General features: G+C 74.0%; 51 protein-coding genes and 2 pseudogenes (1 of these 53 only partly in view). 36 read left to right on the top strand and 17 right to left on the bottom strand.

Annotated features, from left to right (window positions below):
• On the top strand, window positions 1-610 hold the 3' portion of the coding sequence (locus tag CCE02nite_RS15560) for a patatin-like phospholipase family protein (protein WP_141390552.1). Its footprint begins 365 nt before the window's first position; only the last 610 of its 975 coding nucleotides appear in the window; its start codon lies beyond the left edge, outside the window; it ends in the stop codon at window positions 608-610.
• A 73-nt stretch (window positions 611-683) separates the two neighbouring features.
• On the opposite strand, the gene CCE02nite_RS15555 is transcribed toward CCE02nite_RS15560, so the two are convergent.
• The 3 genes from CCE02nite_RS15555 to CCE02nite_RS15545 form a co-directional block, all read right to left on the bottom strand.
• Window positions 684-1,649, bottom strand: coding sequence for a COX15/CtaA family protein (locus CCE02nite_RS15555; protein ID WP_141390551.1), 966 nt, complete (start codon window positions 1,647-1,649; stop codon window positions 684-686).
• A 65-nt stretch (window positions 1,650-1,714) separates the two neighbouring features.
• Complete coding sequence (locus tag CCE02nite_RS15550) at window positions 1,715-2,509, bottom strand: ABC transporter permease (protein ID WP_141390550.1); 795 nt, start codon at window positions 2,507-2,509, stop codon at window positions 1,715-1,717.
• The gene (locus tag CCE02nite_RS15545; protein WP_141390549.1) at window positions 2,506-3,468 is read right to left on the bottom strand and encodes an ABC transporter ATP-binding protein; all 963 of its coding nucleotides are present in this window, start codon (window positions 3,466-3,468) and stop codon (window positions 2,506-2,508) included. Before CCE02nite_RS15545 ends, CCE02nite_RS15550 begins: the two co-directional genes overlap by 4 nt.
• Before the next feature lie 233 nt (window positions 3,469-3,701).
• Between CCE02nite_RS15545 and CCE02nite_RS15540 the strand changes: the two genes are divergently transcribed.
• The 16 genes from CCE02nite_RS15540 to CCE02nite_RS15465 all read left to right on the top strand — a co-directional run bounded on the left by CCE02nite_RS15540 (window position 3,702) and on the right by CCE02nite_RS15465 (window position 19,233).
• Window positions 3,702-4,532 (top strand): helix-turn-helix transcriptional regulator, encoded by an 831-nt coding sequence (locus CCE02nite_RS15540; protein WP_141390548.1) that lies wholly within the window; start codon window positions 3,702-3,704, stop codon window positions 4,530-4,532.
• Between the two features lie 103 nt (window positions 4,533-4,635).
• The gene (sufB, locus tag CCE02nite_RS15535) at window positions 4,636-6,096 is read left to right on the top strand and encodes a Fe-S cluster assembly protein SufB (protein WP_141390547.1); all 1,461 of its coding nucleotides are present in this window, start codon (window positions 4,636-4,638) and stop codon (window positions 6,094-6,096) included.
• Window position 6,097: 1 nt separating this feature from the next.
• Entirely contained in the window at window positions 6,098-7,351 is a 1,254-nt protein-coding gene (gene sufD / locus CCE02nite_RS15530; RefSeq protein ID WP_141390546.1) for a Fe-S cluster assembly protein SufD, read from the top strand.
• Window positions 7,348-7,692: a non-heme iron oxygenase ferredoxin subunit gene (locus CCE02nite_RS15525; protein WP_047234320.1), complete on the top strand. Its 345-nt coding sequence runs from the start codon at window positions 7,348-7,350 to the stop codon at window positions 7,690-7,692. Before sufD ends, CCE02nite_RS15525 begins: the two co-directional genes overlap by 4 nt.
• 67 nt (window positions 7,693-7,759) lie before the next feature.
• Complete coding sequence (sufC, locus tag CCE02nite_RS15520) at window positions 7,760-8,542, top strand: Fe-S cluster assembly ATPase SufC (RefSeq protein WP_141390545.1); 783 nt, start codon at window positions 7,760-7,762, stop codon at window positions 8,540-8,542.
• A 29-nt stretch (window positions 8,543-8,571) separates the two neighbouring features.
• Window positions 8,572-9,867, top strand: coding sequence for a cysteine desulfurase (locus CCE02nite_RS15515; protein WP_141390544.1), 1,296 nt, complete (start codon window positions 8,572-8,574; stop codon window positions 9,865-9,867).
• Between the two features lie 11 nt (window positions 9,868-9,878).
• Window positions 9,879-10,415 carry a Fe-S cluster assembly sulfur transfer protein SufU gene (sufU, locus tag CCE02nite_RS15510; protein ID WP_141390543.1) on the top strand — a complete coding sequence of 179 codons (537 nt, stop codon included), beginning with the start codon at window positions 9,879-9,881 and terminating at the stop codon, window positions 10,413-10,415.
• Window positions 10,412-10,765 carry a metal-sulfur cluster assembly factor gene (locus CCE02nite_RS15505; RefSeq protein ID WP_141390542.1) on the top strand — a complete coding sequence of 118 codons (354 nt, stop codon included), beginning with the start codon at window positions 10,412-10,414 and terminating at the stop codon, window positions 10,763-10,765. Before sufU ends, CCE02nite_RS15505 begins: the two co-directional genes overlap by 4 nt.
• Before the next feature lie 209 nt (window positions 10,766-10,974).
• Window positions 10,975-12,438, top strand: a complete 1,464-nt coding sequence (locus CCE02nite_RS15500; protein ID WP_141390541.1) for a helix-turn-helix domain-containing protein — start codon at window positions 10,975-10,977, stop codon at window positions 12,436-12,438.
• 357 nt (window positions 12,439-12,795) lie between these two features.
• Window positions 12,796-15,351 (top strand): nitrite reductase large subunit NirB, encoded by a 2,556-nt coding sequence (gene nirB / locus CCE02nite_RS15495; protein ID WP_255318898.1) that lies wholly within the window; start codon window positions 12,796-12,798, stop codon window positions 15,349-15,351.
• Window positions 15,348-15,734, top strand: coding sequence for a nitrite reductase (NAD(P)H) small subunit (locus CCE02nite_RS15490; protein WP_141390539.1), 387 nt, complete (start codon window positions 15,348-15,350; stop codon window positions 15,732-15,734). Before nirB ends, CCE02nite_RS15490 begins: the two co-directional genes overlap by 4 nt.
• Window positions 15,735-15,790: 56 nt before the next feature.
• Window positions 15,791-16,036, top strand: coding sequence for a ribbon-helix-helix protein, CopG family (locus tag CCE02nite_RS15485; protein WP_141390538.1), 246 nt, complete (start codon window positions 15,791-15,793; stop codon window positions 16,034-16,036).
• Window positions 16,033-16,377 (top strand): type II toxin-antitoxin system PemK/MazF family toxin, encoded by a 345-nt coding sequence (locus tag CCE02nite_RS15480; protein ID WP_141390537.1) that lies wholly within the window; start codon window positions 16,033-16,035, stop codon window positions 16,375-16,377. Before CCE02nite_RS15485 ends, CCE02nite_RS15480 begins: the two co-directional genes overlap by 4 nt.
• A 180-nt stretch (window positions 16,378-16,557) precedes the next feature.
• Window positions 16,558-17,793, top strand: a complete 1,236-nt coding sequence (locus CCE02nite_RS15475) for a glycosyltransferase (RefSeq protein ID WP_141390536.1) — start codon at window positions 16,558-16,560, stop codon at window positions 17,791-17,793.
• On the top strand, window positions 17,783-18,457 hold the full coding sequence (locus tag CCE02nite_RS15470) for a lysophospholipid acyltransferase family protein (RefSeq protein ID WP_141390535.1): 675 nt from the start codon (window positions 17,783-17,785) through the stop codon (window positions 18,455-18,457). Before CCE02nite_RS15475 ends, CCE02nite_RS15470 begins: the two co-directional genes overlap by 11 nt.
• 68 nt (window positions 18,458-18,525) lie before the next feature.
• Window positions 18,526-19,233 carry a lysoplasmalogenase gene (locus CCE02nite_RS15465; protein ID WP_141390534.1) on the top strand — a complete coding sequence of 236 codons (708 nt, stop codon included), beginning with the start codon at window positions 18,526-18,528 and terminating at the stop codon, window positions 19,231-19,233.
• Window positions 19,234-19,276: 43 nt separating this feature from the next.
• On the opposite strand, the gene CCE02nite_RS15460 is transcribed toward CCE02nite_RS15465, so the two are convergent.
• From CCE02nite_RS15460 to CCE02nite_RS15435, 7 genes and pseudogenes are all read right to left on the bottom strand, one after another.
• Window positions 19,277-19,846, bottom strand: coding sequence for a DapH/DapD/GlmU-related protein (locus CCE02nite_RS15460; protein WP_141390533.1), 570 nt, complete (start codon window positions 19,844-19,846; stop codon window positions 19,277-19,279).
• 9 nt (window positions 19,847-19,855) lie between these two features.
• A complete protein-coding gene (locus CCE02nite_RS15455) occupies window positions 19,856-20,734 on the bottom strand; it encodes a helix-turn-helix transcriptional regulator (protein ID WP_141390532.1) in 879 nt (292 codons plus the stop codon).
• An 85-nt stretch (window positions 20,735-20,819) separates the two neighbouring features.
• Window positions 20,820-21,227: a (R)-mandelonitrile lyase gene (locus CCE02nite_RS15450; protein WP_141390531.1), complete on the bottom strand. Its 408-nt coding sequence runs from the start codon at window positions 21,225-21,227 to the stop codon at window positions 20,820-20,822.
• Window positions 21,228-21,252: 25 nt separating this feature from the next.
• Window positions 21,253-21,843 (bottom strand): annotated as a pseudogene (locus CCE02nite_RS21310) (zinc-binding dehydrogenase); the annotation flags it as partial.
• Between the two features lie 57 nt (window positions 21,844-21,900).
• A pseudogene (locus CCE02nite_RS21305) lies at window positions 21,901-22,335 on the bottom strand (alcohol dehydrogenase catalytic domain-containing protein); the annotation flags it as partial.
• Window positions 22,336-22,416: 81 nt separating this feature from the next.
• Window positions 22,417-23,778, bottom strand: a complete 1,362-nt coding sequence (locus tag CCE02nite_RS15440; protein ID WP_141390530.1) for a PP2C family protein-serine/threonine phosphatase — start codon at window positions 23,776-23,778, stop codon at window positions 22,417-22,419.
• Window positions 23,779-23,876: 98 nt separating this feature from the next.
• Entirely contained in the window at window positions 23,877-26,327 is a 2,451-nt protein-coding gene (locus tag CCE02nite_RS15435) for a DNA gyrase/topoisomerase IV subunit A (protein ID WP_141390529.1), read from the bottom strand.
• A gap of 214 nt (window positions 26,328-26,541) precedes the next feature.
• Here CCE02nite_RS15435 and CCE02nite_RS15430 point away from each other — a divergent pair, with 214 nt between their 5' ends.
• The 4 genes from CCE02nite_RS15430 (at window position 26,542) to CCE02nite_RS15415 (ending at window position 31,931) form a co-directional block, all read left to right on the top strand.
• Window positions 26,542-29,346, top strand: coding sequence for a bifunctional acetate--CoA ligase family protein/GNAT family N-acetyltransferase (locus CCE02nite_RS15430; RefSeq protein ID WP_141390528.1), 2,805 nt, complete (start codon window positions 26,542-26,544; stop codon window positions 29,344-29,346).
• A 70-nt stretch (window positions 29,347-29,416) separates the two neighbouring features.
• Entirely contained in the window at window positions 29,417-30,010 is a 594-nt protein-coding gene (locus CCE02nite_RS15425) for a DUF5998 family protein (protein WP_141390527.1), read from the top strand.
• Window positions 30,007-31,203: an alkaline phosphatase family protein gene (locus tag CCE02nite_RS15420; RefSeq protein ID WP_141390526.1), complete on the top strand. Its 1,197-nt coding sequence runs from the start codon at window positions 30,007-30,009 to the stop codon at window positions 31,201-31,203. Before CCE02nite_RS15425 ends, CCE02nite_RS15420 begins: the two co-directional genes overlap by 4 nt.
• An 86-nt stretch (window positions 31,204-31,289) precedes the next feature.
• The gene (locus tag CCE02nite_RS15415) at window positions 31,290-31,931 is read left to right on the top strand and encodes a thymidine kinase (protein WP_141390525.1); all 642 of its coding nucleotides are present in this window, start codon (window positions 31,290-31,292) and stop codon (window positions 31,929-31,931) included.
• A 42-nt stretch (window positions 31,932-31,973) separates the two neighbouring features.
• Here the strand turns inward: CCE02nite_RS15415 and sepH are convergent, their stop codons facing one another.
• A complete protein-coding gene (sepH, locus tag CCE02nite_RS15410) occupies window positions 31,974-33,116 on the bottom strand; it encodes a septation protein SepH (protein WP_141390524.1) in 1,143 nt (380 codons plus the stop codon).
• Between the two features lie 252 nt (window positions 33,117-33,368).
• Here sepH and CCE02nite_RS15405 point away from each other — a divergent pair, with 252 nt between their 5' ends.
• The 3 genes from CCE02nite_RS15405 to CCE02nite_RS15395 all read left to right on the top strand — a co-directional run bounded on the left by CCE02nite_RS15405 (window position 33,369) and on the right by CCE02nite_RS15395 (window position 35,500).
• Window positions 33,369-34,022 (top strand): trimeric intracellular cation channel family protein, encoded by a 654-nt coding sequence (locus CCE02nite_RS15405; RefSeq protein ID WP_255318895.1) that lies wholly within the window; start codon window positions 33,369-33,371, stop codon window positions 34,020-34,022.
• Between the two features lie 3 nt (window positions 34,023-34,025).
• On the top strand, window positions 34,026-34,877 hold the full coding sequence (locus tag CCE02nite_RS15400) for an inositol monophosphatase family protein (protein WP_255318894.1): 852 nt from the start codon (window positions 34,026-34,028) through the stop codon (window positions 34,875-34,877).
• 323 nt (window positions 34,878-35,200) lie between these two features.
• A complete protein-coding gene (locus CCE02nite_RS15395; RefSeq protein ID WP_047234722.1) occupies window positions 35,201-35,500 on the top strand; it encodes a DUF4193 domain-containing protein in 300 nt (99 codons plus the stop codon).
• A gap of 122 nt (window positions 35,501-35,622) precedes the next feature.
• Here CCE02nite_RS15395 and CCE02nite_RS15390 read toward each other — a convergent pair whose 3' ends face one another.
• On the bottom strand, window positions 35,623-36,138 hold the full coding sequence (locus tag CCE02nite_RS15390) for a DUF3093 domain-containing protein (RefSeq protein ID WP_141390523.1): 516 nt from the start codon (window positions 36,136-36,138) through the stop codon (window positions 35,623-35,625).
• Window positions 36,139-36,214: 76 nt separating this feature from the next.
• On the opposite strand from CCE02nite_RS15390, the gene dut reads away from it, so the two are divergent.
• The 4 genes from dut to CCE02nite_RS15370 all read left to right on the top strand — a co-directional run bounded on the left by dut (window position 36,215) and on the right by CCE02nite_RS15370 (window position 39,025).
• The gene (dut, locus tag CCE02nite_RS15385) at window positions 36,215-36,691 is read left to right on the top strand and encodes a dUTP diphosphatase (RefSeq protein WP_047234723.1); all 477 of its coding nucleotides are present in this window, start codon (window positions 36,215-36,217) and stop codon (window positions 36,689-36,691) included.
• Window positions 36,692-36,852: 161 nt separating this feature from the next.
• Complete coding sequence (locus CCE02nite_RS15380; protein WP_141390521.1) at window positions 36,853-37,593, top strand: DUF3710 domain-containing protein; 741 nt, start codon at window positions 36,853-36,855, stop codon at window positions 37,591-37,593.
• A gap of 1 nt (window position 37,594) precedes the next feature.
• The gene (locus CCE02nite_RS15375; RefSeq protein ID WP_141390520.1) at window positions 37,595-37,969 is read left to right on the top strand and encodes an OB-fold nucleic acid binding domain-containing protein; all 375 of its coding nucleotides are present in this window, start codon (window positions 37,595-37,597) and stop codon (window positions 37,967-37,969) included.
• A gap of 117 nt (window positions 37,970-38,086) precedes the next feature.
• Window positions 38,087-39,025 (top strand): DUF3159 domain-containing protein, encoded by a 939-nt coding sequence (locus tag CCE02nite_RS15370; protein WP_141390519.1) that lies wholly within the window; start codon window positions 38,087-38,089, stop codon window positions 39,023-39,025.
• 24 nt (window positions 39,026-39,049) lie between these two features.
• Here CCE02nite_RS15370 and CCE02nite_RS15365 read toward each other — a convergent pair whose 3' ends face one another.
• Both CCE02nite_RS15365 and CCE02nite_RS15360 read right to left on the bottom strand, forming a co-directional pair.
• Window positions 39,050-39,808, bottom strand: coding sequence for a potassium channel family protein (locus CCE02nite_RS15365; protein WP_141390518.1), 759 nt, complete (start codon window positions 39,806-39,808; stop codon window positions 39,050-39,052).
• Entirely contained in the window at window positions 39,808-40,461 is a 654-nt protein-coding gene (locus CCE02nite_RS15360; RefSeq protein ID WP_141390563.1) for a potassium channel family protein, read from the bottom strand. Before CCE02nite_RS15360 ends, CCE02nite_RS15365 begins: the two co-directional genes overlap by 1 nt.
• Window positions 40,462-40,555: 94 nt before the next feature.
• On the opposite strand from CCE02nite_RS15360, the gene CCE02nite_RS15355 reads away from it, so the two are divergent.
• From CCE02nite_RS15355 to CCE02nite_RS15335, 5 genes are all read left to right on the top strand, one after another.
• Window positions 40,556-42,559 carry an APC family permease gene (locus tag CCE02nite_RS15355; protein ID WP_141390517.1) on the top strand — a complete coding sequence of 668 codons (2,004 nt, stop codon included), beginning with the start codon at window positions 40,556-40,558 and terminating at the stop codon, window positions 42,557-42,559.
• A 139-nt stretch (window positions 42,560-42,698) separates the two neighbouring features.
• Complete coding sequence (locus CCE02nite_RS15350; protein ID WP_371861930.1) at window positions 42,699-44,063, top strand: class I SAM-dependent RNA methyltransferase; 1,365 nt, start codon at window positions 42,699-42,701, stop codon at window positions 44,061-44,063.
• A 111-nt stretch (window positions 44,064-44,174) separates the two neighbouring features.
• On the top strand, window positions 44,175-44,399 hold the full coding sequence (locus CCE02nite_RS15345; RefSeq protein WP_141390515.1) for a hypothetical protein: 225 nt from the start codon (window positions 44,175-44,177) through the stop codon (window positions 44,397-44,399).
• A gap of 235 nt (window positions 44,400-44,634) precedes the next feature.
• Window positions 44,635-47,454 carry an aconitate hydratase gene (locus CCE02nite_RS15340; protein ID WP_255318893.1) on the top strand — a complete coding sequence of 940 codons (2,820 nt, stop codon included), beginning with the start codon at window positions 44,635-44,637 and terminating at the stop codon, window positions 47,452-47,454.
• Window positions 47,455-47,669: 215 nt separating this feature from the next.
• Window positions 47,670-48,131: a DUF1801 domain-containing protein gene (locus CCE02nite_RS15335; protein WP_141390513.1), complete on the top strand. Its 462-nt coding sequence runs from the start codon at window positions 47,670-47,672 to the stop codon at window positions 48,129-48,131.
• Window positions 48,132-48,159: 28 nt separating this feature from the next.
• On the opposite strand, the gene CCE02nite_RS15330 is transcribed toward CCE02nite_RS15335, so the two are convergent.
• Entirely contained in the window at window positions 48,160-48,867 is a 708-nt protein-coding gene (locus tag CCE02nite_RS15330; protein ID WP_141390512.1) for an NUDIX hydrolase, read from the bottom strand.
• On the bottom strand, window positions 48,864-50,315 hold the full coding sequence (locus tag CCE02nite_RS15325; protein WP_141390511.1) for a GuaB1 family IMP dehydrogenase-related protein: 1,452 nt from the start codon (window positions 50,313-50,315) through the stop codon (window positions 48,864-48,866). The genes CCE02nite_RS15330 and CCE02nite_RS15325 overlap by 4 nt, the downstream gene beginning before the upstream one ends.
• A gap of 203 nt (window positions 50,316-50,518) precedes the next feature.
• Between CCE02nite_RS15325 and dxs the strand changes: the two genes are divergently transcribed.
• Both dxs and CCE02nite_RS20540 read left to right on the top strand, forming a co-directional pair.
• Complete coding sequence (dxs, locus tag CCE02nite_RS15320; protein ID WP_141390510.1) at window positions 50,519-52,432, top strand: 1-deoxy-D-xylulose-5-phosphate synthase; 1,914 nt, start codon at window positions 50,519-50,521, stop codon at window positions 52,430-52,432.
• 89 nt (window positions 52,433-52,521) lie between these two features.
• Complete coding sequence (locus CCE02nite_RS20540) at window positions 52,522-53,181, top strand: HAD family hydrolase (protein WP_170227338.1); 660 nt, start codon at window positions 52,522-52,524, stop codon at window positions 53,179-53,181.
• Between the two features lie 53 nt (window positions 53,182-53,234).
• On the opposite strand, the gene CCE02nite_RS15310 is transcribed toward CCE02nite_RS20540, so the two are convergent.
• Window positions 53,235-54,332, bottom strand: a complete 1,098-nt coding sequence (locus CCE02nite_RS15310; protein WP_170227337.1) for a carboxylate-amine ligase — start codon at window positions 54,330-54,332, stop codon at window positions 53,235-53,237.
• A 389-nt stretch (window positions 54,333-54,721) separates the two neighbouring features.
• Between CCE02nite_RS15310 and pflB the strand changes: the two genes are divergently transcribed.
• On the top strand, window positions 54,722-57,034 hold the full coding sequence (gene pflB, locus CCE02nite_RS15305; RefSeq protein WP_141390507.1) for a formate C-acetyltransferase: 2,313 nt from the start codon (window positions 54,722-54,724) through the stop codon (window positions 57,032-57,034).
• Window positions 57,035-57,114: the final 80 nt, after the last annotated feature.

Below are 57,114 nucleotides of genomic sequence, written 5' to 3'. Positions count from 1 at the left end.
GTTGGCGCGGACGGCCGCGGTCATCGCCGGTGCCCGGGACGCAGCGGACATGCGCCGCCGGCTCGGGGAGGCGGCGCTCGCGCTGCCCGGGTCGTCGGACGAGGCCGTGCAGGCCCGGTGGCGGGCCACCGTCGCCGCACGGCTGCCGAGACCGTCCTGGCCTCGGACGGCCGTCCTTCTCACCGCCGTCGACGCGCGGACCGGTGAGCCCGCGGTCTTCGACCGGCAGAGCGGGGTGGACCTCGTCGACGCCGTCGCGGCGAGCTGCGCGAGCGGGTTCGCCTACCGGGTCGGGGAGGGGCAGTACCTCGACGGCGGATATCGCCGCAACGAGAACGCGGACCTGGCGGCGGGGCACCGGCGCGTGCTGGTGCTGTCGCCGTTCGGGGGCCGGACGCGGGCGCCGCTGGGCTGGGGCCTCCAGCTCTCGGCCCAGGTCGACGAGCTGCGGGGGCGGGGGAGCGAGGTCGAGGTGATCGTCCCGGGGCCCGCGGCCGACCACCTGTTCGGCCCGCAGGCCATGGACCTGTCGCTCCGGCCGGCGGCGGCCGAGGCCGGGTACGAGCGGGGCACCGCGCTCGCGGAGCGCGTGGCCGCGCTCTGGCGCTGACTGGCGCCGACTGGCGCTGGCGGGCGCTGACGTAGCGGTGGCTCGGGCCGCTCAGGCCCGGGTCACCGCCCGCTCAGGCGCGGGTGCGAGTCGTCAGGACGACCCGCGTGGAGCCGGCGACGAGGAGCGCCGAGCCGAGCATGTGCAGGCCGACGAGGAGCGCGGGCAGGCCCGTGAAGTACTGGACGTACCCGATCAGTCCCTGGCCCAGGGTGATCGCGAGCAGGATCCAGGCCGCCCGGCGCACTTGCCGCGGCCCGCGGCGGACGCTCACGAGGTACGCGACGAGGACGGCGACGAACACCCACACCGCCCACGCGTGGAGCTTGCTCATGAGCGCGGGGTCGACGGCGAAGCGGTAGCCGACCTCCTCGTCGCCGCTGTGCGGGCCGGCGCCCGTGACGATGACGCCGAGGACCACGACGACCGCGGTGAGCCCGTACAGGGTCCAGGCGAGCGCGCGCGGGCGTGGCGCGACCGTCGGGACGGGCGGCCCGTCGCCCTCCCCGGACCGGTGCAGGAGGAGCAGCGAGACGGAGACGAGCGCGGCCGACACGACGAAGTGCAGCGACACCCACCCCGGGTGCAGGTGCAGCAGGACGATCACGCCGCCGATGACCGCCTGCGCGGCGACGCCGAGCAGGGGGACGGCGCCGAGGAGCCGGTAGGACAGGATGCGCGAGCGGTCCGTCCACACGAGCACGAGGGCCGCGATCGCGATGACGCTCAGCACCCCGGTGAGCGTGCGGTTCCCGTACTCGATGAACTGGTGGTACGTCGTCTCGGGGTGGAACTTCGCCGCGAACTGCCCGGGCTCGCACTGCGGCCAGGTCGAGCACCCGAGCCCCGAGCCCGTGAGCCGCACGGCACCGCCCGTGACGATGATGCCGATCTGCGCCACGAGGTTCGCGACGAGCACCGGCCGGGTCCAGCGGCGCAGCGGCGCGAGCCGGTCCGGGCGCGCGGCGCCGTCGCCGGAGGCGGCGCCTGCGGGGCTGTCGGCGGGAGCGGGGTCGAGCGCGGGGGGCGGGGTGCTCACGGTCCCACGGTATCGGGACGACGGCGCAGCCCCGGAATCCTGCGGGTGTGAGATGGGCCCGGGGCTCAGGTCCAGCGGAAGAGCTTGCCCGCGCCCCAGCCGAGCGCGGCGGTCCAGCCCAGCAGCACGACGACGGAGAACGGCGGCACGGAGCCGTCGAGCAGGGCGCCGCGCATCGCCTCGCCCAGCGCGCCCGACGGCAGCAGGAGCGCGACGTGCTCGAGCGGACCGGGGAGCTGGTCGGCCGGGACGAGGACGCCGCCACCGACGGTGAGCAGCACGAGCACGAGGTTCGCCACCGCGAGCACGCCCTCGGCGCGCAGCGTCCCGGCGAGCAGCATCGCGAGCGACGTGAACGCCGCGGTCCCGAGCAGCACGGCGAGCAGGGCCGCGGGGATCCCCGCGGGGTCGGGCTGCCATCCGAGCGAGAGCGCGACGGCCGTGATCACGACGACCTGCACCACCTCGACCGCGAGGACGCCGAGCACCTTGCCCGCGAGGAGGCCGCCGCGGCCCAGGGGAGTGGTGGACATGAGGCGCAGGACGCCGTTGCGCCGGTCGAACGCCGTCGCGATGGCCTGGGACGTGAACGCCGTCGACATCACGGCGAGCGCGAGGACGCCGGGCGTCACGAAGTCGACGCGCGAGGCCCCGCCCGTGTCGAGGTCGACGAACGACGTGAGCACGAGCCCGAGCAGGAGCATCACGGGCAGGATGATCGTGACGAGGAGCTGCTCGCCGTTGCGCAGGATCATGCGCGTCTCGAACGTCGTCTGCGCCACGACGCGGCGCCACGCGGGCGCGGCGAGCTCGGCGGCCACGGTCGGGGACTCGGACGTCGTCGGCGGGGTCGTGCTCATCGCAGGTGCCGTCCCGTGAGGTCGAGGAACACGTCCTCGAGCGTGCGGCGGCCCACCGTGACGCGCGAGGCGAGGACGCCGCGCGCGGCGAGCCACGTCGTCAGCGTCACGAGCGTCGCGGGGTCGGCAGGCCCGGTGAGGGTGTACGAGCCGGGCTGCGGCTCGGCGACGGCCCACGCGCTCGGCGCGGCGCCGTCGGGCAGGCCCACTCCGGCGAGCGCGCCGCTCAGGCCGCCGAGGTCGAGCGCCGGCGTCGCCTCGAAGCGGACGGTGCGGTCCGCCGCGCCGTCGGCCCCGGTCTCGAGCAGGTCGCGGGTCGCGCCCGCGGCGATGACCTTCCCGTGGTCGACGACGTACACGTGGTCGGCGAGGTCCTCCGCCTCGTCCATGAGGTGCGTCGTGAGGACGATGCCCACGCCCTCGGCGCGCAGCTCTCGCACGAGCTCCCACACGGCGTGCCGGCTCTGCGGGTCCATGCCCGCGCTCGGCTCGTCCAGGAAGACGACCTCCGGCCGGCCGACGATCGCCGCGGCGAGCGCGAGCCGCTGCCGCTGCCCGCCCGACAGCCGCCGGACGGTCGTGCGCGCGAAGCTCTCCAGCCCCAGGCGCTCGGTGAGCTCGCCGACGTCGCGCGGCCGCGCGTACATCGACGCGACGTGCCGCAGCATCTCCAGCGCGCGCACGCCCGTCGGGAGCCCGCCGTCCTGGAGCATGACGCCGACTCGCGGGCGCAGGTCGCGCGCGTCGGTCAGCGGGTCGAGCCCGAGGACCTCGACCCGCCCGGCGTCGGGGGAGCGCAGGCCCTCGCAGCACTCGACGGTCGTGGTCTTGCCCGCGCCGTTGGGACCGAGCACCGCGGTGATCGCGCCGCGCTCGGCGGTGAGGGACACGCCGTCGACGACGGCACGACCGTCGTAGCGCTTCACGAGGTCGTGCACGAGCACGGCGGGGGCGGGCACCCGGCCGATTCTAGGGGGCGGGCCCGCCGCGGACGGCCCTCGCCCGGCCCGGACCGTGCGGGTGTCGCGTACGCCACATCTCGGCACCCCAGGGGGTGGTCTGAGGGTCGCCTTGCTTGCGTTCGGGCAATTAGGGAACAACCATGTTGTCTATATCGGTTCCAGATCTGTCACCCCGTGTCAGGCAGCGCCACGCGCACGCGCGCCCACGGGACGAACCACGGGAGGTGAGCATGGCCGCAGGACCCGTCCGACCGGACGCGCTGCGCCCTGCCACCCCGGCGGGCGGGCAGACCGTCGTTCCCGCCGCCGACGCCGACCGCCGCACGCGCGAGCGCGTGCTCGAGCTCGTGGCGAGCGCGGGCCCCGTGAGTGCCGCCGACCTCGCCGCCACGCTCGGGCTCACGCCTGCCGCCGTGCGGCGCCACCTCGCCCTCCTCGAGGAGGACGACCTCGTCGCCGTGCACGACGCCGGGCACCCGACCGGCCTGCGGGGCCGCCCCGCACGACGCTACGTGACGACGTCGGCCGGCCAGGGCGAGCTCAGCGGCACCTACGCCGATCTCGCGACGCAGGCGCTGCGGTACCTGCGCGACGTCGCCGGGCCGGACGCCGTCGAGCGGTTCGCGCAGGACCGGCTCACCGAGCTCGCCGACCGCTATGCCGGCCGGCTCGACGCGGACGACGTCGAGGGGCGGGCCGCCCAGCTCGCGGCGGCGCTCGCGGACGACGGCTACGCGGCGAGCGTGCGCCCCGTGCCCGGCACCTCCGCGGTGCAGCTGTGCCAGGGCCACTGCCCGGTGCAGCACGTGGCCGAGGAGTTCCCCCAGCTCTGCGAGGCGGAGGCGCAGGTCTTCGCCAAGCTGCTCGGCTCGCACGTGCAGCGCCTCTCGACGCTCGCGACGGGCGCGCACGCGTGCACGACGAACGTCCCGGTGGGCATGCCCGTCCCGGTGCCCGCACCGCGGGCGGCCCGCCCTCTCCGAGACCACGACGGCCATGCTCACGCAGGCCACGACCACGACGTCCGGGCGCGCGGTCGCCCGACGTCGGGCGAGACCTGACCCGAGGGGCGCACCGCCGCCCCGAGGCACGCACGACACCCCCCCGCACGAACCTTGTACCGACTGCCCCCGCCCGCACACGACGGACAGTGGAAGGACGACCATGAGCGCTCCCACCCAGGACGCCACCGGCACGGCCCAGCCGACCGGTGAGAAGCAGACCGACGACGAGATCATCGCCTCGATCGGTGCCTACGGATACGGCTGGCACGACAGCGACGCCGCCGGCGAGGCCGCGCAGCGCGGCCTGTCCGAGGACGTCGTGCGCAACATCTCGGCGCTGAAGGACGAGCCCGAGTGGATGCTCAAGACGCGGCTCAAGGCCCTGCGCCTCTTCGACAAGAAGCCCATGCCGAGCTGGGGCTCCGACCTCACGGGCATCGACTTCGACAACATCAAGTACTTCGTGCGCTCCACGGAGAAGCAGGCCGCCTCGTGGGACGACCTGCCCGAGGACATCAAGGAGACGTACGACAAGCTCGGCATCCCCGAGGCGGAGAAGCAGCGCCTCGTCGCAGGCGTCGCGGCCCAGTACGAGTCCGAGGTGGTCTACCACCAGATCAACGAGGAGCTCGAGCGCCAGGGCGTCATCTTCCTCGACACGGACACCGCGCTGCGCGAGCACCCGGAGCTCTTCCAGGAGTACTTCGGCACCGTCATCCCGTCGGGCGACAACAAGTTCGCGGCGCTCAATTCGGCCGTGTGGTCGGGCGGGTCGTTCGTCTACGTGCCGCCGGGCGTGCACGTCGAGATCCCGCTGCAGGCCTACTTCCGCATCAACACGGAGAACATGGGCCAGTTCGAGCGGACGCTGATCATCGCGGACGAGGGCTCGTACGTGCACTACGTCGAGGGCTGCACCGCGCCGATCTACTCGTCCGACTCGCTGCACTCCGCGGTCGTCGAGATCATCGTCAAGAAGAACGCGCGCGTGCGGTACACGACCATCCAGAACTGGTCGAACAACGTGTACAACCTCGTGACCAAGCGGGCGACCGCGGCCGAGGGCGCGACGATGGAGTGGGTCGACGGCAACATCGGCTCCAAGGTCACCATGAAGTACCCGGCGATCTACCTGCTCGGCGAGCACGCGCGCGGCGAGACGCTGTCGATCGCGTTCGCGGGCGAGGGCCAGCACCAGGACGCCGGGGCCAAGATGGTCCACGCTGCGCCGCACACGTCATCGTCCATCGTGTCGAAGTCGGTGGCGCGCGGCGGTGGCCGCACGTCGTACCGCGGGCTGGTCCAGGTGCTCGAGGGCGCCTCGCACTCGGCCTCGACCGTGCTGTGCGACGCGCTGCTCGTCGACCAGATCTCCCGGTCCGACACCTACCCGTACGTCGACGTCCGCGAGGACGACGTGTCCATGGGGCACGAGGCGACGGTCTCGCGGGTGAGCGAGGACCAGCTGTTCTACCTCATGTCCCGAGGCATGGAGGAGACCGAGGCGATGGCCATGATCGTGCGCGGGTTCGTCGAGCCCATCGCGCGCGAGCTGCCCATGGAGTACGCGCTCGAGCTCAACCGCCTCATCGAGCTGCAGATGGAAGGGTCCGTCGGCTGATATGACCACCACCACCATTCCCGAAGAGGCCGGTCTGACCACCGACCACTCGCGCGCGCAGGCCGACGGGGCGCACTCCCACGGCGTCGTGCCCCAGGGCTCGCGCGCCGAGCGGCTCACGTCGTTCGACCTCGCCGACATCCCCGTGCCCTCCGGGCGCGAGGAGGAGTGGCGCTTCTCGCCCGTCGCGCGCCTCGCGCCGCTGTTCGACGCGAAGCTCGTCGGGCAGAGCGGCGGCGGCGACGTGCGCGTCACGGTCGTCGAGGCCCCCGAGGTCGAGGTCGCGATCGTCGGCCGCGACGACGAGCGCCTGGGCACCGCCGGCAAGCCCGGCGACCGCACCGCCGTCACGGCGTGGAACGCGTTCGAGCAGGCCACGGTCGTCACCGTGCCCAAGGAGGCCGTGGCGTCCGACGTGACGTCCGTGCGCGTCGAGGGTCACGGCTCCACGCCGACCGCGAGCCACATCCTGGTGCGTGCGGAGCGGCACTCGGAGGCCGTCGTCCTGCTCGACCACGTCGGCACCGCGACGCTCAACGAGACGGTCGAGATCGTCGTCGAGGACGGCGCGCACCTCACGGTCGTGTCCGTCCAGGACTGGGCTGACGGCGCCGTCCACGCGTCGTCGCACCGCGCCCGCATCGGGCGCGACGCGCGGCTCAAGCACGTGGTCGTGACGCTCGGCGGCGACGTCGTGCGCGTCACCCCGGACGCGGAGTTCACCGCGGAGGGCGGTGACGTCGAGATGGTCGGCCTCTACTTCGCCGACGCGGACCAGCACCAGGAGCACCGCCTGTTCGTGGACCACGCCGTCCCGCGCTGCAAGTCGCGCGTCACGTACAAGGGCGCGCTGCAGGGCGAGGGGGCGCACGCGGTGTGGGTGGGCGACGTGCTCATCCGCGCCGAGGCCGAGGGCACCGACACCTACGAGCTCAACCGCAACCTCGTCCTCACGGACGGCGGGCGCGCGGACTCGGTGCCGAACCTCGAGATCGAGACGGGCGAGATCGAGGGCGCGGGGCACGCGTCCGCGACCGGCCGGTTCGACGACGAGCAGCTCTTCTACCTGCAGGCCCGCGGCATCCCGGAGGCCGAGGCGCGCCGCCTCGTCGTTCGTGGCTTCTTCGCGGAGCTCATCCAGGAGATCGGCGTCGCGTCGGTCGAGGAGCGCCTGCTCGAGGCGATCGAGCGCGAGCTGAGCAAGTCCATGTCGATCATCGACGGGAGCGCCGAGCTCGCCGAGGCGACCGCGTGACTGCACAGCCCGCCTGCACGACGTCCGACCTCGGCCCGGAGGAGGCGCTCCGCGTCGAGCTCCCGGCCGAGGACGGGCGCGTCGTCGAGGTCGCGGTCATCCGTGACGGCGACGGCGACTGGCACGCGATCTCGGACATCTGCTCCCACGGGGCGGTGTCCCTGTCGGACGGCGAGGTCGAGGGCTGCTTCGTCGAGTGCTGGCTGCACGGCTCGCAGTTCGACGTGCGGACCGGCATGCCGACCGCGCTGCCCGCGATGCGCCCCGTGCCCGTGTATCCGGTGACGGTCGACGGCGAGCAGGTGCTCGTCGACGTCGACCGCGTCGTCGCTCCCACCTGACCCACATCCTGAACCGGCGCCCCGCGCGCGCCCCACGGCTCACCAGAACCTCTTGGAGAAGAACCACATGTCCACTCTCGAGATCCGCGACCTGCACGTCAGCGTCGAGACCAAGGAAGGGCCCAAGCCGATCCTGCGCGGCGTCGACCTGACGATCGCCAGCGGCGAGGTCCACGCCATCATGGGCCCGAACGGCTCGGGCAAGTCCACGCTCGCCTACTCGATCGCCGGCCACCCCAAGTACCAGGTCACCAGCGGCACCGTGACGCTCGACGGCGAGGACGTCCTCGCGATGAGCGTCGACGAGCGCGCCCGCGCGGGCCTGTTCCTCGCCATGCAGTACCCGGTCGAGGTCCCCGGCGTGTCCGTGTCCAACTTCCTGCGCACCGCGAAGACCGCGATTGACGGCGAGGCCCCCGCGCTGCGCCACTGGGTCAAGGACGTCAAGGGCGCCATGGAGCGTCTGCGCATGGACGACTCCTTCGCCGAGCGCTCGGTCAACGAGGGCTTCTCCGGTGGCGAGAAGAAGCGCCACGAGATCCTCCAGATGGAGCTCCTCAAGCCGAAGTTCGCCGTCCTCGACGAGACCGACTCGGGCCTCGACGTCGACGCGCTGCGCATCGTGTCCGAGGGCGTGAACCGCGTCCACGGCGCGACCGACGCGGGCATCCTGCTCATCACGCACTACACGCGCATCCTGCGCTACATCAAGCCGGACTTCGTCCACGTCTTCGTCGACGGCAAGGTCGCCGAGGAGGGTGGCCCGGAGCTGGCCGACCGCCTGGAGGAGGGGGGCTACGACCGCTACCTCCCGGGCGCCGTCGAGTCCGCCTCGGCCGCCTCGGCCTGAGCGGTAGCACCACCTCTGAGGAGACGACCATGACGACCACCGCGCACAGCTCCCCCCTGACGGCGACCGAGCTCGCCGCCGTGCGAGCGGACTTCCCGCTGCTCGAGCGCACCGTGCGCGGTGGTCGTCCGCTCGTCTACCTCGACTCCGCGGCGACGTCGCAGAAGCCGCAGGTCGTCCTCGACACCGAGGTCGACTTCTACGAGGAGCGCAACGCGGCCGTGCACCGCGGCGCGCACCAGCTCGCCGAGGAGGCGACCGAGGCGTTCGAGGACGCCCGCGCGGACGTCGCGGCGTTCGTCGGCGCGCGCCCGGGCGAGATCGTCTGGACGTCCGGCGCGACGGCCGCGATCAACCTCGTCGCGTACGGGATCTCGAACGCGACGCTCGGTCGCGGGGGAGAGGCGGCCCGCCGCTTCGCGCTCGCGCCGGGCGACGAGATCGTCATCACCGAGGCGGAGCACCACGCGAACATCGTCCCGTGGCAGGAGCTCGCGGCCCGCACGGGCGCCGTCCTGCGCTGGTTCGAGGTGGACGACGACGGGCGCGTCCGCGTCGAGGACGCCGCGACCGTCATCACGGAGCGCACGCGGATCGTCGCGTTCGCGCACGTGTCGAACGTGACGGGCGCGATCACCCCCGTCGAGCCGATCGTGGCCCGGGCCCGCGAGGTCGGGGCGCTCACCGTGCTCGACGCGTGCCAGTCCGTGCCGCACCTGCCGGTCGACCTGCCCGCGCTCGGCGTCGACTTCGCCGCGTTCTCGGCGCACAAGATGCTCGGGCCCACGGGCGTGGGCGTGCTGTACGGGCGGCGCGAGCTGCTCGAGGCGCTGCCGCCCGTGACCACCGGCGGGTCGATGATCGAGGTCGTCACGATGACCGAGTCGTCGTACATGGCGCCGCCGCAGCGGTTCGAGGCGGGAACGCAGGCCGTCGCGCAGGTCGTCGGGTTCGGCGCCGCCGCGAAGTACCTGCACGAGCTCGGCATGGACGGCGTCGCGGCGCACGAGCACGAGCTGGCTGCCGAGCTGCTGCGCATCGGGGAGATTCCCGGGGTGCGGATCATCGGCCCGCGCGAGCCGGCCGACAGGCTCGCCGTCGTGTCGTTCGTCGTGGACGGCGTGCACGCGCACGACGTCGGCCAGGTGCTCGACGACGCGGGCATCGCCGTGCGCGTCGGTCACCACTGCGCCCAGCCCCTGCACCGCCGCTTCGGCATCGCCGCCACCGCGCGCGCGTCCGCGTCGGTGTACACCACGCGCGAGGACGTCGACGCGTTCCGGGAAGCATTGGCCGGGGTGCGCGCGTTCTTCTCGGTGGACTGAGAGAGGACCCGATGAGCTCGATCGAGCAGATGTACCAGCAGGTCATCCTCGACCACGCGAAGACCCCGCACGGCCGGGGCCTGGTCGAGGTGGCGGACGGCGCGGCGAGCGGCCAGTCGCACCAGGTGAACCCCACGTGCGGTGACGAGGTGACGCTGCGCGTCGAGCTCGCCGGCGACACGATCGACCGCGTGAGCTGGGAGGGGCAGGGGTGCAGCATCTCGCAGGCGTCTCTGTCCGTGCTCACCGACCTCGTCTCGGGCCGGCCCGTGACCGAGGCCGAGCACCTCGGCGAGGTCTTCCGCGAGCTCATGGGCTCGCGCGGCAAGGGCCTCGACGAGGCCGCGGAGGACGAGCTTGGCGACGCCACGGTGTTCACCGGCGTCTCGCAGTACCCTGCGCGCATCAAGTGCGCCCTGCTCGGCTGGGCCGCGCTGCGCGACTCGCTCGTCACCTCGGGCGCCCTGAGCACGCCGGGCGACGCATCAACCGCAGCAGCTTCCGACGCGGCGCTCGCCGCGCGGGGAACGACGGAGGAGAACCGATGACCACCGAGACCGGCGCGCCCGCCGAGGGCGCCACGCCCAGCCCGCCGAACGTCGCCGACGTCGAAGAGGCGATGCGCGACGTCATCGACCCCGAGCTCGGCATCAACGTCGTCGACCTCGGCCTCGTCTACGGCATCCAGATCGACCAGAACAACCACGCCGTCATCGACATGACCCTCACGTCCGCGGCGTGCCCGCTGACCGACGTCATCGAGGACCAGTCCGCACAGGCCCTCGAGGGCCTCGTCGACGGCTTCCGCGTCAACTGGGTCTGGATGCCGCCGTGGGGCCCGGAGAAGATCACGACGGACGGCAAGGAACAGCTCCGCGCGCTGGGCTTCAACGTCTGACGATCCCTCCCGTCCGTCCACGACGCCGCGTCCCCTCGGGGGCGCGGCGTCGTGCTGTCTCCGGCCGTTCGGCCCGCGGGCCGCGGCCCGCGGACGTGCCGCCCCGGACCGCCGCTGCTCACGATCCGATTGCGATCCTTCCGGTGCGTTGACGAGGACTGTCCTGAGTGTTGGGATATGTGCGCCCACACCACTTTTCGGAGGATGACGTGACACAGCAGGACCAGACCGGCGCGGGCGGTTCCCCGCGGCAGGTGCGCTATCGCGGCCGGCACCTCCCGATGGTCGCCGTGGTCATCGCGGCGACGATCGCCACCGCGCTGGCGTACAGCGGCATGGTCCTGTTCGGGCTCGAGGTGGCGCACATGTCGCCGCTCGAGGCGTACGGGCTCGCGGGCTTCCTCGAGATCAGCCTCGTCGCCGTGGCGCTCATGGCGCGCAACGCGGCGCTCGAGGGCCGCCCGTACGGCGTCCTCCTCGCGCTCACGTGGGTGCTCTCGGGCACGTCGGGCCTGTTCGCCGCGCTGCACGAGATCGCCGTCCCGACGGCGAGCACCCCCTACATGGTGGTGTTCCGGTTCGTGCCGCCGCTGGTGGCCGCGCTCATGTGGCACCTCGCCCTCGTGGGGGAGCGGCACATGGTGACGGGTCACACGCTCGAGGAGCGTCGCCGTGAGCTGCGCGTCCACGGCTACGTCTCGGCCCTGGAGCAGTGGCGGGACGCGCGCGCCGACAGCGCTGGCTCGGCCGGGGACCTGCGCAAGGTCCGCGCCGCGCACGAGCGGCAGCGCGCCGCGCGCGACGCCGCGCTCAAGCTGCTCACGGTCGAGGACTTCGAGCGCCGCATGCAGGTCTGGGTCGACCGCCTGGAGGCCGCGGAACGCCACGGCAACCGGCTCGACCTCATCGGGGCGAGCTCGGTGAAGCGCGGCACCGCGCGCGGGTCGGCCGAGGCCGCCGGGCCGACCGAGGCGGCGGCAGTCCTCGTGGCCCGGACCGCCGCGCCGACCGCGACGCTCGTCGAGACGCACCGGCAGGAGACGCTCGCGCTGGAGTCCGCGCGCGACACCGAGACGCGCACGGAGACCCCGACGCCCGACGAGCGGGCCCGGGACCTTCCGGCCGCCGAGCCGAGCCAGGAGAGCCCGGCCGCCGTCGCTCCGACCGAGGCGCCCGCCGTCGAGCGGGACGTCGAGCCGGACCGGGAGCCGGAGCTGGAGCCGGAGATCGAGCCTGCGAGCGAGGCGAACGACGAGAAGCCCTACGCGCCGGAGACGGCGTTCGAGGCGCTCCCCGACCTCGAGGCGCGGGTGAAGGAGCTGTTCGGGCGTCCGCTCCCCTGGGACCAGCCGGTCCCGGAGGACGACAGCGCGGCACCGGTCGTGGAGCCCCCGGCCGTGACGGGCCACACCCGGCGCGTCGAGGTCTTCGACCTCGTCGGCAGCACGAACGGCGCGTCGGCCGCGGCGACGGAGGCGGACGACGGCTCGCTCGGCGAGGACCCGACCGCCGAGCGTGACCGCCGCATCGTCGAGCTCGCCCGCCAGGGCATGAACCAGCGCGAGATCGCCCAGAAGGTCTCGGCGTCGCGGTCGACCGTGAGCCGGGTCGTGCGTCGCTACGAGGACCAGCGGCCCCTCGCGGACGACGACCGCGAGCTCGCGAACGCCTGACGCACGGGGTCGCACGGTCGTCCGGCCACCGTGGCCGACGTCCGACGCGCCCCCACCCGACGCCGCGTCCCCGCCCCGGGGGCGCGGCGTCGTGTCGTCCTCGTCGCAGCGGGCGCGCACCTGATGGCCTTCGATGGGGGTACTGAGGACCTTGGTCCCAGACGGCTGATGTGGTCAGACCACCTCCCCTAGGGTCGGGGCAGGGCACCGGTCGCACCCGGACCGGGCCCTCGACGCAGCCCCCGCCTCTCGAAAGTGCTCCCCGTGGCCTCCCTCTCTCACTCCCCGTCGGACGCGGTCGCTCACGCCGCCGGCGGTCCCCTGGACGGCGACCGGATCGTCGTCGTCGGTGCCGGCATGACGGCGCACCGCCTGGTCGCGGGCCTGCGTTCGCGTGACCCCGAGGGCGCCTGGTCGCTCACGGTGATCGGCGACGAGCCGCACGAGCCCTACGACCGCGTGCACCTCTCGGAGTGGTTCGACGCGCGCGACGCGCAGGCGCTCACCCTGGATCGCGCCGTGTGGGACGACCCGCGCGTCACCCTCGTCACGGGCGACGCGGTCGCGTCGCTCGACCGCACGGCGAGCGTCGTGACGACGCGTTCGGGCCGCCAGGTCCACTACGACCGCGCGGTGCTCGCGACGGGCTCGTGGGCGTGGACGCCGCGCGCGGAGGGCACGGACCTGCCGGGCCTGTTCACCTACCGCACGCTGGACGACGTCGAGCGGCTCGCCGAGTGGGTGCGCCTCCGCGAGCGGGCGCTGGGCCGGGCGGTGCGGGGCGTCGTCGTGGGAGGTGGCGTGCTGGGTCTCGAGGCGGCGGCGGCGCTCCAGCGCCTCGGCGCGGAGGCCACGGTCGTGGAGTTCGCCGACCGGCTCATGAGCGTCCAGCTCGACCAGGGCGGCGGCGAGATGCTGCGCCTGCTGATCGAGGACCTCGGTGTCACGGTGCGCACGGGTGCGGGCGCGCACCGGTTCCTGCCCGCGGGCGACGGGTCCGTGGGCTCGGTCGAGCTCACCGACGGTTCCGCGCTGCCCACGGACGTCGTCGTCTTCTCCGTGGGCATCCGGCCGCGCGACCGTGTGGCGCGCGAGGCGGGCCTCGCGATCGGCGAGCGCGGCGGCGTCGTCGTCGGCGAGGCGTGCCAGACGTCCGACCCGGGCGTGTGGGCGATCGGCGAGTGCGCGTCGGTCGACGGCGTGTGCGCGGGCCTGGTCGCGCCGGGGAACGACATGGCGGACGTCGTCGTGGACCGCTTCCTCGGCGGCGAGCGCGTGCACCGACGCGCCGACGACGGCACCAAGCTCAAGGGCGTGGGCGTCGAGGCGGCGTCGTTCGGCGACGTCAACGCGGTGAGCGCGGGCGCGCTCGAGGTCTCGTTCGTCGACCCGATCCACCGCCGCTACCGCAAGCTCGTGCTCTCCGACGACGCGACGACCCTGCTGGGCGGCGTGTTCGTCGGAGACATCGAGCTGTACTCCGCGCTGCGGCCCCTCGTGGGCCGCCCGCTCGGCGCCGACCCGGCCGCCGTCATCGCGCCCGACGGCGAAGGGCTGGCGGACACCGAGCTGCCCGACGAGGCCGTCGTCTGCTCGTGCAACAACGTGGACGCCGGGACGGTCCGCTCGGCCGTGACCGAGCACGGGTGCCGGACGATCGGGCAGGTCAAGGAGTGCACGACGGCCGGCACGGTGTGCGGGTCGTGCGTGCCCGCGCTCACCAAGCTGCTGAACTCGGAGCTGTCCCGGGCGGGCGTGACGGTCTCGGACGCGCTGTGCGAGCACTTCGCGATGTCCCGCGCCGCCTTGTACCGGCTCGTCCGCGAGGAGGGGCTGCGGACGTTCACCGAGGTCGTCGCGGCGCACGGGACGGGGCGCGGGTGCGCCGTCTGCCGCCCGACGGTCGCGTCGATCCTCTCGACGCTGCGCCGCGGCCACGTCCTGGAGGGCGAGCAGGCCGCGCTGCAGGACACCAACGACCACGTCATGGCGAACCTCCAGAAGAACGGCACGTACTCGGTGATCCCACGCATGCCCGGGGGAGAGGTGCGCGCGGACCAGCTCCTGGAGTTCGCGAAGGTCGCCGACGACTTCGGTCTCTACGTGCGTGTGACCGGCGGTCAGCGCCTCGCCATGTTCGGCGCTCGCCTCGACCAGCTCCCGGAGATCTGGCGGCGCCTGACGGCCGTCGGGTTCGAGTCCGGGCATGCCTACGGCAAGTCGCTGCGCACGGTCAAGACGTGCGTCGGGCGCACCTGGTGCCGGTTCGGCGTGCAGGACTCGTCGGCGATGGCGGTGCGGCTCGAGCTGCGCTACCGCGGCCTGCGCTCGCCGCACAAGATCAAGTTCGGCGTCTCGGGCTGCGCGCGCGAGTGCGCCGAGGCGCGCGGCAAGGACGTCGGCATCATCGCGACGCACAAGGGCTGGAACCTCTACGTCGGTGGCAACGGCGGCGCGCAGCCGGCACACGCCCAACTGCTCGCCGAGGACCTCGACGACGAGACGTTGTTGCGCTACGTCGACCGGTTCATCATGCTCTACGTCCAGGAGGCCGACCGCCTGCAGCGCACGGCGCCGTGGGTCGCGGAGCGTGCGGGCGGGCTGGACGAGCTGCGCCGCGTCGTCGTCGAGGACTCGCTCGGCATCGCGGACCAGCTCGAGGCCGCGATGGCCGAGCACGTGCGCGACTACGAGGACGAGTGGGGCGCGACGCTCGCCGACCCGGCGAAGCTGCGCAAGTTCACGCCGTTCGTCAACGCGCCCGAGGCGATCGACGGCGACCTCGCGTTCGTCCCCGAGCGCGGGCAGGTCCGTCCCGCGGACGAGGGCGACGCCGTCGCCTACCCCGACCCGCGCGCAGCGCGCGACGTCGCGCTCGTCGCGGCCCGTGCCGAGCTGGAGGACGCCCGATGAGCACGTTCGTCGACATCTGCGCGCTCGACGACCTCGACCCCGAGCGCGGGGCCGGCGCGCTCCTGGGCGGCACCCAGATCGCGGTCTTCCGGCTCGCCGACGGCACCGTGCGCGCGGTCCAGCAGCGGGACCCGTACTCCGGTGCCAACGTCATGTCGCGCGGCCTCGTCGGCACGCATCGCGTCACCGGCGACGACGGCGTGGAGCGCGACGTCGACACCGTCACCACTCCCATGCTCAAGCAGGTGTGGGACGTCGACACCGGCGAGGTGCTCGACGCCGGGGGCAAGGACCGCAGGCCGCTGGCCGTCTTCGCGGCGCAGGTGCGCGACGGTCGCGTGTTCGTCGCCGACGCGCCGCGTCCCGCCGCACAGGGCCGCTGATCCATCGCCGCCCACCACTCTCGCCTCGCGGTGGTATGACTGGTTATACTCGACGCATGAAGACTGCGATCTCCGTACCCGATCGTGAGTTCGAGCGGTTCGAGCGAGTGGCGGCCCGGCACGGGATGAACCGCTCGGAGTTCTTCCGACGCGCAGGCGAGAGGTTCGCCGACGAGCTCGAGGGCGGCAGCGATCTGACGGCACTGGCGGATGCTGCGCTCGCGGACGCCGGCCAGCCGTCCGAGGACGGCCTGTTCCTCGCTGCGTCGGAGCGCGAGATGTCGCGCGGGACCGAGTGGTGATCTCCCGCGGGGATGTCGTCTGGGTGGACTTCGGGCAGCCTCGCGGGAGCGAGCCCGCGAAGACGCGCCCCGCCCTGATCATTCAGGAGGACTGGCTCCTCGCCTCGACGATCAACACGGCGATCGTCGTCCCGATGACCTCGAACCTCCGTCTCGAGTCGTTCCCCGGGAACGTCCTCGTCCCCGCGGCTGCGTCGGGGCTGGACAAGGACTCCGTCGCCGTCGTCTCGCAGGTTGGGCCCGTGAGTCGCGAGTTCCTCGATCCGTACCCGGTCGGGCACCTGCCGGGATACCTGATGTCGAAGGTATCCGACGGCGTGCGCCTGGTCCTCGGGCTGTAGCCGGACCGCGCATGGCGACGTGACGGTCGCCCTCCGCGCTCGATCGGCGAGGGTTTGTCGATCACGGCGGCACGACACGCACACCGGCGGTTCCCCGCCAGGCCGACGGCGATCGCCTAGCCTGGCGCCATCCCGTCAGCAGGCGCGGACCACGCGCCGCGCGTCGCAAGGGAGCCGCGGGTGCGCGTCCTGCTCGTCATCGACCAGTTCGAGGATCCCACCAACGGGACCACGATCTCCGCGCGTCGCTTCGCCGTCGCCCTGCGTGAGCGCGGCCACGAGGTCCGCGTCGCGTGCTGCCGAGGCGCGGCCCGCCCAGGTGGCGCCGCACCCGAGAACCGCGCGGACGGCGGCGTCGTGCACTACCGGCTGGAACCCCTCGGCGTCCCGGGCTTCAACCGCGTGATCGCAGGCCAGGGCTGGGTCCTCGCCAAGCCCGACGACGACGTGCTGCGCGACGCCCTGGGCTGGGCCGACGTCGCGCACGTCATGTCGCCGTTCTGGCTCGGCTCCCGGGCCAAGCGCCTCGCGGACGCGCTCGGCGTCCCGTCCACCGCCGCGTTCCACGTGCAGCCCGAGAACGTCACCTACAGCCTCGGCCTGGGACGGGTCGCGCCGCTGAACCACCTCGTGTACGCGGTGTTCCGGCCGTTCTACGACCGGTTCGGGCACGTCCACTGCCCCAGCCGGTTCATCGCCGGGGAGCTGCGCGACCACCGGTACCGGGCGGCCCTGCACGTGGTGTCGAACGGCGTCGACCCCGGGTTCGTCCCGCGCCCGCTCCCGAGGAGCGCCGACCTGGCCGGCCGGTTCGTCATCACCATGACCGGGCGGCTGTCGCGCGAGAAGCGGCAGGACGTGCTCCTCGACGCCGTCGGCCGGTCCCGGCACGCCGACCGCATCCAGCTCGTGCTCGCCGGGCGCGGTCCGCTCGCGGAGCGGTACGCCCAGCAGGGCGCGTCGCTGCCGCACCCGCCGCGGATCGGCTTCCTCGCCCAGGACGAGCTCCGGGACGTGCTGGCCATGAGCGACCTGTACGTGCACGCCGCCGACGCGGAGATCGAGGCGCTCGGCTGCCTCGAGGCCGTCGCGACCGGCCTCGTCCCGGTGATCTCCGACTCCCGCGCGTCGGCGACCGGGCAGTTCGCGCTCGACGAGCGCAGCCTCTTCCGCGCCGGGGACGCCGCGGACCTCGCGCGCGCGATCGACTACTGGGTCGAGCACGACGAGGAAAGAACCCGCATGGGTCCGGCCTACGCCGCGGTCGGCCGGGAGCACGCGCTCGACGTGTGCGTCCCGCAGATCGAGGAGATGCTGCGCCAGGCGGTCGTCGAGGGAGGTGGCTCGGCCGACGACGCGACGGTCGACGGGGACGACGCAGCGGACCGCGCGCCCGGGCGCTCGCATGAGCGCTGACCGCGGTCGCGGGTCCGCGACGACGCGGCTCTGGAGCCGCTTCGACGCGGTCTTCTTCGACGTCGCCATGGCCGTCGTGCGCGGGTACGGGTACGTCGTCCACGGGCTGCGGGTCACAGGGCGCGAGCACCTCGCCGCCGAGCACGGTGGGGTCGTCACGGTCGCCAACCACGTGCACTACCTGGACGGCCCGTGGGTCGCCGGGCAGTTCCGCAGCCGGCGCGCCGCCGTCGTCTCCCAGCCCTCGAACTTCCACCTGCCCGTGGCGGGCGTCCTCGTCAGCCACCTGCTCGCGGTCCCCTTGCCCCGCGGGCCGGGAGAGCTCTCCGCGTTCGAGGCGCGGCTGCGCCGGACCCTCGATGCCGGCCAGGGAGTCCACTTCTTCCCCGAGGGCGAGCTGGTCATGTACGACACGACGTTGCGGCCGTTCCGGCGCGGCGCGTTCGTGTACGCCTGCCGTCTGGGCGTGCCGGTCGTGCCGATGGTCTTCACCTACGGCCGACGGCCGTGGTGGCGCCCACGGCCGCCGATCCGGCTGACGATCCTCCCGGCCGAGCATCCCCGCGGCGCCGCTCCCGCGGACGTCGCCGAGCTCCTCGCGCGCTGCCGGGGGGCGATGGAGTCGGTCGCCGCAGGGGCTCCCGACGACGCCGTCCGGCGGTGACGTCCGGGCCTACAATCGCTCGTCCCGGCAACGAGGCCGGCAGCACCACCGAAGGAGTCCCGACACCCATGCTCGCCGCGTGGGGCGCGCTCGCCCTGCTCACCCTCGTCCACCTCGCCGCGCAGCTCGCCGGCGCATCGGCGCTCGCCGACATGTCGCAGTGGTTCCTCATGCCCCTCCTCGCGGGCTGCCTGTGGCTCGCGACGCGACGCACGGACGGCGACGGACCGGCCCGGCGTTCGCGGTTGGTCCGCTTGACGCTCGTCGCGCTGGGTTTCTCGTGGCTGGGCGACACCGCCCCCGACCTCGCCGACGGAGACGCCGCGTTCCTCGTCATGGTGGGGTTCTTCCTCTGCGCCCAGGTGACGTACTCGCTCGCGTTCTGGCCCTACCGCGCGGGATCCGTGCTGCGCCGGCCGCTCGCGCTCGCCCCCTACCTGCTGGCGTTCCTCGTCCTCGTCGCCGCGTGCGCGCCGGGCGCCGGGGCGCTCCTCGTCCCCGTCGTCGTCTACGGCGCGTGCCTCGTGCTGATGGCTGTGACGGCGACGGGCGTCGACCGCCTCGCGGCCGTCGGCGGCGCGGTCTTCCTCGTGTCCGACGCGCTCATCGCGCTCGACGCGTTCGCGCCCTGGTACGCCCTGCCCGCGCAAGGCTTCTGGGTGATGCTCACCTACGTCGTCGGGCAGATGCTCCTCGTGCTCGGCGTGCTGCGCCGGGAGCGTGCGGGGGCGGTCCCCCTCGCGGAGAAGGGTGGCGCCGCGTGGGCGTCGACGTGACGCTCGCCGGTCCCTGCTGAGCCGGTTCCTGCCGAGCCGAGGCTCAGGCGTCGAGCGAGCGGACGACGCGCGCGGGCGTGCCGACGACGACGGCGCGTGCGGGGACGTCCCGGGTGACGACGGAGCCGGCCCCGACGACGGCGTCGTCCCCGATCGCCACGCCGGGGAGGACGGTCACGTTCGCCCCGAGCCACACGTTGCGGCCGAGGACCACGGGCGCGGGGTGCATGTCGGCGCGCCGGGCGGGGTCGAGGTCGTGGTTGAGCGTCGTGAGGACGGCGTTGTGCCCGATCAGGCAGCCGTCCCCGACGACGATGCCGCCCTGGTCCTGGAACCGGCAGCCGGAGTTGATGAAGACGTCCCGGCCGAGGGTGATGTTCTTGCCGAAGTCGGCCGTGAACGGCGGGAAGAGGGTCACGGACTTGTGCACGGGCCTGCCCGTCAGCTCCGCGAGGAGCTCGCGGACGCGCTCGGGCGAGCGGTACGCGCCGTTGAGCTCGCCGGCGATGCGCAGCGCCTCCTGGCTCGTGCAGTGCATGACGGCGTGCAGCGGCGAGCCGCCGGAGATCGTCCGCCCGGCGTCGAGCTCGGCCAGCAGGTCGTCCAGGTCCATGGGTCCCTCTCAGTCGGTGCGGGCCGGCGCGGCGTCCGAGGCCTCGGTGGCCGCCCACGACGCGAGCAGGCGCAGCGACTCCTCGGTCGGGGAGCCCGGCGTCGCGGTGTAGACGGTCATGCCGAGCCCGGGGTCGCCGTGCAGCTCGAGCGTCTGGTAGTGCAGCTCGAGGTCCCCGACGACGGGGTGGCGGAACGTCTTCTGTCCGGCGTAGTGCCGCCGCACGTCGTGGGACGCCCACAGCTCGCGGAACCGCTCGCTGCGCGTCGACAGCTCGCCCACGAGTGCCTGGAGGCGCCGGTCGTGCGGGCTGCGACCGGCCTCACGCCGCAGGATCGTGACGTTCGTCCACGCCGCGCGGTCCCAGTCGGGGTAGAAGTCGTGCGACGCGGGGTCGAGGAAGATGTGCCGCGAGAAGTTCGCCGGTCGCGTCGTCCCGGTGAGCATCGGTGCGTACATCGCGTACCCGAGCGCGTTGGCCGCGACGAGGTCCATGCGGTTGTTCTGGATGAACGCGGGCGCCGTCGTGATCGCGTCGAGCAGGTACTGCAGCTCGGGGCGCACCGGGGTGTCGCCGTGGCCGCGCTGCGGGCGGGCGCCGACGGGGTTGGCGGTACGCGCGAGGTCGAGCAGGTGCTCGCGCTCGGCCGCGTCGAGCAGCAGGGCGCGCGCCACCGACTCGAGCACGACGTCGGACACGCCCCGTAGGTTCCCGCGCTCGAGCCGCGTGTAGTAGTCGACGCTCACGCCCGCGAGCCGCGCGACCTCGTCGCGACGCAGCCCCTCGACGCGTCGGCGGCCGCCGAACGTCTCGATGCCCGCCTGTTCGGGCGTCACCCGGGCCCTGCGGCTCATGAGGAACTCGCGCACCTCGGAACGGTTGTCCATGGCCTCCACGTCTTTCACGGTACGTCGGGACGACGGCGGGTCGCGCAGGCGGGAGGATCGTGACCCTCCCGCCGGCGTGGTCGCATCAGCCCGGGTACTCCTGCAGGGCGAGGAGGTCGCCCCACGTCGTCTCCGGCTCGTCGGCGCCCGGTGCGGGCGCCTCCCAGAGCGCGAGGTGGCACAGGAAGCTGTCACCGGTCGCGCCGTGCCAGTGCCACTCGCCCGGGGGTGTGTAGACCGTGTCGCCCGGTCGGAGCTCGACGACCTCCTCGCCGCGCGACTGCACGTAGCCGTACCCCTCGGTGACGTGCAGTGTCTGCCCGACGGCGTGCCGGTGCCACGCGGTGTGCGCGCCCGGCGCGAAGCGCACGAGGTTCAGGCGCGACCGGGACGGCTCCGTGCCCGCGTAGTAGGCGTTGAACCAGACGTCGCCGGTGAACCACGCGACGGGTCCCTTCACGGTCGGCGTCGTCGGCTGCCTCTCGGTGCTCATGTCTTTCCTCCTGTCAGGGTGCGGGTCAGAACGCGACGATCGTCTTGAGGGACTCGCGGCGGTCCATCGCGGCGTAGCCCTCGGCGATGTCGTCGATCGCGACGGTCTTGTCGAACACCCGGCCGGGGTCGATCTCGCCGCGGAGCACCTGGGGGATCGCGTCCTCGAGGTACGCGCGGACGGGCGCAGGCCCGCCGGTGAGGGTGATGTTGCGGCCGAACAGCGAGCCGAAACCGACCGGCGCGTCCTCGTACTGCGGCACGCCGACGCGGCTGATCACGCCGCCCGCGCGGACGACGCCGTACGACTGCTCGTAGGCGGGCATGTGCCCGACGGCCTCGAGGACGACGTGGCTGCCCAGGCCGTCGGTGAGGTCGAGGATCCGCTGGATCCCCTCGGTGCCGCGCTCGGGGACGACGTCGGTCGCGCCCCACTCGCGCCCCAGGTCGGTCCGTGACGTGTGCCGGCCCATGAGGATGATGCGCTCGGCGCCCATCTGGCGTGCGGCGAGCACGGCGCTCAGCCCGACCGCGCCGTCGCCGATCACGGTGACGGTCGTCCCCGCGGACACGCGCGCCATGCGCGCCGCGTGGTAGCCGGTGAGGTAGACGTCCGAGAGGGTGAGCAGCGAGGGCAGGAGCGGGCTCGTCTCGTCGACGTCCGGCACGGCGACGAGGCTGCCGTCGGCGAGCGGGATGCGCGCGAGCTCGGCCTGCTGGCCGCCCACGTCGCCGGGGTTGCCGTAGAAACCGCCGTGCGGGCACGCGGTCTGGAAGCCGTCGCGGCACACGGGGCACGTGTTGTCCGACCACGCGAACGGCGCGATGACGAGGTCGCCCGGGCGGACCGTCGTGACGGCCGACCCGGTCTCCTCCACGACGCCGACGAGCTCGTGCCCGATCGGGACGCCCTGGTCGGTGTGCGGCATGGAACGGTAGGGGTGCAGGTCGGAGCCGCAGACGCACGCGCGCACCGCGCGCACGATCGCGTCGGTCGGCTCGACGATCGTCGGGTCGGGACGGGTCTCGACGCGGACGTTGCCCGCGCCGTAGATGACGGTGGCCTTCAAGGAGCTCTCCGTTGCCGAGGGGTCTGTGGTCGTGACCATTCGACACCGGGTCGTCGGCCGGCTGGGAGTCCCGCTCCAACAGGGGTCTGGCAGTACCTGTCTCCGGCCGCGCCGGCACCGTCACGGGGAGGGTCGGGCTCCGAGATCGATCGGGAGCACCTCGCCGGGGTCCGGGTGGTCGTCCGCGACGGCATCGACGTGCACGAGGACGAGGGCGACGTCGTCCTGGGCGCCGTGGGGCACGAGGTCCGCGAGGAGCGCGTCGAGCAGCTCGTGCGGCGGCACGTCGCCGAGCGCCTCGACGCGGGCGGGGAGCTCGTCGAGCACGTCGCGCAGCGAGCGGTCCCGGCGCTCGACGAGTCCGTCGGTGTAGAGCACGAGGGCGTCGCCCGGGTCGAGCGAGGCCTCGTGCTCCGCCCGCCCGCCGCCGAGGCCGATCCCGAGCATCGGTGCGGGGCGCGCCTCGAGCAGGTGCGCGGTGCCGTCCGCACGGCGCACGACGGGCGGCACGTGCCCGGCGCTGGCCCAGCGGAGCCGCCGACGGGCGTCCGGCCCGGGAGCCCCGATCCGTGCGACGGCGACCGTCGCCAGGGCCTGGAGCCCCAGACCCTCGGCGGTCTGCTCGGCGGCGTCGAGGGCGGCCGCCGGGCCCGCGTCGGTCGCGAAGGCGACGGAGCGCAGGACCCCACGCAGATGGCCCATGTGCGCGGCGGCGGCGACGTCGTGCCCCGTCACGTCGCCGACGACGACGGTCGTGTCGCCGTCCGGGTGCGCGAACGCGTCGTACCAGTCCCCGCCCACGTGGACCTCGGGTACCGCGGGCCGGTAGCGGACGTCGATGGCCAGACCCGGGATGTCGGGCGGCGGGGTGAGGATCGAGTCCTGGATCGCGAGCGAGGCGCTCCGCTCGCGCGTGATCGCCTCTGCGTAGCGGTCGACCGACGAGCCGAGGAGCAGCGCCTGGTCCACGAGCGACATCTCGTCGGGGCACTCGGTCACCTCGCCCCGGCTGGTCTCCGGCGCCGCGGGCCCGCGCGCCAGGACGACGCTCGTCACGTCCTCCGCGCGGTGCACCACGGCCGACACGCGACCGCCCGTGTCGAGGACGGGGAGGTTGGTCGTGATCCACCAGTGCTCGGTCCACCCGCCGTCGTGGCGGCGCAGGTCGTACCGGTGCGGCCCGATCATCTCGAGCCGTCCCGTGCGCGCGACCCGCTCGAGCGACCGGACGACCCGCTCGACGGAGCTGCCGTCGGGGCCGTGGGCGGGGAACACGTCGAGGTAGCGGCGGCCGACGACGGCGCTCGCGGGCAGGCCGATGGTGCGCAGCAGCGACTCGTTGGCGTCGAGCACCGTGAGGTCGGGAGAAAGCACCGCTTTGGGCGCGGTGAGCGCGGAGAAGACGGCGTGGTAGTCGACCGGACCGGTGGCCCCGTCCGCGTCGCGAGGCGTCCGGACGGCGCCCCCCTGGTTCCCAGCCATACCTCGAGCCTGCGCCCATCGCGGGCACTCGCAAGGGCGGGCGACCTCCACGGGCCGCTCGGAGCGCCCGACCGCCGGCCGCAGCCGCCGGGCGCGGGCTACCCGACGGCCGTGACCGGCGATGCCAGCGGCGTGCCCGACCCGTCGCGGCGCTGGTCGACCTCGGGCAGGTCGACGGCCTGGCCGCCGGAGCCCGTGGCACGCGCGGGGCCTTGCCCGACCCACGCGAGGATCAGCGCGTCCTCGCCCTTGAGGAACCGCTGCGCCCGGACGCCACCGGTGCCGCGGCCCTTGCCGGGGTAGAGCTCGTACGGCGTGACCTTGCCGGCCCCGGTCTGGGTGCCCGCGAGGGCGCCCGACGACCCGGCGACGGTGACGACGACCCCGAGGTCGCGCACGTCGGCCGGCACGACGCCGAAGAACGCGACGCGGTGACCGTCCGCGAGCCGGATCCCGGCCATGCCGCCCGCCGCGCGGCCCTGGGGGCGCACGGCCGACGCGTCGAAGTGCAGGAGCGACGCGTCGGAGCTGACGAACACGACCTCGTCCGCGTCGGTCGCGGGCGCCGCGCCGACGACGGTGTCGCCGTCCTTGAGGCCGATGACCTCCCAGTCGTCGCGGTTGTTCGGCACGTCGCCCGGGAGCACGCGCTTGACGACTCCCTGCGCGGTGCCGAGCGCGAGCGGGGGAGCGTCGGCGTCGAGCGACGCGATCGTCACGGCCTCCTCGCCCGGCTCGAGCCCGACGACCTCGCCGAGCGGCACGCCGCCCGACAGGCTCGGCGCGTTGTCGGTCGGCGGCAGCGCGGGCAGGTCGAGCACGGACACGCGGACCATGCGCCCGCGGCTCGTCACGAGGCCGACCTCGCCGCGCGCCGTCGTGCGCACGGCGGCGCGCAGCACGTCGTGGGCCGCGCGGGGCCCGGTGCGTGCGGGCTCGGTCTCGTCGCTCGTGCGCGCGAGCAGGCCTGTCGCGGAGAACAGCGCCCAGCAGGGCGTGTCCGCGACCTCGAGCGGCACGGCAGCGGTCGTGGTCGGCGCGGCGCCGGCCGACTCGAGGAGGATGGTGCGGCGCGGGGTGCCGTACGTCTTGGCGACGTCCGCCATCTCGCCCGAGACCACGGCCCGCAGCCTCGCGTCGCTGCCGAGGATCTCCTGGAGCTCCTCGATCTCGCGGCGCAGGGTCTCCTGCTCCTTCTCGAGCTCGATGCGGGAGAACTTGGTGAGGCGGCGCAGCTGGAGCTCGAGGATGTACTCCGCCTGCGGCTCGGACAGGTCGAACACGGTCTGGAGGCGTCCGCGGGCCGTCGCGGTGTCGTCGGACGAGCGGATCACCTGGATCACCTCGTCGATGTCGACGATGGCGATGAGGAGGCCGTCCACGAGGTGGAGCCGCTCGGACCGCTTGCGCAGCCGGTAGGCCGAGCGTCGGCGGACCACGTCGATCCGGTGGTCCACCCAGACCGTGAGCATCTCGCGCAGGCCGAGCGTGCGCGGCTGCCCGTCGACCAGCGCGACGTTGTTCATGCCGAACGAGTCCTCGAGCGGCGTGAACTTGTAGAGCTGCTCCAGCACCGCCTCGGGGTTGAACCCCGTCTTCACCTCGACGACGATCCGCAGCCCGTGCTCGCGGTCGGTGAGGTCGGTCGCGGCGGTGATGCCCTGGATCTTCTTGCTCTTGACGCCCTCGGCGATCTTCTCGATCACCTTCTCCGGCCCGACGAGGTAGGGCAGCTCGGTGATGACGATGCCCTTGCGGCGTGGCGTGAGGTTCTCGACCCGCGCGGTCGCGCGCGTGCGGAACGTGCCGCGCCCGGTGCGGTAGGCGTCGCGCACGCCGTCGAGCCCGACGATCTTGCCGCCCGTCGGCAGGTCGGGGCCGGGGACGAACCTCATGAGCGCGTCGAGGTCGGCGTCAGGGTGGGCCACGAGGTGGCGCGCCGCGGCGACGACCTCGACGAGGTTGTGCGGCGCCATGTTGGTCGCCATGCCGACCGCGATGCCCGACGCGCCGTTGACCAGCAGGTTGGGGATCGCCGCCGGCAGCACCTCGGGCTGCTGGAGCTTGTTGTCGTAGTTCGGCACGAAGTCGACGACGTCCTCGTCGAGCCCGGCCGTCATCGCGAGCGACGGGGGAGCGAGGCGCGCCTCGGTGTACCGGGAGGCGGCGGGGCCGTCGTCGAGCGTGCCGAAGTTGCCGTGCCCGTCGACGAGCGGGAGCCGCAGCGAGAAGTCCTGCGAGAGGCGCACGAGCGCGTCGTAGATCGCCGCGTCGCCGTGCGGGTGCAGCTTGCCCATGACCTCGCCGACGACGCGCGCCGACTTCACGTGGGCGCGGTCGGGGCGCAGCCCCATGTCGGCCATCATGTAGAGGATGCGGCGCTGCACGGGCTTGAGGCCGTCGCGCGCGTCGGGCAGGGCGCGGGAGTAGATGACGGAGTAGGCGTACTCGAGGAACGACGTCTCCATCTCCGCCTGGACGTCGACGTCGACGATCTTCTCGTTCACCTCGGCCGGGTCGAGCGAGGGGGTCGAGGACTTGCGCGCCATGGGCCTGCGGGCTCCTGCCGGTCGGTGCGCCGCGAGGGCGCGGGATCTGTGCCGGCGTGCGCCGGCGGTGACGTGCTGCGGTTGCGTGCCGCACGCGAGGGTACGCCAACCCTCCGACACACCGGGTCGCGATGCTGTCGAGCGACCATTGTCCTCCCAGGTCGGGCCGGGGTGGCGCAGGCGCACCGCGCTCCGGACCGCATAGCCTGAGGGCGTGAGCGACGGCGGCGCAGCCGGGCACGGCCCGGACCGGTACCCGGTGGAGTGGGAGGCGGACGTCGTCCTGCGCGACGGGACGACGACGCACGTGCGCCCCATCCGCCCCGAGGACGCCGAGGCGCTGCAACGATTCCACGTGGGTCAGTCCGAGCGCTCGACCTACCTGCGCTTCTTCGCCCCCATGGAGCGGCTCTCGGAGCGCGACCTGGAGCGGTTCACGCGCGTGGACCACGTCGACCGCGTCGCGCTCGTCGCGGTCCGCCCGCGCGACGGCGCGGACGGCGGGGCGCCGGACGCGGAGACGGGGGAGGCGCAGGAGGACATCATCGGCGTCGCGCGCTTCGACCGCACGGGCACGAGCGAGGCGGAGGTCGCCTTCAACATCGCCGACTCGGCGCAGGGCCGGGGGCTGGGGTCCGTGCTCCTCGAGCACGTCGCCGCGGCGGCGCGCGAGCGCGGCGTGCGGCGGTTCACCGCCGAGGTGCTGCCGCAGAACGGCAAGATGCTCGCCGTCTTCCGCGAGGCCGGGTACGACGTGCGCCAGCAGATGGACGACGGGTTCGTCCAGGTGAGCGTCGACCTCGACCCCACCGAACGGTCGCGGGCCGTCATGGCCGATCGCGAGCACCGCGCGGAGGCGCGGAGCATGCAGGGTCTGCTCGGTGCGACGAGCGTCGTGCTCCTGGGACCCGGCGTGCCGCCGGGCGACGGGCCGGACCACGACGGCGCGCGTCTCGACCGCGTCCTCGCGCACCGCGCCCTGGCCGCGCTCGTGCGCAGCCCCGACGTGACCGTCCACGTGGTGGGAACCGGCGCGGACGTGCCCGACGGCGGGGCCGCGCCCCGCACGCACGCGTCCCTCGCGGACGTCCCCGGCCCCGTGGACCTCGCGGTCGTCGCCCTGCCGCCCCCGGACGCGATCGACGCGGTCCGCCAGCTCGCACGCCTCGAGGTGCGCGGCGTCGTCGTGCTCTCCGCGGGGTTCGCCGAGACCGGACCCGAGGGGCTCGCGCTCCAGCGCGAGCTCCTGCGCGTCGCGCACACGGCGGGACTGCGGGTCGTCGGTCCCGCGAGCTACGGCCTGCTGCGCACGGGCGAGACCCGAGAGCGGCCCACGCTCGCGGCGACGCTCGCCGAGGACCTGCCGCTGCCCGGCGTCGTGGGCCTGTTCAGCCAGTCGGCGCCCATGGCCGTCACGCTGCTCGCGACGACGGCGCGGCGCGGGCTGGGCGTGTCGTCGTTCCTCTCCGCGGGCCACCGCGCGGACGTGTCGGGCAACGACCTCATGCAGTACTGGCAGGACGACACCGCGACGCAGGTGGTCTGCCTGTACCTCGAGTCGATCGGCAACCCGCGCAAGTTCTCGCGCATCGCACGGCGGCTCGCGTCGGTGAAGCCCGTCGTGGTCGTCACGGCCGGGCGCTCCGGCCAGGTCGTGCCGCCGGGCCACGCCGTGCGCTCGACGCGCGCGCCGCGCCGCACGCTGGAGGAGATGCTGCGCCAGTCGGGCGTGATCCGGGCCGAGAACACGCACCACATGATCGACATCGCCCAGCTCCTCGCGCACCAGCCGCTCCCGCGCGGGCGCCGCGTCGGCATCCTCGCCAGCTCGGCGTCGCTCGCCGCGCTCGTCGCGGAGGCGTCGTCGTCGGCCGGGCTCGTCGTCGCGCGGTCGGACTTCCTGCCCGAGGACGCGTCGTCGGACGAGGTCGCCGCCACGGTCGACGCGCTCTACGCGCCCGACGCGTGCGACGTCGTCGTGGTGGTCCACGTCCCTGTGGTGCACCCGCGCCGCGAGGACGTCTCCCACGCCGTGGCGCTCGCGGCGGCCCGGACGGGCCGGACGACCGTCGCGAGCATGCTGGGGCTCCACGGCCTCACCGACGAGCTCTCCGCACCGGCCCCGGACGCGCCCGACGGCGGGGCGTCCGACGCCCTCCTGCGGGTCCCCGCCTACTCCACCCCCGAGGACGCGGTCGCCGCGCTCGGCGCCGTCGTGCGCTACGCCCGCTGGCGCGAGGGGGACCACGGGACGCCCGTGCGCCCCGCGGGCGTCGACGCGGGCCGCGCCCGCGCCCTCGTCGAGGGCGCCCTGGCGGGCAGGGAAGCCGTCGACCTCGACCCCGCGACGACCGCCGACCTGCTCGCGTGCTACGGCGTGCGCCTGTGGCCCGCACGCCGGGTCCGCACGGCCGACGAGGCGGTCGCGGCGGCGCGCGAGGTCGGCTGGCCCGTGGCGCTCAAGAGCACGGCGGCCGGGCTGCGCCACCGCGCGGACCTCGGGGGCGTGCGCCTCGACATCGCGGACGAGACCGAGCTGCGGTCCGACGTCGCGCAGATGCGCGAGGCGCTCGCGGCCGTGCTGCCGGGTGCGGCCGACCAGCCGTTCGAGGTGCAGGCGATGGCCGACGCGGGCGTCGCGTGCGTGGTCCGCTCGACGGAGGACCAGCTCTTCGGCCCCGTCGTGTCGTTCGGCCTCGCGGGCGACGCGGTCGACCTCCTGGGCGACGTCGCGTACGGCGTACCGCCGCTCACCGACGTCGACGTCGCGGCGATGGTGCGCTCGGTGCGCGCCGCCCCGCGGCTCTTCGGCTACATGGGCACGCACGTGGTGGCGACGACCGCGCTCGAGGACGTCCTGGCGCGGGTGTCGGTGCTCGCGGACGACCTTCCCGAGGTCCGCAGCCTCGAGCTGTACCCCGTCGTCGTCTCCGAGCACGAGGCCGCGGTCCTCAGCGCGCGCGTCACGCTCGCGGACGCCCAGCGTGCCGACGCGCTGCGTCGCGCCCTGCCCGGCTGAGGACCGGTCGCCCGTCCACAGGTGGCGGGGCGGGTGGCCGCGCCCGGTCGCAGGATGGGAGAATGCGCGGGTGCCCTCAGCAACCTCGAACCCCTGGACCGACCTGACGACCCAGCTCCACCGCGCCGGCTACTACCCGGAGCTCGTCGCGGACGTCCTCGACCTCGCGGTCGCGGGGGAGGAGATCGTCTCGCACCTCGTGCTCCCGGAGACGACGTTCGACGCGTCGGAGGTACGGCGCCACCTCACGGTGCTCGTGCTGACCCCCACGCGGCTCGTCACGGCGCACGTCGACGACCACCCGGCCGACAGCGAGAACCCGTCCGCGTCTGCCGCTGCCACGACCGAGTCGGTGCCGCTGGCCGAGGTCCGGTCCGTCTCGCTCACGCACGTCGTGGCCGAGCCGCACGAGCACCGCGCGGGCGCCGCTCCGCTCGAGGTGACGCTCGCCCTCGGCTGGGGCGCGGTGTCGCGCGTCGACCTCGAGCCCGCGGGCTGCGCGGACCCGAGCTGCGACGCCGACCACGGGCTCACGGGGCAGATCACGCCGGACGACGTCGTCGTCCGCGTGAGCGCCGAGGCGGAGGGCAGCGACGCCGTGCGCGCCGCGGTCGACTTCGCGCGCGCCCTCTCGCGCGCCACCGCGAGGCACAGCGCCCGGTGAGCGAGGCACGCACGGACGAGGCCCCTGCCACCCCGGCGCTCCCGGCGGGGTTCCTCGCGCCCGACCTCGGGCTCGGCGGCCTCGCCGCCGTGCTCCCGGGGGCCGCGGGGGCGCTCGGCGTCCGCTTCACGACCGCCACGGGCATCGGGAGCGAGGCAGCACGCTCGGCCCTCGACCTGCCGCGGGCCGAGCGCGTGTGCGTCGTCCTCGTCGACGGCCTGGGGCACGTCAACCTCGCGGAGCGCGCCGGGCACGCGCCGTTCCTGCGCTCGCTCCTGCCCGACGCGCGGGCGCTCACCTCGACCTTCCCCAGCACGACGGCCGCCGCGATCGGCGCGTTCGGCACCGGCACGGCCCCCGGCCGCACCGGCATGCTCGGGTACACGCAGCGCAACCCCGCGACGGGCGGGCTCGCCAACATGGTGTCGTGGGAGGGCGCGTCGGCCCCGGCGGAGCTCCAGCGCGAGACCCCGGTGCTCGAGCGGCTCGCCGCGGCGGACGTCTCCGTGACCTCGACCGGGCCGGCCCGGTTCGCCGGGTCCGGCATGACGGTCGCCGCCCTGCGGGGCGGGTCGTACGCCGCTGCCGAAGGGCTCGGGGCGCGCGTCGACGCCGCCGTGCGGGCCCTGTCCCGGCCGGGCCTCGTCTACCTGTACTGGGGCGAGGTGGACAAGGCGGGCCACCACCACGGCAGCACGTCCTGGCAGTGGGGCGACGAGCTCGAGGCGCTCGACCGCGAGCTCGCCCGGCTCGCCCGGTCGGTCCCGCGGGGCACGCTCGTGCTCGTCACCGCGGACCACGGCATGGTCGACGTCGACCCCGCGCTGCGCCGCGACGTCGCCACGGACCCGGTGCTCGCGCGGGGCGTCACGCTCGTCGGCGGCGAGCCGCGCGCGGTGCACGTCTACACGGAGCCGGGGGAGACGACCGCCGTCGCGTCGCGCTGGCGCGACGTCCTGGGCGACGACGCGCTCGTCCTGGTGCGCGAGGAGGTGCTCGCGCGCGGCCTGCTCGGGCCCGACCCGCGCCCGGAGGCGGTCGCCGCCGCCGGAGACGTGATCGTCGCGCTGCGCGGGCGGGCGACCGTCGTCGACTCCCGCACCCAGACGCCCGCGTCGCTCGCCCTCGTCGGTGTGCACGGCTCGCTCACCGAGCGCGAGATGCGCGTGCCGCTCCTCGTCGCCGCCACCTGACTCCTCGCGCCGCCCGGCGCCACCGCATGCCCTGGCGCGGCCCTGCCGCGACCCCCGCACCGACCGACCTCGCGAAGGAACGCCCGATGGCCGAGCTCGTCTTCTTCTCCGGGACCATGGACTGCGGCAAGTCCACCCTCGCCCTCCAGCTCGACCACAACCACGCCGCACGCGGCCGTCGCGGGCTGATCTTCTCCCGCAACGACCGGGCGGGGACCGACCGGATCTCCTCCCGGCTCGGGCTCGAGGTCGTGGCGCGCGAGGTCACGGACGACACCGACTTCTGGACGCTCGTGACGGCCGAGCCGGACCCGGTCGACTACCTCGTCTGCGACGAGGCGCAGTTCTACTCGCCGGCGCAGGTGGAGCAGCTCGCGCGGCTCGTCGACGAGACGGAGATGGACGTCTTCGCGTTCGGCATCACCGCCGACTTCCGCACCCGGCTCTTCCCCGGCTCGGCACGCCTCATCGAGCTCGCCGACCGGGTCGAGGTGCTCCAGGTCGAGTCGCTGTGCTGGTGCGGCCGGCGCGCGACGCACAACGCGCGCACGGTCGACGGGAGCATGGTCGTCGAGGGCGACCAGGTCGTCGTCGGGGACGTCGGGGCGGGCTCGGGCGAGGTCGGCTACGAGGTGCTGTGCCGCCGCCACCACATGCGCCGCATGACGACGGCCCTCGCGCGCCGCCAGGCGGCGTCCGACGGCCTGCCGCTCGACCTGCCGCGCTGACCCGGCGCCTGTGGCCGGGGTGCCCGGTCGGCGCGTGGGCGCCTACTCCGGGCGTGCTCCGAAGACGATCTCGTCCCAGCTCGGGACCTTCGCGCGCGAGCGGTTCTTCCCCTTGCGCGGCTCCCGCGCCGTCTGGGGACGCGCTGCCGGTGGCGGGTCGTCCGTGTCGGCAGGGGTGGCGCCGCCGCCCGAGCGCTCGTCGCGCAGGGGACGGTCGCCCGCACCGCCCTCCGGCTCCGAGCCCGCGTCGTCCCGAGCGCCCTCGAGCGCCGGCTCCGGCAGGCGCACCGCGTCGAGCGGACGGATCGTCGGGAGGTGGACGACGGTCGCACCGGCCGAGGTGGCCGCGTCGTCCCGAGAACCGTCCTGCGACCTGTCCCGGTCCGGACCGGCGCCGACCTGCGGGCCGAACCCCTCGAACGGCTCCTGCCCGTCGACCTCGACCGGCCCCGCCGGGGCCTTGCGCGGGCGCACCCCTCGGCGCAGGCTCAGGTCGTCGAGGAGCTCGGCCGTCCCGTCGTCGGCGGGCGGAGCGGCCGGGGGAGCGGCGCGGAGCCCCCGGCCGCGCCCCGTCGCGTCGACGTCGAACACCGCCACGGCCCCGGGCGTCGGGTCGCGCGGGGCGTCCGTCCCCGAGAGCCAGCGGGCCTCGTCGTCGAGCGCGTGGAGCGCGCGCGTCGCCGCGTCGTACTCCCAGCGCGCGGTCCGGCTGCCCGTCCCGACCTCGAACGCCGCCGTCACGACCCACGACGCCCCGGGCGGGCGCGCGGCGCTCCACTCCACGGTGTCGGGCTCGACGTCGCGCGCGGCGAGCCGCTGCGCGACGAGATCCCCGACGGTCGGCGAGTCCTCGTCGTGCCCCTGGCGAGAGGCGCGGACCCGCTCGACGACGTACTCCTGCTCCGCGACCACCGGGCCCGCGAAGCGGCGCACGCTCTCGACGCCGAGGCCTGCTGCCTCGGCGACCGTCTCCACGGACTCCCCGGCACGCAGCCGGGCCTGGATCTCGCGCGGCGCGAGGTTGCGCTCGCCCTCCGCGCGCAGGTGCTCCAGGTGCGGCCGGTCGCGTCGCACGGCCGCCCGCAGCGACTCGGTGATCGGCAGCGTGAACTGCGTGCCGCCCGTCGCGCGCAGGACGAGGTGCTCCCCGTCCTCGTGCAGTCTCACCAGCTCCAGCTCGTCCATGGACCCTCCCGTGTCGCCGCGCCCGGTGGCGCTCGCGGTGCCGCTCCGGATGCCTGCCCGGTCGCTCGCCCAGCCGCCCGGTGCCGGACCGCGAGCCGGTCTCCCGGGCTCGGCGGACCGCGACGCCCGCGTCACCGCTCCCTCGAGGGTGCCATCGTCCCACCCGCGAGCCGCGCAGCACGCGCGGTGTGCCGCGGACTCGGCGCCGGCTCGTCCGCGCCCCGGGCGCGGGTGGCTGGGATGATGCCGGGTGTGATCCTCGACCTCGTGCCCGGTGACGCCCTCGAGCTCGGCGGCGTGTTCTTCGCGGCGCTCTCGGGTGGGCTCGCCGCCGTGCGCAAGCGGTTCGACCTCGTGGGCGTCCTCGTGCTCGCGTGGGTCGCGGGCCTCGGCGGCGGTCTGCTGCGCGACGTCCTGATCGGCGCGATCCCCCCGGTCGGGATCTCGGACTGGCGCCTCGTCGCCGTCGCGGTGCTCGCGGGCGTCGTGACCTTCTTCTGGCACCCGCGCCTCGAGCGGCTCCGGCGGAGCATCATCGTCCTCGACGCGGGCGCGCTCGCGCTCTTCGTGCTCTCCGGCACGATGAAGGGCCTCGACTACGGCGTGGGCCCGCTCGCGGCGATCTTCGCCGGCGTCATCACGGGCGTCGGGGGCGGCATCCTGCGCGACCTGCTGACCAACGAGGCGCCGCTGCTGTTCCAGGACAAGCAGCTCTACGCGATCCCGGCGCTCGCGGGCGCCGCGCTGACGGCCGGGCTCGCGGAGGCCGGCGCGCTCGGCCTGCTGTCGCAGGCGGCGGTCCTCGCGCTCGTGTTCGGCTTCCGCCTCCTCTCCCTGCGCCTCGGCTGGTCCGCACCCGGTCCGTGGGAGGGTCGCACCGCACGCCGCGGGTCGGGCAGGATGTGAGCCGTGCGCCTCTTCATCGACGACCCCCGACAGCCCGACGACGTGACCGTGGCCGACCTGCGCGACCTCGCGGAGCGTCTCGCCCGCGAGGCGGGCGACCTCGTCCGTTCCGGTCGCCCCGACCGCGTCGAGGTGGCCGCCACCAAGTCGACGGCCACGGACGTCGTGACGCGCATGGACGCCGACTCCGAGGCGCTCCTGCGACGCGGCATCGCCGCGGCCCGCCCGGACGACGCCGTCCTCGGCGAGGAGGAGGGCGCCTCGTCCGGCACGTCCGGCATCACGTGGGTGATCGATCCCGTCGACGGCACGGTCAACTACCTCTACGGGATCGCGTCGTACGCGGTGTCCGTCGCCGCGGTCGTGGGCCCGCCGGACCCGCTCGAGTGGACGGTCCTCGCCGGCGCGGTGCACTCCGTCGTCGACGGGCGCACCTGGACCGCGGGGCTCGGGGCGGGCGCGACGGTGGACGGGCGCCCGGTCCGCGTGAGCGCCGAGACGGACCTGGGCCAGTGCCTCGTCGGCACGGGCTTCGGGTACGACGCCGACCGCCGCCGGGCGCAGGCCCGCGTGCTGGTCGACGTGCTGCCCCGGGTCCGGGACATCCGCCGCCTCGGCTCGGCGGCGATCGACCTGTGCCTCGTCGCCTCGGGCGAGCTCGACCTCTACTACGAGCGCGGCCTCAACCCCTGGGACATGGCCGCGGGCGCCCTCGTGGCGCACGAGGCGGGAGCGCGCGTCACAGGCCTGCGGGGCCGCGCCGCCGACCGCGAGATGACCGTCGCGGGGCCGCCCGAGGCGGTCGCGCGGCTCGTCCGGATCCTCGAGGACGCGGACGCCGACTCCGACGCCTGAGCGCGCCCGGCGGGGCTGGGAGCGTTCCCGCGTCCCCGGCGCGGACTACCCCGTGTTCGCCCGTGACGAACGACACCGGGCGGGCGGGGCGCCACAGGGTGCATCCCTCCCGGAAATGGTGCAGAATCCGGTGGCCCGCCGGGAACAATTCCGGTGCGCCGTGCATTGACCAGCGTGCAACGCCTCGACGACCTCGGGGCACGACACGTCACGGGGTGCCCCCCGCGCCCCGCACCTGTGCCGCCCGGCACGACCGGCCATCGCCGGTGGTCCCGGACGGGCACTGTCGCGATCGACGAATACTCCGGAGAGTGACCCCACAGATGGCAACAGACTACGACGCCCCCCGCAAGAGTGAAGAGGAGCTCAGCGAGGACTCGCTCCAGGAGCTCCAGGCTCGTCGCTCCGACAAGAGCTCGGGCGTCGTTGACGAGGACGAGACCGAGGCGGCGGAAGGTTTCGAGCTGCCCGGTGCCGACCTGTCCGGCGAGGAGCTCTCCGTCCGGGTCCTGCCTCGTCAGGCCGACGAGTTCACGTGCTCGAGCTGCTTCCTCGTGCACCACCGCAGCCAGCTCGCGTACGAGAAGAACGGGCAGCAGATCTGCTCGGAGTGCGCCGCCTGACCTGCACGACGCACGAAGGCCGCCGCCCCTGCCCCGGGGCGGCGGCCTTCGTCGTTCGCGGTGCTCGTGGGGTGTGCTCGTCGAGCCGCACCCGGCGCGCCGTCCCGTCAGGTCGCGCCCCGTCAGGACGCGCGCGCGGCCCGGATCGCGTCCGCGAGGCGCTGCGGGTGCCGCGTGGAGACGAGCCAGTAGGGCGTCGGGTCCTGCGGGTCGTCGAGCACGACGTGCACACCGGTACGGGCCCACGCGCGCAGGCACACGTAGGCGCGGGCGTCGAGGCGGGGGCCGAGCTGGACGCGCATCGCCTCCGGGTCGAGGGTCGTGACCTGGCCGAGCAGCGCGGCGGGGACGTGCGCGCGACCGGCACGGAGCTCGCCGTCGGCCACCGCGACGACCGGCGAGGTCGCCCAGAGACCGGCGACGCCCGCCACCGCGGCGAGCGCGCCCACGCCGAGCGCGATGGCGTGGCTCGCGGGCCACAGCGCGATCCCGAGGACCAGGGCGAACCCGAGGGCCGCGGCCCAGCCGCCGACGCCCGGGACGAGGCGCTCTCGGTACGGCGTCGCGCCCCCGGCACCGGGTGCCCCGGCGGAACCCGGGGTCGAGGAGGGCGTGCTGCGGTCGGCGGGGTCCGTCATGGGTCCATCATCCCAGCAGTCGGGGCGTCGCCCGACGTGCTCGCCGGGCCCGCCGGTGAGCACTAGGCTCTGCCGGGTGCCGAACCACCACCAGCCCGAGACCGGGGACGTCGACGTCCTCATCACGCTCCTCGACGACGTGCCCCTGCCGTCCTACGCGCACCCGGGCGACGCCGGTGCCGACCTCGTGACGACGGTCGACGTCGAGCTGGCGCCGGGGGAGCGCGCCGTCGTCCCGACCGGGGTCTCGATCGCGCTGCCCGACGGCTACGCGGCGTTCGTGCACCCGCGCTCCGGCCTCGCCGCGAAGCACGGTCTCACGGTCGTCAACGCGCCGGGCACCGTCGACGCCGGCTACCGCGGCGAGATCAAGGTGACGCTGCTCAACACGGACGCCCGCGAGGCCGTCGTCCTGCGGCGCGGCGACCGTGTCGCGCAGCTCGTCGTGCAGAAGGTCGAGCGTGCGCGCTTCGTGCAGGCCGAGCGGTTGCCCGGGTCGCACCGCGGCGAGGGCGGCTTCGGGTCGAGCGGCGGGTGGGCCGCGGCGACCTGACCGGTCGCGGACGGGCGGTCGGTGCGCGAGCCGCGCGCCCGTCGTCGCGCAGCGAACGTCGCACCACGACCGTCGCTGCGCGGGCTAGTGTGGAAGCAGTGCGGGGCGAGCGCCCCGTGAGGAGTCCCGGCCGAGGGCCGGGCAGGTGAAGGAGTTCCTCCGTGGGTCTGTTCCGTCGCTCCAGGTCGTCCGAGCCGACCGAGTCGCCCGAGCCGTCGGGCACGACGTCCGCGCCGGTCGACGACGACGCGCCCGTCGAGGCTGCGAGCGAGGAGAAGCCCGCGCGCGGGCCGTTCGACTCCTCCCAGGTCCCCGAGCGCGGGCCCCGTCTGGACCTGGGCGCCGTGTGGCTGCCCGGCGTGCCCGGCATGGAGCTGCGCATGGAGGTCGACAAGAAGACCCAGCGCATCACCGGCGTCGCGTGCGCCGTCGCCGGCTCCGGGCTCCAGGTGCAGGCGTTCGCCGCGCCCCGCACGGACGGCATCTGGGACGAGATCCGCGGAGAGATCGCCGCGTCGGTGACCAAGCAGGGCGGCACGGTCGACGACCTCCCCGGCCCGTTCGGCCGCGAGCTGCTCGCCCGCATCCCCGCGCAGACGCCGGACGGGCGTCCCGGCGTGCGGCCCGCCCGTTTCGTGGGCGTCGACGGCCCCCGCTGGTTCCTCCGCGGCGTGCTCACCGGCAAGGCGGCGGTCGACCCGGCCGAGGCACGGCTGCTCGAGTCCGTGTTCGCCAACATTGTCGTCGTGCGGGACCAGAGCCCGCGCCCGCCCCGCGACCTCCTCGCCCTGCACCTGCCGGGCAAGGGCCCGGCCGCCGCGGCGCCGGCGCCCGCCGGAGCCCCCGAGACGCCCTCGTTCGACCCGCTGACCCGTGGGCCGGAGATCACGGAGATCCGCTGACATGGCCCCCACGCTGCGGGACGCCTGGCGCACCGCCCTCGCCTCCCAGGAGGAGCTCGCCGCCGACGAGGAGCGCTCCGAGGCGGCACGGCAGAAGGGCTGCCGCGCCGTGTCCGAGCTGCCCAACCGCCGTCGGGCCAAGATCTCCGGCGTCCTGCGGTCCGTGGTGCTGCGTCCCCGCGAGGGCGTCCCGACGGTCGAGGTCGAGCTGTTCGACGGCTCCGGCGTCGTGGACCTCGTGTGGCTCGGCCGTCGACGCATCGCGGGGATCGAGCCCGGTCGCCGCGTCCTCGTCGAGGGTCTGGTGTGCGACGTCGACGGGCGTCGCACCATCTTCAACCCGCGCTACGAGCTCCTCGCCAAGCCGGGGGAGTGACCTCGCTCCCGCCGACGCGCGGCGGTGCCGTACGATCCTGCGGACGTGCAGCGGACGACCCGGGCCATGCGTCCGGACCGTAGCCGACCGACCCCGAGCCACCGAGGACGCCACGAGATGACGAGCAGCAGCGACGCGAGCGGCGGACCCGCGGACGGGCGTCCGGGCCCCGGGCCCGTCCCGGAGGGTCTCGCGCACGACGCCGACGTCGCGGAGACCGTCGTCGACGACGTCGCGGCGCCCGAGGACGGCCGCGCGCGCGGGGTCCGCGCGCTCGCCGGGCAGGACTTCTCCGTGGCCGACGCGATCGGCGGGGTGCGCGGGCTCGTCGAGTCGGTCGCCCCGGGCCTCGTCTTCGTCGTCGTCTACGTCGCCACGACGAACCTGCAGTGGGCGCTCGTGACCTCGGTCGCGGCGGCCCTCGTCGCCGTCGCGGCGCGACTGGTCCAGCGCACCCCCGTCACGCAGGCGTTCGGCGGTCTCCTGGGCGTCGGCATCGGCGTGTTCTGGGCGTGGCGCTCGGGCGAGGCGCAGGACTACTTCGCGTGGGGCCTGTGGACGAACGCCGCGTACCTCGTCGCGCTCCTCGTCTCGGTCCTGGCCCGCTGGCCGCTCGTCGGCCTCGTGGTCGAGGGCTTCCGCAGCGGATTCGGTACGGGAGCCGCCGCGGGGTCGGCCGGGACGACGGCGGACCCGTCACCGGAAGCGGTCGAGGTCGCGGGCTCCTCGGTCGAGCGGCCCGCTGCGGCCGCGACGCCGGCCGGCACCCCCGTCGACGCGGACGCCGCCGAGCCCGGCGCGTTCGCCCGCTGGGCCCGCACCTGGCGGTCCGACCGAGCGCTGATGCGCCGGTACACCGCCGCGACGTGGCTCTGGATCGGTCTGTTCGCCGCCCGGCTCGCGGTCCAGGTCCCGCTCTACCTCGACGGCGACGTCGGCTGGCTGGGCACCGCACGTCTCGTCATGGGCATCCCGCTGTGGGCGCTCGTCCTGTGGCTCACGTGGATCCTGGTGCGTCGGCCCCACGCCGCAGCGCCCCCGCAACCGACGGCGTAGGCCTCGAACACGGGGCCGGTCCCGTCAGAGGACGCCGTCGCCGGCCGTGGGGACCTCGGGCGCCACGACGGGCGCGTCCGGCGCGGTCGGCTCCGCGTGCGACGCGGTCGGCTCCGCATCCGGCTCGCCCGCGAGCAGCCGGCCGAGGGCTCCCTCGTCCGCCTCGTCGCCCGTGACGAGCAGGAGCTCGTCCCCGGCCTCGAGCGTGTCGTCCTGGCTGGGCGCGATCGGGCGCGCGCCGCGGACGATCGCCGCGAGCACCGTGTCCGCGGGCCAGCTCACCGCGCCGACGCGGCGGCCCACGAGCGGGGAGGTCGGCGGCAGGGTGACCTCGAGGATGTCCGCGCCGGACTGGTGGAAGGTGAAGATGCGGACGAGGTCGCCGACGGCGACGGCCTCCTCGACCATGGCGGTCATGATGCGCGGCGTCGAGACGGCCACGTCCACGCCCCACGACTCGTCGAACATCCACTCGTTCTTCGGGTTGTTCACGCGGGCGACCGTGCGCGGCACCCCGAACTCGGTCTTGGCGAGGAGCGACACGACGAGGTTCACCTTGTCGTCGCCTGTCGCCGCCACGATGACGTCGCACTCGTCGACCTTGGCCTCGGCGAGCGTCGAGAGCTCGCACGCGTCGGCGAGCAGCCAGTCCGCCTCCGCGACCTGGGCGACCCGCATGGCCGCCGGCTGCTTGTCGATGAGCATGACCTCGTGGTCGTGGCTGAGGAGCTCGCGAGCGATCGAGCGGCCGACCGAGCCCGCTCCCGCGATGACGACGCGCATCACTCGGCCTCGACCTTCGGTGCGTGGGTGAGCCTGCGTTCGACGACGGCGGCCTGCTCGTCGTCCATGAGCACGTGCAGCACGTCGTTCTCCTGGAGGACGGTGCGGTCGGTGACGAGGACCCCGTCGCCGAAGCGGCTGACGAACGCCACGCGCGCGCCCGTGGCGTCCTCGATGGCGCGGACGGTGCGCCCGACCCAGCCGGGGTGGAAGTCGACCTGCGCGAGCCGCACGCGGCCGGACGGGTCGCGGTACTCGTCGGTCGCGCCGAACGGGAGCATGCGCCGCAGCACCTGGTCCGCGGTCCAGCGCACGGTCGCGACCGTGGGGATGCCGAGGCGCTGGTAGATCTCCGCGCGCTGGGGGTCGTAGATGCGGGCGACGACCTTCTCCACGCCGAACGTCTCCCGCACGACGCGCGCGGAGAGGATGTTCGAGTTGTCGCCGTCGGAGACCGCGGCGAACGCGAACGCCTCCTCGATGCCGGCCTGCACGAGCGTGTCGCGGTCGAAGCCGACCCCGGTCACCTTCTTGCCCGTGAACTCGGCCGGGAGGCGCCGGAACGCGTCGGGGTTCTGGTCGACGACGGCGACCGAGTGGCCGCTCGACTCGAGCGACTGGGCGAGCGTCGCGCCGACGCGGCCGCAGCCCATGATGACGAAGTGCACGCACCGAACGCTACCGCTCGCGGGGCCGCCGGGCGCGCACCAGCGCGACCGGCCGCAGTCGGGCATAGCATGAGGCCTCGTGTCGGAGATCGCTGATGCCGCGAAGCGGCTGCTGCTCGGGCGGCCTGTCCGCAGCGAGCACCTGGGGCACACGCTGCTCCCCAAGCGCGTGGCCCTGCCCGTGTTCGCGTCCGACGCCCTGTCGTCGGTCGCGTACGCCCCGGACGAGATCCTCCTGACGCTCGCTCTCGCGGGCCTCAGCGCGACGATGATCTCGCCGTGGGTGGGCCTCGCCGTCGTGGTCGTGCTGCTGACGGTCGTCGCGTCGTACCGCCAGAACGTGCGCGCCTACCCGTCGGGCGGCGGCGACTACGAGGTCGCGACGGTCAACCTGGGCCCGTCGGCGGGCGTCGGCGTCGCGTCGGCGCTCATGGTCGACTACGTGCTCACGGTCGCGGTCTCGATCTCCTCGGGGGCGCAGTACGCGGCCAGCGCCATACCGGCGCTGCGCGACCACGAGGCGGCCTTCGCGATCGGGCTCGTCGTCGTCCTCACGCTGGTCAACCTGCGCGGGGTCAAGGAGTCGGGGACGTTCTTCGCGATCCCCGTCTACCTCTTCATGCTGGCTATCGGCACGACGGCGGTCGTCGGGTTCTTCCAGTACGTCACCGGCAACCTCGGCCCGGCCGAGAGCGCGGAGTTCGAGCTCACGGCGCAGAGCGGGTTCGACCAGGGACTCATGGGCATCGCGGGTGCCTTCCTCGTGGCCCGGGCGTTCGCGTCCGGGTGCGCCGCCCTCACCGGCGTCGAGGCCATCAGCAACGGCGTCCCGGCGTTCCGCAAGCCCAAGTCGCGCAACGCCGCCACGACGCTCGCCCTGCTGGGCGGCATCTCGGCCGTGATGATGCTCTCGATCCTCTTCCTCGCGCGCGCGACCGGCGTGCACTACGCCGAGGACCCGCACGCGCAGCTCTCGCTGAACGGGGAGCCGCTGCCCGTGGACTACGTGCAGCACCCGGTGATCGGGCAGCTCGCCGAGACCGTGTTCAGCGGGGTACCCGTGCTCTTCTACGTGGTGTCCGCGGTGACCGGACTGATCCTCGTGCTCGCCGCGAACACGGCGTTCAACGGCTTCCCGGTGCTCGGCTCGATCCTCGCGAAGGACGGCTACCTGCCCCGCCAGCTCCACACGCGGGGCGACCGGCTCGCGTTCTCCAACGGCATCGTCACGCTGGCCGTCGCGGCGATCGTGCTCATCTGGGCGTTCGACGCGCAGGTCACGCGCCTCATCCAGCTCTACATCGTGGGCGTGTTCGTGTCGTTCACGCTGTCCCAGCTCGGCATGGTGCGGCACTGGACGCGGGCGCTGCGCACCGAGCACCAGCCCCGCGAGCGGTCGCGCATGCGGCGCTCGCGCGTGGTCAACACGGTGGGTCTGGCGATGACCGGCACGGTGCTCGTCATCGTCCTCATCACGAAGTTCACGCACGGCGCCTGGATCGCGATCCTCGCGATGGCGCTCGTCTTCGTGCTCATGAAGTCGATCCGCAAGCACTACGACAGGGTGCGCGACGAGCTCGCGCTCGGCGACGAGGCCGCCGCGGCCCGCGCCCTGCCCAGCCGGGTGCACGCCATCGTCCTCGTGTCCAAGATCCACCGGCCGACGATGCGGGCGCTCGCGTACGCGCGGGCGTCGCGCCCGTCCGTCCTGGAGGCGGTCACGGTGGGCGTGGACTCCGAGGACGTCGAGGACCTCATGCGGCAGTGGGAGGCGCTCGACCTCCCCGTCCCGCTGCGCGTCCTGGACTCGCCCTTCCGCGAGATCACGCGCCCGGTGCTGTCGTACGTGCGCTCGGTCCGCCGCGAGTCCCCGCGCGACCTGGTGGTCGTCTACATCCCCGAGTACGTCGTGGGCCACTGGTGGGAGCAGCTCCTGCACAACCAGAGCGCGCTGCGGCTCAAGGGGCGCCTGCTCTTCACGCCGGGCGTCGTCGTGGCGTCCGTGCCGTGGCAGCTCTCGTCCACCGAAGGCCAGACGGGCCTCGAGGGCGAGGGCTTCCGCCAGCGCTTCACGGGCTACTGACCGGGACCGCGCCCACGCCGTGGGCGCGAGACGGGCCCGGCTCCCGCGTCGAGAGCAGCCCGGTTCTCCGCCCACAGCGGGTGGGTCGGGTCGCGTCCGGGATACTGGGGGCATGCCGTCCTCCTCGCGTGGTCCTGCCGTGCCCTCCGACCGACCGTCCGACCCGTTCGCGGACCGCCGCGCCGCGCGCGGCGGCGGGCGCCGTACGACCCGCCGCCAGGGTGGTCGCGCGACGCGTCAGTCGGCCCGCGTCGACCCTCGACCTGAGGTCGAGGTCGAGCTCGAGGTCGGCCCGGCGGCCCACGGCGGCCACTGCGTGGCGCGGTACGACGGGCGCGTCGTCTTCGTCCGTCACACCCTGCCCGGGGAGCGGGTGCGCGCCCGCGTCACGGAGGGCGGGGAGACCGCGAAGTTCTGGCGCGCCGACGCCGTCGAGATCCTCGAGGCGTCGTCCGACCGGGTCCCGTCGGTATGGCCGGAGGCCGGTCCGGGGGGCGTCGGCGGTGGCGAGCTCGCGCACGTCGCGCTCGACGCGCAGCGCCGCTGGAAGCGGGACGTGCTGGTCGAGCAGCTGCGCCGGCTCGGGAAGGTCGACCTCGACGAGACTGACCTTCAGGTAGAGGTCGAGGGTCTGCCGAGCGACGGCGAGCGCGGCGGGCTCGGCTACCGGACGCGCGTGGACCTCGTCGCCGACGGCACGGGCCGTGCGGGCATGCACCGCTTCCGGTCCCACGACGTCGTCGCGCTCGACGGCATGCCGCTGGGCACCGAGGACGTCGCGGAGCTCGCGGCGCGCGAGAAGGTCTTCACGCGCACCTGGCGGCCGGGCACGCGGATCGAGCTCGTCGCGCCCGTCGGCTCGGCGCCGGTCCTCCTCGTGGACGGCGAGCCGTGGCGGTCGGGCTCGCCCGACCAGCGCCCCAACGCGCGCCGCAGCGTGACCGAGCGTGTCGTCCTCGGCGACCAGCAGCACGAGTACCGCGTCGCGGCGGGCGGGTTCTGGCAGGTGCACCGCGAGGCGCCGGGCACGCTGACGCGCGCGGTGCTCGACGGCGTGGGGGACGTCGACGGCGCGCGCGTGCTCGACCTCTACTCGGGCGCCGGGCTGTTCACCACGCCCCTGGCGGCGGCCGTCGGGGCGGCGGGCTCCGTCGTCGCCGTCGAGGGTGACGAGCGGGCCGTGCGCGACGCGCGCCGCAACGCGCACGGGCTCGACCGGGTCGAGCTGCACCACGGCCCCGTCGAGCAGGTGCTCGCCGCGGACCCGACGGGCGCGGACGTCGTCGTGCTCGACCCGCCGCGCGTCGGTGCCGGCCGTGCCGTGGTCGAGGCGATCGCCTCCCGGCAGCCCGCCCGGGTCGTGTACGTCGCGTGCGACCCCGCCGCGCTCGCACGCGACGTCTCCTACCTCGCCGATCACGGCTACGGGCTCGCGTCCCTGCGCGCGTTCGACCTCTTCCCGATGACGCACCACGTCGAGGCGGTCGCCGTCCTCACGCGCTGACGTCGCCGGGTGCGCTCGGCCCTGCGTGAACCCGGGTGCCCCACGGCGCGTACCGGGAGGACGATGGGGGAGACGGTCGAAGGAGCGGGACGGTGAGGGACGGTGAGGGACGTGACGAGAGCGAGCGGGTCGACGACGGCGGCTGCTGAGGCGGGATCCCCGGCCCACCACGCCTCGGACGACGTCCGGGACATCGTGGGCGTGGGCGTCCTGATGCCGAACGGGCGGCTCGCGGGGCGGAGCTTCGCGTCGCGGGCCGAGGCGGAGGCCTGGGCGCGGCCCGACGAGGGTGAGCAGGTCGTCGAGCTCAACCTGCTGTGCGACTGCGACCTCTGAGCCGGGAGCCGTCAGCACGTCACGCGCGCGGCACGCCCGGCATATATCTTGACGTCAAGATATATGGGGTATGCTGGTCGCGGTGCAGGTCGCAGCGGGTCGTGGACGAGCCGCCGACCACCGCTCGGGCGGTCCTCCGGACCCGGTCCGAGCGGCGCGCCGGCCCGGCGTAGTCTGGGCGAAGCCCCCTGAACCATGGCATCCGTGCCACCGTCTCGCCACGAAGGAGCTACGAGTGAGCAGCGTCGACACGTTCGGGTCGAAGGGAACGCTGGAGGTCGGTGAGAACTCGTACGAGATCTTCCGCCTGTCCGCCGTCGAGGGTGTCGAGCGCCTCCCGTACAGCCTGAAGATCCTCGCCGAGAACCTCCTGCGCACGGAGGACGGCGCCAACATCACCGCGGACCACGTCCGCGCGCTCGCGTCCTGGGACCCGGCCGCGCAGCCCGACACCGAGATCCAGTTCACGCCCGCGCGCGTGATCATGCAGGACTTCACCGGCGTGCCCTGCGTCGTCGACCTCGCCACGATGCGCGAGGCGGTCGCGGAGCTCGGCGGCGACCCGTCGCGCATCAACCCGCTCGCGCCGGCCGAGATGGTCATCGACCACTCGGTGCAGATCGACGTCGCGGGGCGCTCGGACGCGTTCGAGCGCAACGTCGAGTTCGAGTACCAGCGCAACCACGAGCGCTACCAGTTCCTGCGCTGGGGCCAGACCGCGTTCGACGACTTCAAGGTCGTCCCCCCGGGCACCGGCATCGTGCACCAGGTGAACATCGAGTTCCTGGCGCGCACGATCATGACGCGCGAGGTCGGCGGGGTGCTGCGCGCCTACCCCGACACGTGCGTCGGCACCGACTCGCACACGACGATGGTCAACGGCCTCGGCGTGCTCGGCTGGGGCGTCGGCGGCATCGAGGCCGAGGCGGCCATGCTCGGCCAGCCCGTCTCGATGCTCATCCCGCGCGTCGTCGGCTTCAAGCTCAACGGCTCGATCCCCGCGGGCGTCACCGCGACCGACGTCGTGCTCACCATCACGCAGATGCTGCGCCAGCACGGCGTCGTCGGGAAGTTCGTCGAGTTCTACGGCGCGGGCGTGGCCCAGGTGCCGCTCGCGAACCGCGCGACGATCGGCAACATGAGCCCCGAGTTCGGCTCGACGGCCGCGATCTTCCCGATCGACGGCGTGACGATCGACTACCTGCGCCTCACGGGCCGCAGCGACGAGCAGCTCGCGCTCGTCGAGGCGTACGCCAAGGAGCAGGGCCTGTGGCTCGACCCGGAGTCCGACAGCTACGTCGAGCCGGTGTTCTCGGAGTACCTCGAGCTCGACCTCTCGACGGTCGTCCCGTCGATCGCCGGCCCCAAGCGCCCGCAGGACCGCATCGAGCTCGGCGAGGCGAAGGAGTCGTTCGCCTCCGCGATCCTCGACTACGTCGACGCCGGCGAGGCCGCGCCGTTCACGGGCCTCGACGAGTCGGTCGAGGAGACCTTCCCCGCGTCCGACCCGATCGCCGCCGGCGCGCACGACAACGAGTCGGACCACCCGGTCGCGCCGGGCCACGCCGACAGCGCGAAGCGCCCGCACAAGGTCGTCCCCGTGACGCTCGAGGACGGCACGTCGACCGAGCTCGACCACGGCCACGTGGTCATCGCGTCGATCACGTCGTGCACCAACACGTCGAACCCGTCCGTCATGCTCGCGGCGGCGCTGCTCGCGAAGAACGCGGTGGACCGCGGCCTCGCGTCGAAGCCGTGGGTCAAGACCTCGATGGCCCCCGGGTCGCAGGTCGTGACGAACTACTACGAGAAGTCGGGCCTCTGGCCGTACCTGGAGAAGCTCGGCTTCCACCTGGTCGGCTACGGCTGCGCCACGTGCATCGGCAACTCGGGCCCCCTCGCGGACGAGATCTCCGCGACGGTCAACGAGCACGACCTCTCGGTCGTCTCGGTCCTCTCGGGCAACCGCAACTTCGAGGGTCGCATCAACCCCGACGTGAAGATGAACTACCTCGCGTCGCCGCCCCTCGTCATCGCCTACGCGCTGGCCGGCACGATGGACTTCGACTTCGAGGGCGAGCCCCTCGGCACCGACCCGCACGGCGAGCCCGTCTTCCTCCGGGACATCTGGCCGTCGCCCGAGGACGTCCAGGCGACGATCGACGCGTCGATCGACCGCGACATGTTCACCAAGGACTACGCGGACGTCTTCACCGGTGACGACCGCTGGCGCGCGCTCGAGACGCCCGAGGGCGACACGTTCGCGTGGGACGCGGAGTCGACCTACGTGCGCAAGCCCCCGTACTTCGAGGGCATGGGCATGGAGCCGTCGCCCGTCACGGACATCTCCGGTGCCCGCGTCCTCGCGAAGCTCGGCGACTCGGTGACCACGGACCACATCAGCCCCGCGGGCGCCATCAAGGTGGACTCGCCCGCCGGCAAGTACCTCGCGGAGCACGGCGTCTCGCGTCGCGACTTCAACTCCTACGGCTCGCGCCGCGGGAACCACGAGGTCATGATCCGCGGCACGTTCGCGAACATCCGCCTGCGCAACCAGCTCCTCGACGGCGTCGAGGGCGGGTACACCTACAACTTCGTCAAGGACGCGCAGGACACGATCTACGACGCCGCGCAGGACTACGCCGCGCAGGGGACGCCCCTCGTCATCCTCGGCGGCAAGGAGTACGGCTCCGGGTCGTCGCGCGACTGGGCGGCCAAGGGCACGGCGCTCCTGGGCGTCAAGGCCGTCATCACGGAGAGCTTCGAGCGCATCCACCGCTCGAACCTCATCGGCATGGGCGTCCTGCCGCTCCAGTTCCCGGCGGGCGAGAACGCCGCGTCGCTCGGCCTCGACGGCACCGAGACCTTCGACATCGCCGGCATCACGGCGCTGAACGACGGCTCGACGCCCTCGACGGTGAAGGTCACCGCGACCAAGGGTGACGGCACGAGCGTCGAGTTCGACGCGGTCGTGCGCATCGACACCCCCGGCGAGGCGGACTACTACCGCAACGGCGGCATCCTCCAGTACGTGCTGCGCTCGCTGGTGGCGTGAGCCCCCGGTAGCGCTGCGGGCCTGCCCGACGGCGCAGACGCACCCCGGCGGGGCGCTCACCTCTCGAGGTGGGCGCCCCGCCGTCGTCCCCGGGCAGTCTGGAGGGCGACCGTGGCGAGCTCGGCACGTCTTGGCGAGATCGGCGGTCGTGGCTGCCGAACCTGCGCGGGAGTGCCGACCTCGCGCGCCGCCGCCGTGCCGCGAGAGACTGGGGCATGGCGAGCGAGAACACGACCCAGCCCACGGACGCCGACGTCGAGGCGTTCCTCGCGGCGGTGTCGGACCCCGTCCGGCGCCGCGACGCGCACCGTCTCGTCGAGCTCCTGTCGCGCATCACGGGGGAGCCGCCGCGGATGTGGGGCTCGTCGATCGTCGGGTTCGGCACGTACCACTACCGCTACGCGAGCGGACGCGAGGGCGACATGGCCGCGGCGGGCTTCTCGCCGCGCAAGGCGGCGACGACCGTCTACCTCATGGACGGGGTCGACGCCCACGCGGCGCTGCTGGACCGCCTCGGCCCGCACACGGTCGGCAAGGGCTGCGTCTACGTGAAGGACCTCGACGCCGTCGACCTGGGCGTCCTGGAGGAGGTCGTGAAGCGTTCCTACGCGACCCTCACGGGCGACCCCGAGCTCGGCCGCCGGCTCTCCGGCCCGTCGGCGGGGGAGCCCACCTGAGCCCTCCAGACCCGACCGCGGCGTCGGGTCAGAGCGGGGCGTCGAGCGTGCGGGTCCGGTCCCAGGGCTCCGTCCAGCCGAGCCGGTCGAACAGGGCGTCGAGGATCCCGCCCGTGAACCCCCAGACGAGGTGCTCACGGCCGTCCGCCTCGACGAGGAACCCGGGGCTCTTGTGCACGCGGCGGTCGCGCCGGACCGTGACCGTGCGCCGACGCTCGGGGTCGAGGAGGTCGGCGACGGGGACGCGGAACACGTGCGCGGACTCGGCGGCGTCGACCGCGCGGACCGGCGTGGGGCGCGACCACCACGCGAGGACCGGGGTCACGAGGTGGTTGCTCACCGGCACGGGCAGCTCGCCGAGCGTGCCGAGCACGTCGACCCCGTCGGGCTCGAGACCCGTCTCCTCCTCGGCCTCGCGCAGCGCGGCGCCGACCGGGCCGTCGTCCTCGGGCTCGAGCCGCCCCCCGGGGAAGGCGACCTGGCCGGGGTGGTGGCCGAGCGTCGCGGCACGTGCGAGGAGGAGCACGTCGAGGTCGCGCGGCACCGAGGCTGCCGTGTGCTCCGCGGGGACGCGGTCGAGCGCGCCGAACAGCAGGAGGACGGCGGCGTCGCGGGCGTCGTCGCGCAGGGCGCCGACGGCGTGGCGCCACGGCTCGGGCCAGGCGCCACCGTCGCGCGCGAGCGCGGCGAGCTGCTCGCGCGCGGCCGGGCGGGAGCCCGTCGGGTCGACGCTCACCAGCTCACCGGGAGCGGGCGGCCCTCCTCGTAGCCCGCGGCGGACTGGATGCCCACGACCGCGCGGTCGGCGAACTCCGCGAGGCTCGACGCTCCCGCGTAGGTCGCGGAGCTGCGCAGCCCCGACGTGATCTGGTCGAGGAGGTCCTCGACGCCCGGGCGCTGCGGGTCGAGGAACATGCGCCCGGAGCTGATGCCCTCCTCGTAGAGGGCCTTGCGTGCGCGGTCGAACGGCGAGCCGCCCGCGGTGCGCGCCGCCACGGCGCGTGCGGACGCCATGCCGAAGCTCTCCTTGTAGAGCCGGCCGGTGCCGTCGTCGTGCAGGTCGCCGGGGGACTCGTACGTGCCGGCGAACCACGAACCGATCATCACCTGCGAGGCGCCCGCGGCGAGCGCGAGGGCGACGTCGCGCGGGTGGCGCACGCCGCCGTCGGCCCACACGTGCTTGCCGAGCTCACGCGCCGCGGCGGCGCACTCGAGGACGGCGGAGAACTGCGGTCGCCCGACGGCGGTCATCATGCGCGTCGTGCACATCGCGCCCGGGCCGACGCCCACCTTGACGATGTCGGCTCCCGCGGCGACGAGGTCGCGCACGCCGTCCGCCGTGACGACGTTGCCGGCGACGACCGGGACGTCGGGGCCCACGGAGCGGACGGCGTCGAGCGCCTGGAGCATCTTGGCCTGGTGCCCGTGCGCCGTGTCGACGACGAGCACGTCCACGCCCGCCGCGAGGAGCTCCTTGGCCTTGGCGGCGACGTCGCCGTTGATCCCGACCGCGGCTCCGACACGCAGCCGTCCGGCGTCGTCGAGCGCCGGCGCGTAGACCGACGAGCGCAGCGCGCCCTTGCGCGTGAGGACCCCGACGAGCGCACCGTCACGCGTCACGGGCGCGACCTTGAGACGCGCGGTGTGGAGCTGCTCGTAGGCGGCCTCGAGCCCGGCACGACCGCCGTCGAGGACCGCGGCGTCGAGCACGAGGGGGTGGTCCGTCATCACCTGGTGGACCTGGGTGAAGCGGTCGACGTCCGCGCAGTCGGCCTCCGTGACCACGCCGACCGGCCGCCCGCCGTCCACGACCACCGCGGCGCCGTGCGAGCGCTTGCCGATGAGGGTGAGGGCCGTGTGGACGGTGTCGTGCGGGCCGACGACGACGGGCGTCTCGATGACGGGGTCCTTGGACTTCACGTCGGCGACCACGTCGGCGACGACGTCGGTCGGCACGTCCTGCGGGATGATCGCGACGCCGCCGCGGCGCGCCACCGTCTCGGCCATCCGGCGGCCCGCGACGGCGGTCATGTTCGCGACGACGACCGGGATCGTGGTCCCCGTCCCGTCCGCGGAGGAGAGGTCGACGTCGAAGCGCGAGGCGACCTCGGAGCGCGACGGGACGAGGAAGACGTCGCCGTACGTGAGGTCGGTCGCGGGGGACTGGCCGGGCAGGAAGCGCATGCCCCCATCCTACGAGGTCGCGGCACTCTGATGTCCGCAGAGCGGAAGTGGCATTCCACTCGACGGTGGTCCGTGCGTCCGACGCCGGAGTGTGCGTCAATGACGTGAAGGTCCCGTCGCCCCGCGCACCGCTGCGCAGGTCACCTGCCCGGACGGCCTACAGTTGTCGGGCTGGTCGCACGGGAACGGAACGGAGCATCTGCATGAGCCTGCTTGGCACGATCACCTCGCCCGAGGACGTGCAACGGCTGACCCCGGAGCAGGCGCGGGAGCTCGCCGCCGAGATCCGCACGTTCCTCGTCGACTCGGTCTCGCGCACCGGAGGGCACCTCGGCCCGAACCTCGGCGTCGTCGAGCTGACGATCGCCATGCACCGCGTGTTCTCGTCCCCGACGGACACGTTCGTGTTCGACACGGGCCACCAGTCCTACGTGCACAAGCTCCTCACCGGGCGCCAGGACTTCTCGGCGCTGCGCAAGAAGGACGGACTCTCCGGGTACCCGTCACGCGCCGAGTCGGAGCACGACGTCGTCGAGAACTCGCACGCGTCGACCGCCCTCTCGTGGGGCGACGGCATCGCGAAGGCGAACGTCGTGCGGGGCCTCACCGACCGGCACGTCGTCGCGGTCATCGGCGACGGCGCCCTCACCGGCGGCATGGCGTGGGAAGCCCTCAACAACATCGCCGAGAGCCAGGACCGGCGCCTCGTGGTCGTCGTCAACGACAACGGGCGCTCGTACTCGCCCACCATCGGCGGCCTCGCGCACCACCTCTCCACGCTGCGCACGACGCACGGCTACGAGAGCTTCCTGCAGTGGGGCAAGCGCACGCTCAGCCGGTCCGGGGCGCCCGGCCGGTTCGCGTACGAGTGGCTGCACGGCCTGAAGAAGGGCCTCAAGGACGTCGTCGCCCCGCAGGGCATGTTCGAGGACCTCGGCATCAAGTACGTCGGGCCCGTCGACGGCCACGACGTGGAGGCCATGGAGCACGCGCTGCGCCGGGCCAAGGCGTACGGCGCGCCCGTGATCGTGCACGCGCTCACCGAGAAGGGCCGCGGCTACACGCCCGCCGAGCAGGACGTCGCCGACCGCTTCCACGCGGTGGGGAAGATCCATCCCGAGACAGGCCTGCCGGTCGCGCCGTCGCGCTTCGGCTGGACGAGCGTCTTCGCGGACGAGATCGTCCAGATCGGCCGGCGCCGGACCGACGTCGTCGCGATCACGGCGGCGATGCTCGAGCCCGTGGGGCTCAAGCCCTTCGCGCAGGCGTTCCCGGAGCGCACGTTCGACGTCGGCATCGCCGAGCAGCACGCGGCGACCTCGGCGGCCGGCATGGCGTTCGCCGGGCTGCACCCCGTGGTGGCCGTGTACGCGACGTTCCTCAACCGCGCCTTCGACCAGGTGCTCATGGACGTCGCGCTGCACAAGGCAGGGGTGACGTTCGTGCTCGACCGCGCGGGCATCACGGGTGACGACGGCGCGAGCCACAACGGCATGTGGGACATGGCGATGCTGCGCATCGTCCCCGGCCTGCGGCTCGCCGCGCCGCGCGACGAGGAGACGCTGCGGACGGCGCTGCGCGAGGCCGTGGACGTCGACGACGCCCCGACGGTCGTGCGCTACCCCAAGGGGGCGCTGTCGGAGGCCCTGCCCGCCGTCGACACGGTGGACGGCGTGGACCTGCTCGCGGTGCCGGACGGCTCCTCGGAGGCCGGCGCCGCGGGCGCGGCCCCCCGCACCCGCGTCCTGCTCGTCGGCCCCGGGTCGATGGCGCGCGTCGCGCTCGAGGCGGCGGAGTCGCTCACGGCGCACGGCGTCGACGTCACCGTCGCGTCCCCGACGTGGGTCCTGCCGATGCCGAGCGCGCTCGTCAAGCTCGCGGGGGAGCACGACCTCGTCGTGAGCGTCGAGGACGGCGTCGCCGACGGCGGTGTGGGCGCGCTCCTCGCGCAGCGCTCGCTCGAGGGCGGCGTGCGCACGCCCGTGCACGCGCTCGGGCTGCCCGCGCAGTTCCTCGACCACGCGACCCGCGACCAGGTGGCGTCGGCGTACCGGCTCACGTCGGCCGACGTCGCGCGCGACGTCCTGGACGCGCTGGCTGCGCTCGCGCGCGACTGAGCGCGCGGTCCGCGGGCGACCGCCGGAGCACCGCGCTCCGGCGCGGACATCGCGGCGGTGTGCGTGGGCGGCGCGCTAGGGTCCGGCACGTGATCTGGCTCCTGGACCTCGACAACACGCTCGTCGGGCGCGACGACGCCTTCGCTGCCTGGGCGGCCGACGCCGTCGCGCGCGCCGGGCGTGACGCCTCCGACCTCGCGGCGATCGTCGCGGCCGACCAGGGCGGCCACGCGCCCAAGCGCGACGTGGCCCGCGTCGTCGTCGACCGGCTCGGGCTGGGCGGCGGGGCGGACCTGGACGCCGTGGTGACCCGCTTCCGCCACGGCATCCTCGAGCACGTGCGCGCCTATGCCGGCGTGCTCGACGCCCTCGACGCGCTGCGCGACCGCGGCGACCGGGTCGTCGTCGTCACCAACGGCACGTCCGCCCAGCAGCGCGGCAAGATCGCCCGCTGCGCGGTCGAGCCGCACGTCGACGCGATCGTCGTCTCCGACGAGGAGGGCGTCGCCAAGCCCGACCCGCGCCTGCTGGAGATCGCGCTCGACCGCGTCGGAGCGCGGGACGCCGACCGCGCCGGGGTCTGGATGGTCGGCGACGCCGCCCACCTCGACGTCGCGGCGGGTCGTGCGGCCGGCGTGCGCACGGCGTGGGTCTCGCACGGCCAGGCCTGGTCGGGCGGCGACGCGCCGGACGTCGTCGCGGCCACGACCCTCGAGGCGCTCGCGGCCTGCGCCGCGGCCACCGTCTGACGCGAGCCGGCCGGCACGCCGCGCACCGCACCCGGCGGCCGCCCCGCGGCGGATCAGGAGTGCGTGACCGCGACGGCCTGCTCGACGACGGCGCGCAGGTCCCCGCCGGACGCCGCGTGCCACGCGCGCTGGCGCTGGGCGCCGTTCCCGCCGGACCAGAGGCGTCCGAGGAGCTCCGTCACGGCGTCCAGGTCGCCCGCGTCGACGAGCGCGTCCCGCACGTGCGCGACCAGGAGCCCGACGACGTCGTGCGCCGGGGCGGGGCGCCACGTGAGCGGCGAGACCAGGTCCTCCTCGAGCCCCGAGCGCCCGGCGCGCCACGACGCGGTACGCAGGATCTCGGGGCGGAGCTCCGGGGGCGCGGTGCCGTCCGCGGCCTCGCGTGCCGCCGTCTCGACGAGGCCCCGGCTGAGGGCTGCGAGGAGCGTCGCGGTGTCGGGGTCGAGGCACACGTCGGCGACGCGGATCTCGACCGTCGGGTAGCGCGAGGACAGCCGGGCGTCGAAGTACACCATGTTCTCGTCGAGGATCGTGCCGGTCGCGACGAGCCCGTCGACCGCCGCCCGGTACGCCTCGGGGGAGCCGAACGCCCGGGTCGGTCCCGACGTGGGCCAGCGCGACCAGACCTGGGACCGGAAGCTCGCGTACCCGCTGTCCTGGCCCTGCCAGAACGGCGAGTTCGTGCTCAGCGCGAGGAGCGTGGAGAGCCACGGCCCGATGCGGTCGAGGACGGCGACGCCCTCGACGTCGTCCGCGACGGCGACGTGCACGTGGCACCCGCTCGTGAGCTGCTCGCGCGCCGTGAGGCCGAACGCGGCGCGCGCCTCGAGGTAGCGCAGACGGGAGACGGTCGTGCCCTCGAACGGCAGGGGAGACGTCGAGAGCGCGGCGACCCGGGCGCCGACGCGGTCCGCGGCGTCCTGGGCACGGCGACGGCCCTCGCGGATCTCCGTCGCGAGGTCGTCCAGCTCGCGCCGCGGGTGCGTCGCCGTCTCGAGCTGCTCCTCCATGAACTCCGACTCGAGCGAGCCGGTCCCGCCGCCCTTGTCGTCGGTGCCCGACGCCTCCAGGGCCTCCGCGGCCCGGGCGACCGGATGCCCGTCGTCGCCGACGAGCAGGAACTCTTCCTCGACCCCTACGGTGCGCTTCACCCGGGCAGTCTCACACGGAAGCCGTCGGCTCGTCCGGCGAGCGTGTGACGTGCGTCCGTGTCGTGCGTCACGACCGTCTCGAGCGGGTTCGGCCGGGGAGTCGGGAGGGCTTGTGAAGGTCATCACAAGCCGTTCTTCCCCGATGCTCGCCAAGTCCCGAGAACCGCACGATTCCGGGGTTTTCGGCGGGTGGCACCGGGTCCCGCCCGGCTCGGGACCTAGGTCCCCGGACGCCCCGAAACCCCTCCGCGCGGACCGTCGTGAACCTAGCCTGGAGGTGGCGAAGGAGCCCGACGGAACCTCCACCGAGGGCCTCCACCCGGGGCCCCGTGAGACCGGCGGGCCCGGCAGGCGCGCGGACCCGCGCGTCAGGCACGAGGGAGGTCCAGATGACCAGCGTTTCCGAGGCACCCGGCACGACGAGCGGCGGCCGTGCGGTGGAGGGCGGCGTCGACCCGCAGCACGACACCGCGCACGTCCCCGCCTGGGAGGGCTTCACCGACGGCCCGTGGCGCGACTCGGTCGACGTGCGCGACTTCATCCAGCGCAACTACCGCCCGTACACGGGCGACGCGTCGTTCCTCGCGGGGCCCACGGAGCGCACGACGGGGATCTGGGACACCCTGTCCGCGATGTTCCCCGAAGAGCGCGAGATGGGCATCTACGACGTCGACGCCCACACGCCCGCGGGGATCACGGCGCACGCGCCCGGCTACATCGACAAGGCGCACGAGGTGATCGTCGGCCTCCAGACCGACGCCCCGCTCAAGCGTGCGATCATGCCGAACGGTGGCTGGCGCATGGTCGAGGGCGCGCTCCAGACCTACGGCTACGAGGTCGACGAGACCTTGAAGAAGGTCTTCACCGAGTACCGCAAGACGCACAACCAGGGCGTGTTCGACGTCTACCCGCCGAACGTGCGCGCCGCCCGCAGCTCCCACATCATCACCGGCCTGCCCGACGCCTACGGCCGCGGCCGGATCATCGGCGACTACCGCCGCGTCGCGCTCTACGGGGTGGACGCGCTGATCGCCGCGAAGAAGCTCGACAAGCTCGGTCTCGACACGCAGCCGTTCAGCGAGAAGGTCGTGCGCGAGCGCGAGGAGCACGCGGAGCAGATCCGCGCGCTGGGCGAGCTCAAGGAGATGGCGGCCTCGTACGGCTACGACATCTCCGGCCCGGCGACGTCGGCCCGCGAGGCCGTGCAGTGGCTCTACTTCGCCTACCTCGCCGCGGTGAAGGAGCAGAACGGCGCCGCGATGTCGCTCGGCCGCACGTCGACGTTCCTCGACGTCTTCATCGACCGCGACCTCGAGGCCGGCCGCATCACGGAGTCCGAGGCGCAGGAGATCATCGACGACTTCGTCATCAAGCTGCGCATCGTCCGGTTCCTGCGCACGCCCGAGTACGACGCGCTGTTCTCCGGCGACCCGACGTGGGTCACCGAGACGATCGGCGGCATGGGCGAGGACGGTCGCCCGCTCGTCACCAAGAACTCGTTCCGGTTCCTCCAGACGCTCTACAACCTCGGCCCGGCCCCCGAGCCGAACATGACGGTCTTCTGGAGCCCGCAGCTGCCGCAGGGCTTCAAGGACTACTGCGCCCAGGTCTCGATCGACACCTCCGCCGTGCAGTACGAGTCGGACGAGCTCATCCGCCAGCACTGGGGCGACGACGCGGCGATCGCGTGCTGCGTGTCCCCGATGCGGGTCGGCAAGCAGATGCAGTTCTTCGGCGCGCGCGTGAACCTCGCCAAGACGCTGCTCTACGCGATCAACGGTGGGCGCGACGAGATCTCCGGCAAGCAGGTCTCGCCGGTGGCGGCGCCCGTCGAGGGCGACGTGCTCGACTTCGACGACGTCATGGCGAAGTTCGACGCGACGATGGACTGGCTCGCCGAGACGTACGTCGAGGCGCTCAACTGCATCCACTGGTCGCACGACAAGTTCGCGTACGAGCGCCTCGAGATGGCGCTGCACGACAAGGACGTGCTGCGGACGATGGCGTGCGGCATCGCAGGCCTGTCCGTCGCGGCGGACTCGCTGTCGGCGATCAAGCACGCGAAGGTCTCCGTCGTCCGCGACGAGCGCGGCCTCGTCGTCGACTACGTGACCGAGGGCGAGTACCCCACGTTCGGCAACGACGACGACCGGGCCGACGCGATCGCCGTCGACCTCGTCGAGCGGTTCATGGCGAAGGTGCGCACGCACCCGACGTACCGTGACGCGGTGCCCACGCAGTCGGTCCTGACGATCACGTCCAACGTCGTGTACGGCAAGGCGACGGGCAACACGCCCGACGGCCGCCGCGCCGGCGAGCCGTTCGCCCCGGGTGCCAACCCGATGAACGGGCGCGACACGCACGGCATGCTCGCCTCGGCGCTCTCGGTGGCCAAGCTGCCGTACGACGAGGCGCAGGACGGCATCTCGCTGACCAACACGGTCGTGCCGAGCGGCCTCGGGCGCACCAAGGAGGAGCAGGTCACCAACCTCGCCGGCCTCCTGGACGCCTACATCGGGTCCGAGGGATACCACATGAACGTCAACGTGCTGAACCGCGAGACGCTCCTGGACGCCATGGACCACCCGGAGAACTACCCGCAGCTGACGATCCGCGTGTCCGGGTACGCGGTGAACTTCGTCCGCCTCACGCGCGAGCAGCAGCTGGACGTGCTCTCGCGCACCTTCCACGGCGCGCTCTGACGAGCGCTGAGGAGCCACCCATGACCGTCACCCTTCCCGGCCCCGCCGTCCGCCCGCAGCGCGGGTGCGGCGTCGCCGGG

Source organism: Cellulosimicrobium cellulans (assembly GCF_006539945.1).
GTDB classification, from domain to species: Bacteria; Actinomycetota; Actinomycetes; order Actinomycetales; family Cellulomonadaceae; genus Cellulosimicrobium; species Cellulosimicrobium cellulans.
The sequence above is the reverse complement of the archived record's forward strand: the minus strand, read 5'-3'. Positions and strand labels throughout refer to the sequence as shown.

Bases quoted from the DNA above. Each gene is read 5' to 3' on its own strand.
- CCE02nite_RS15450 (WP_141390531.1), bottom strand. From the start codon at position 21,227: ATGAGCACCGAGAGGCAGCCGACGACGCCGACCGTGAAGGGACCCGTC.
- CCE02nite_RS15325 (WP_141390511.1), bottom strand. From the start codon at position 50,315: ATGCGCTTCCTGCCCGGCCAGTCCCCCGCGACCGACCTCACGTACGGC.
- sufC (WP_141390545.1), top strand. From the start codon at position 7,760: ATGTCCACTCTCGAGATCCGCGACCTGCACGTCAGCGTCGAGACCAAG.
- CCE02nite_RS15505 (WP_141390542.1), top strand. From the start codon at position 10,412: ATGACCACCGAGACCGGCGCGCCCGCCGAGGGCGCCACGCCCAGCCCG.
- CCE02nite_RS15415 (WP_141390525.1), top strand. From the start codon at position 31,290: ATGGCCGAGCTCGTCTTCTTCTCCGGGACCATGGACTGCGGCAAGTCC.
- CCE02nite_RS15485 (WP_141390538.1), top strand. From the start codon at position 15,791: ATGAAGACTGCGATCTCCGTACCCGATCGTGAGTTCGAGCGGTTCGAG.
- sufD (WP_141390546.1), top strand. From the start codon at position 6,098: ATGACCACCACCACCATTCCCGAAGAGGCCGGTCTGACCACCGACCAC.
- nirB (WP_255318898.1), top strand. From the start codon at position 12,796: ATGACGGCGCACCGCCTGGTCGCGGGCCTGCGTTCGCGTGACCCCGAG.
- CCE02nite_RS15365 (WP_141390518.1), bottom strand. From the start codon at position 39,808: ATGCGCGTCGTCATCGCGGGAGCGGGCTCGGTCGGCCGCTCGATCGCT.
- CCE02nite_RS15460 (WP_141390533.1), bottom strand. From the start codon at position 19,846: ATGGACCTGGACGACCTGCTGGCCGAGCTCGACGCCGGGCGGACGATC.
- CCE02nite_RS15335 (WP_141390513.1), top strand. From the start codon at position 47,670: ATGGCGAGCGAGAACACGACCCAGCCCACGGACGCCGACGTCGAGGCG.
- CCE02nite_RS15390 (WP_141390523.1), bottom strand. From the start codon at position 36,138: ATGACGGACCCCGCCGACCGCAGCACGCCCTCCTCGACCCCGGGTTCC.
- CCE02nite_RS15360 (WP_141390563.1), bottom strand. From the start codon at position 40,461: ATGGGCTGCGGCCGCGTCGGCGCGACGCTCGCCCAGTCGCTCGAGTCG.
- CCE02nite_RS15375 (WP_141390520.1), top strand. From the start codon at position 37,595: ATGGCCCCCACGCTGCGGGACGCCTGGCGCACCGCCCTCGCCTCCCAG.
- CCE02nite_RS15370 (WP_141390519.1), top strand. From the start codon at position 38,087: ATGACGAGCAGCAGCGACGCGAGCGGCGGACCCGCGGACGGGCGTCCG.
- CCE02nite_RS15470 (WP_141390535.1), top strand. From the start codon at position 17,783: ATGAGCGCTGACCGCGGTCGCGGGTCCGCGACGACGCGGCTCTGGAGC.
- CCE02nite_RS15440 (WP_141390530.1), bottom strand. From the start codon at position 23,778: ATGGCTGGGAACCAGGGGGGCGCCGTCCGGACGCCTCGCGACGCGGAC.
- sufB (WP_141390547.1), top strand. From the start codon at position 4,636: ATGAGCGCTCCCACCCAGGACGCCACCGGCACGGCCCAGCCGACCGGT.
- CCE02nite_RS15455 (WP_141390532.1), bottom strand. From the start codon at position 20,734: ATGGACAACCGTTCCGAGGTGCGCGAGTTCCTCATGAGCCGCAGGGCC.
- CCE02nite_RS15490 (WP_141390539.1), top strand. From the start codon at position 15,348: ATGAGCACGTTCGTCGACATCTGCGCGCTCGACGACCTCGACCCCGAG.
- CCE02nite_RS15540 (WP_141390548.1), top strand. From the start codon at position 3,702: ATGGCCGCAGGACCCGTCCGACCGGACGCGCTGCGCCCTGCCACCCCG.
- sufU (WP_141390543.1), top strand. From the start codon at position 9,879: ATGAGCTCGATCGAGCAGATGTACCAGCAGGTCATCCTCGACCACGCG.
- pflB (WP_141390507.1), top strand. From the start codon at position 54,722: ATGACCAGCGTTTCCGAGGCACCCGGCACGACGAGCGGCGGCCGTGCG.
- CCE02nite_RS15550 (WP_141390550.1), bottom strand. From the start codon at position 2,509: ATGAGCACGACCCCGCCGACGACGTCCGAGTCCCCGACCGTGGCCGCC.
- CCE02nite_RS15395 (WP_047234722.1), top strand. From the start codon at position 35,201: ATGGCAACAGACTACGACGCCCCCCGCAAGAGTGAAGAGGAGCTCAGC.
- CCE02nite_RS15435 (WP_141390529.1), bottom strand. From the start codon at position 26,327: ATGGCGCGCAAGTCCTCGACCCCCTCGCTCGACCCGGCCGAGGTGAAC.
- dxs (WP_141390510.1), top strand. From the start codon at position 50,519: ATGAGCCTGCTTGGCACGATCACCTCGCCCGAGGACGTGCAACGGCTG.
- sepH (WP_141390524.1), bottom strand. From the start codon at position 33,116: ATGGACGAGCTGGAGCTGGTGAGACTGCACGAGGACGGGGAGCACCTC.
- CCE02nite_RS15515 (WP_141390544.1), top strand. From the start codon at position 8,572: ATGACGACCACCGCGCACAGCTCCCCCCTGACGGCGACCGAGCTCGCC.
- CCE02nite_RS15465 (WP_141390534.1), top strand. From the start codon at position 18,526: ATGCTCGCCGCGTGGGGCGCGCTCGCCCTGCTCACCCTCGTCCACCTC.